The sequence below is a fragment of the Streptomyces sp. NPDC048479 genome (assembly GCF_040651435.1).
GTDB lineage: Bacteria > Actinomycetota > Actinomycetes > Streptomycetales > Streptomycetaceae > Streptomyces.
In genome coordinates this window covers 74540-131830 of the sequence record NZ_JBEZKA010000011.1, presented here as the reverse complement: position 1 = coordinate 131830, position 57291 = coordinate 74540, and the positions used below count along the sequence as shown (strand labels likewise).

At 69.3% G+C, this 57291-nt stretch carries 50 protein-coding genes and 1 pseudogene (2 of these 51 only partly in view); 26 read left to right on the top strand and 25 right to left on the bottom strand.

Going from position 1 to position 57291, the window contains the following annotated elements; all coding sequences use genetic code 11:
* Positions 1–642: the 3' end of a condensation domain-containing protein gene (locus tag AB0D12_RS19080; RefSeq protein WP_362683774.1), read on the top strand. Its footprint begins 2229 nt before the window's first position; 642 of the gene's 2871 nt are visible here — the last part of the coding sequence; its start codon lies beyond the left edge, outside the window; it ends in the stop codon at positions 640–642.
* A gap of 313 nt (positions 643–955) precedes the next feature.
* Here the strand turns inward: AB0D12_RS19080 and AB0D12_RS19075 are convergent, their stop codons facing one another.
* Positions 956–1666, bottom strand: coding sequence for an MOSC N-terminal beta barrel domain-containing protein (locus tag AB0D12_RS19075; RefSeq protein WP_362683771.1), 711 nt, complete (start codon positions 1664–1666; stop codon positions 956–958).
* 83 nt (positions 1667–1749) lie between these two features.
* Between AB0D12_RS19075 and AB0D12_RS19070 the strand changes: the two genes are divergently transcribed.
* The 3 genes from AB0D12_RS19070 to helR all read left to right on the top strand — a co-directional run bounded on the left by AB0D12_RS19070 (position 1750) and on the right by helR (position 5889).
* Complete coding sequence (locus AB0D12_RS19070) at positions 1750–2220, top strand: LysE family translocator (protein WP_362683768.1); 471 nt, start codon at positions 1750–1752, stop codon at positions 2218–2220.
* 92 nt (positions 2221–2312) lie between these two features.
* On the top strand, positions 2313–3548 hold the full coding sequence (locus AB0D12_RS19065) for a glycosyltransferase (protein ID WP_362683765.1): 1236 nt from the start codon (positions 2313–2315) through the stop codon (positions 3546–3548).
* Positions 3549–3738: 190 nt separating this feature from the next.
* Positions 3739–5889: an RNA polymerase recycling motor ATPase HelR gene (gene helR, locus AB0D12_RS19060; protein ID WP_362683762.1), complete on the top strand. Its 2151-nt coding sequence runs from the start codon at positions 3739–3741 to the stop codon at positions 5887–5889.
* A gap of 266 nt (positions 5890–6155) precedes the next feature.
* Here the strand turns inward: helR and AB0D12_RS19055 are convergent, their stop codons facing one another.
* The 3 genes from AB0D12_RS19055 to AB0D12_RS19045 all read right to left on the bottom strand — a co-directional run bounded on the left by AB0D12_RS19055 (position 6156) and on the right by AB0D12_RS19045 (position 9140).
* The gene (locus AB0D12_RS19055; RefSeq protein ID WP_362683759.1) at positions 6156–7874 is read right to left on the bottom strand and encodes an acyl-CoA dehydrogenase family protein; all 1719 of its coding nucleotides are present in this window, start codon (positions 7872–7874) and stop codon (positions 6156–6158) included.
* A gap of 109 nt (positions 7875–7983) precedes the next feature.
* The gene (locus AB0D12_RS19050) at positions 7984–8541 is read right to left on the bottom strand and encodes a PadR family transcriptional regulator (RefSeq protein WP_362683756.1); all 558 of its coding nucleotides are present in this window, start codon (positions 8539–8541) and stop codon (positions 7984–7986) included.
* 269 nt (positions 8542–8810) lie between these two features.
* Positions 8811–9140 (bottom strand): hypothetical protein, encoded by a 330-nt coding sequence (locus tag AB0D12_RS19045; protein WP_362683753.1) that lies wholly within the window; start codon positions 9138–9140, stop codon positions 8811–8813.
* A 188-nt stretch (positions 9141–9328) separates the two neighbouring features.
* Here AB0D12_RS19045 and AB0D12_RS19040 point away from each other — a divergent pair, with 188 nt between their 5' ends.
* Positions 9329–12091, top strand: a complete 2763-nt coding sequence (locus AB0D12_RS19040) for an ABC transporter substrate-binding protein (protein WP_362683750.1) — start codon at positions 9329–9331, stop codon at positions 12089–12091.
* Between the two features lie 118 nt (positions 12092–12209).
* On the opposite strand, the pseudogene AB0D12_RS19035 reads toward AB0D12_RS19040, so the two are convergent.
* Positions 12210–12305, bottom strand: a pseudogene (locus tag AB0D12_RS19035) (RNA polymerase sigma factor SigF); the annotation flags it as partial.
* 66 nt (positions 12306–12371) lie between these two features.
* Between AB0D12_RS19035 and AB0D12_RS19030 the strand changes: the two are divergent.
* From AB0D12_RS19030 to AB0D12_RS19005, 6 genes are all read left to right on the top strand, one after another.
* Positions 12372–12731, top strand: coding sequence for an STAS domain-containing protein (locus AB0D12_RS19030; protein WP_362683747.1), 360 nt, complete (start codon positions 12372–12374; stop codon positions 12729–12731).
* On the top strand, positions 12728–13651 hold the full coding sequence (locus tag AB0D12_RS19025) for an anti-sigma factor RsbA family regulatory protein (RefSeq protein WP_362683744.1): 924 nt from the start codon (positions 12728–12730) through the stop codon (positions 13649–13651). The genes AB0D12_RS19030 and AB0D12_RS19025 overlap by 4 nt, the downstream gene beginning before the upstream one ends.
* A gap of 122 nt (positions 13652–13773) precedes the next feature.
* Positions 13774–13944, top strand: a complete 171-nt coding sequence (locus tag AB0D12_RS19020; protein WP_326654632.1) for a hydrophobic protein — start codon at positions 13774–13776, stop codon at positions 13942–13944.
* 573 nt (positions 13945–14517) lie between these two features.
* Positions 14518–18510 (top strand): HAMP domain-containing protein, encoded by a 3993-nt coding sequence (locus AB0D12_RS19015; RefSeq protein WP_362684088.1) that lies wholly within the window; start codon positions 14518–14520, stop codon positions 18508–18510.
* Between the two features lie 216 nt (positions 18511–18726).
* Positions 18727–21114, top strand: a complete 2388-nt coding sequence (locus tag AB0D12_RS19010) for a SpoIIE family protein phosphatase (RefSeq protein WP_362684085.1) — start codon at positions 18727–18729, stop codon at positions 21112–21114.
* Positions 21115–21250: 136 nt separating this feature from the next.
* The gene (locus tag AB0D12_RS19005; protein WP_362684082.1) at positions 21251–22111 is read left to right on the top strand and encodes a SigB/SigF/SigG family RNA polymerase sigma factor; all 861 of its coding nucleotides are present in this window, start codon (positions 21251–21253) and stop codon (positions 22109–22111) included.
* 117 nt (positions 22112–22228) lie between these two features.
* On the opposite strand, the gene AB0D12_RS19000 is transcribed toward AB0D12_RS19005, so the two are convergent.
* Entirely contained in the window at positions 22229–22636 is a 408-nt protein-coding gene (locus tag AB0D12_RS19000; RefSeq protein ID WP_362683739.1) for a helix-turn-helix domain-containing protein, read from the bottom strand.
* A 97-nt stretch (positions 22637–22733) separates the two neighbouring features.
* Between AB0D12_RS19000 and AB0D12_RS18995 the strand changes: the two genes are divergently transcribed.
* Positions 22734–23606 carry an alpha/beta fold hydrolase gene (locus tag AB0D12_RS18995; RefSeq protein WP_362683736.1) on the top strand — a complete coding sequence of 291 codons (873 nt, stop codon included), beginning with the start codon at positions 22734–22736 and terminating at the stop codon, positions 23604–23606.
* A gap of 168 nt (positions 23607–23774) precedes the next feature.
* Here AB0D12_RS18995 and AB0D12_RS18990 read toward each other — a convergent pair whose 3' ends face one another.
* Positions 23775–24248: a tetratricopeptide repeat protein gene (locus AB0D12_RS18990; protein ID WP_362683733.1), complete on the bottom strand. Its 474-nt coding sequence runs from the start codon at positions 24246–24248 to the stop codon at positions 23775–23777.
* 205 nt (positions 24249–24453) lie between these two features.
* Here AB0D12_RS18990 and AB0D12_RS18985 point away from each other — a divergent pair, with 205 nt between their 5' ends.
* On the top strand, positions 24454–24924 hold the full coding sequence (locus AB0D12_RS18985) for a hypothetical protein (protein WP_362683730.1): 471 nt from the start codon (positions 24454–24456) through the stop codon (positions 24922–24924).
* On the opposite strand, the gene AB0D12_RS18980 is transcribed toward AB0D12_RS18985, so the two are convergent.
* The 5 genes from AB0D12_RS18980 to AB0D12_RS18960 form a co-directional block, all read right to left on the bottom strand.
* The gene (locus AB0D12_RS18980; RefSeq protein WP_362683727.1) at positions 24852–26564 is read right to left on the bottom strand and encodes a glycerol-3-phosphate dehydrogenase/oxidase; all 1713 of its coding nucleotides are present in this window, start codon (positions 26562–26564) and stop codon (positions 24852–24854) included. The two genes, AB0D12_RS18985 and AB0D12_RS18980, sit on opposite strands and share 73 nt — an antisense overlap.
* Positions 26565–26624: 60 nt before the next feature.
* Positions 26625–28142: a glycerol kinase GlpK gene (glpK, locus tag AB0D12_RS18975; protein WP_362683724.1), complete on the bottom strand. Its 1518-nt coding sequence runs from the start codon at positions 28140–28142 to the stop codon at positions 26625–26627.
* 54 nt (positions 28143–28196) lie between these two features.
* Positions 28197–29042 carry an MIP/aquaporin family protein gene (locus AB0D12_RS18970; protein WP_362683721.1) on the bottom strand — a complete coding sequence of 282 codons (846 nt, stop codon included), beginning with the start codon at positions 29040–29042 and terminating at the stop codon, positions 28197–28199.
* Between the two features lie 406 nt (positions 29043–29448).
* Positions 29449–29895, bottom strand: coding sequence for a nitroreductase family deazaflavin-dependent oxidoreductase (locus AB0D12_RS18965; protein ID WP_362683718.1), 447 nt, complete (start codon positions 29893–29895; stop codon positions 29449–29451).
* Positions 29896–29955: 60 nt separating this feature from the next.
* The gene (locus AB0D12_RS18960) at positions 29956–30522 is read right to left on the bottom strand and encodes a dihydrofolate reductase family protein (protein ID WP_362683715.1); all 567 of its coding nucleotides are present in this window, start codon (positions 30520–30522) and stop codon (positions 29956–29958) included.
* A 148-nt stretch (positions 30523–30670) separates the two neighbouring features.
* On the opposite strand from AB0D12_RS18960, the gene AB0D12_RS18955 reads away from it, so the two are divergent.
* A complete protein-coding gene (locus tag AB0D12_RS18955) occupies positions 30671–31027 on the top strand; it encodes a DUF779 domain-containing protein (RefSeq protein WP_362683712.1) in 357 nt (118 codons plus the stop codon).
* A gap of 4 nt (positions 31028–31031) precedes the next feature.
* On the opposite strand, the gene AB0D12_RS18950 is transcribed toward AB0D12_RS18955, so the two are convergent.
* Positions 31032–32594: a hypothetical protein gene (locus AB0D12_RS18950; RefSeq protein ID WP_362683709.1), complete on the bottom strand. Its 1563-nt coding sequence runs from the start codon at positions 32592–32594 to the stop codon at positions 31032–31034.
* Positions 32595–32750: 156 nt separating this feature from the next.
* Between AB0D12_RS18950 and AB0D12_RS18945 the strand changes: the two genes are divergently transcribed.
* Positions 32751–33185, top strand: coding sequence for a hypothetical protein (locus AB0D12_RS18945; protein WP_362683706.1), 435 nt, complete (start codon positions 32751–32753; stop codon positions 33183–33185).
* On the opposite strand, the gene AB0D12_RS18940 is transcribed toward AB0D12_RS18945, so the two are convergent.
* The gene (locus tag AB0D12_RS18940) at positions 33175–33369 is read right to left on the bottom strand and encodes a hypothetical protein (protein WP_362683703.1); all 195 of its coding nucleotides are present in this window, start codon (positions 33367–33369) and stop codon (positions 33175–33177) included. The two genes, AB0D12_RS18945 and AB0D12_RS18940, sit on opposite strands and share 11 nt — an antisense overlap.
* 338 nt (positions 33370–33707) lie before the next feature.
* Between AB0D12_RS18940 and htpX the strand changes: the two genes are divergently transcribed.
* Together htpX and AB0D12_RS18930 are read left to right on the top strand one after the other, a co-directional pair.
* Positions 33708–34628 carry a zinc metalloprotease HtpX gene (htpX, locus tag AB0D12_RS18935; RefSeq protein WP_362683700.1) on the top strand — a complete coding sequence of 307 codons (921 nt, stop codon included), beginning with the start codon at positions 33708–33710 and terminating at the stop codon, positions 34626–34628.
* Positions 34629–34684: 56 nt separating this feature from the next.
* Positions 34685–35284, top strand: coding sequence for a hypothetical protein (locus AB0D12_RS18930; protein WP_362683698.1), 600 nt, complete (start codon positions 34685–34687; stop codon positions 35282–35284).
* Positions 35285–35444: 160 nt separating this feature from the next.
* On the opposite strand, the gene AB0D12_RS18925 is transcribed toward AB0D12_RS18930, so the two are convergent.
* Entirely contained in the window at positions 35445–36302 is an 858-nt protein-coding gene (locus tag AB0D12_RS18925) for a helix-turn-helix transcriptional regulator (RefSeq protein WP_362683695.1), read from the bottom strand.
* A gap of 134 nt (positions 36303–36436) precedes the next feature.
* On the opposite strand from AB0D12_RS18925, the gene AB0D12_RS18920 reads away from it, so the two are divergent.
* Complete coding sequence (locus tag AB0D12_RS18920; protein ID WP_362683692.1) at positions 36437–37132, top strand: SDR family oxidoreductase; 696 nt, start codon at positions 36437–36439, stop codon at positions 37130–37132.
* 136 nt (positions 37133–37268) lie between these two features.
* Here AB0D12_RS18920 and AB0D12_RS18915 read toward each other — a convergent pair whose 3' ends face one another.
* The 8 genes from AB0D12_RS18915 to AB0D12_RS18880 all read right to left on the bottom strand — a co-directional run bounded on the left by AB0D12_RS18915 (position 37269) and on the right by AB0D12_RS18880 (position 46014).
* Positions 37269–38093 (bottom strand): phosphatidylinositol-specific phospholipase C/glycerophosphodiester phosphodiesterase family protein, encoded by an 825-nt coding sequence (locus tag AB0D12_RS18915; protein ID WP_362684079.1) that lies wholly within the window; start codon positions 38091–38093, stop codon positions 37269–37271.
* A 417-nt stretch (positions 38094–38510) separates the two neighbouring features.
* Positions 38511–39608, bottom strand: a complete 1098-nt coding sequence (locus AB0D12_RS18910) for an acyl-CoA dehydrogenase family protein (RefSeq protein ID WP_362683689.1) — start codon at positions 39606–39608, stop codon at positions 38511–38513.
* A complete protein-coding gene (locus AB0D12_RS18905) occupies positions 39605–40786 on the bottom strand; it encodes an acyl-CoA dehydrogenase family protein (RefSeq protein ID WP_362683686.1) in 1182 nt (393 codons plus the stop codon). Before AB0D12_RS18905 ends, AB0D12_RS18910 begins: the two co-directional genes overlap by 4 nt.
* Positions 40783–41751 (bottom strand): NADPH:quinone oxidoreductase family protein, encoded by a 969-nt coding sequence (locus AB0D12_RS18900; RefSeq protein ID WP_362683683.1) that lies wholly within the window; start codon positions 41749–41751, stop codon positions 40783–40785. Before AB0D12_RS18900 ends, AB0D12_RS18905 begins: the two co-directional genes overlap by 4 nt.
* A 120-nt stretch (positions 41752–41871) precedes the next feature.
* Positions 41872–42243 carry a hypothetical protein gene (locus AB0D12_RS18895; protein WP_362683680.1) on the bottom strand — a complete coding sequence of 124 codons (372 nt, stop codon included), beginning with the start codon at positions 42241–42243 and terminating at the stop codon, positions 41872–41874.
* 151 nt (positions 42244–42394) lie between these two features.
* On the bottom strand, positions 42395–43129 hold the full coding sequence (locus AB0D12_RS18890; protein WP_362683677.1) for a PIG-L family deacetylase: 735 nt from the start codon (positions 43127–43129) through the stop codon (positions 42395–42397).
* Positions 43130–43157: 28 nt separating this feature from the next.
* A complete protein-coding gene (locus AB0D12_RS18885) occupies positions 43158–44456 on the bottom strand; it encodes an alpha/beta fold hydrolase (RefSeq protein ID WP_362683674.1) in 1299 nt (432 codons plus the stop codon).
* Between the two features lie 82 nt (positions 44457–44538).
* Positions 44539–46014 (bottom strand): cellulase family glycosylhydrolase, encoded by a 1476-nt coding sequence (locus tag AB0D12_RS18880; protein ID WP_362683671.1) that lies wholly within the window; start codon positions 46012–46014, stop codon positions 44539–44541.
* Between the two features lie 375 nt (positions 46015–46389).
* Between AB0D12_RS18880 and AB0D12_RS18875 the strand changes: the two genes are divergently transcribed.
* Both AB0D12_RS18875 and AB0D12_RS18870 read left to right on the top strand, forming a co-directional pair.
* Complete coding sequence (locus AB0D12_RS18875; RefSeq protein ID WP_362683668.1) at positions 46390–47514, top strand: hypothetical protein; 1125 nt, start codon at positions 46390–46392, stop codon at positions 47512–47514.
* Between the two features lie 182 nt (positions 47515–47696).
* Positions 47697–48857 carry a PP2C family protein-serine/threonine phosphatase gene (locus AB0D12_RS18870; protein WP_362683665.1) on the top strand — a complete coding sequence of 387 codons (1161 nt, stop codon included), beginning with the start codon at positions 47697–47699 and terminating at the stop codon, positions 48855–48857.
* Positions 48858–49019: 162 nt separating this feature from the next.
* On the opposite strand, the gene AB0D12_RS18865 is transcribed toward AB0D12_RS18870, so the two are convergent.
* A complete protein-coding gene (locus tag AB0D12_RS18865) occupies positions 49020–50477 on the bottom strand; it encodes a HAMP domain-containing sensor histidine kinase (protein ID WP_362683662.1) in 1458 nt (485 codons plus the stop codon).
* A complete protein-coding gene (locus AB0D12_RS18860; RefSeq protein WP_362683659.1) occupies positions 50474–51319 on the bottom strand; it encodes a response regulator transcription factor in 846 nt (281 codons plus the stop codon). The genes AB0D12_RS18865 and AB0D12_RS18860 overlap by 4 nt, the downstream gene beginning before the upstream one ends.
* Before the next feature lie 259 nt (positions 51320–51578).
* On the opposite strand from AB0D12_RS18860, the gene AB0D12_RS18855 reads away from it, so the two are divergent.
* The 6 genes from AB0D12_RS18855 to AB0D12_RS18830 all read left to right on the top strand — a co-directional run.
* Positions 51579–52217, top strand: coding sequence for a carbonic anhydrase (locus tag AB0D12_RS18855; protein WP_362684076.1), 639 nt, complete (start codon positions 51579–51581; stop codon positions 52215–52217).
* Positions 52218–52342: 125 nt separating this feature from the next.
* Positions 52343–54055: a SulP family inorganic anion transporter gene (locus tag AB0D12_RS18850; RefSeq protein WP_362683656.1), complete on the top strand. Its 1713-nt coding sequence runs from the start codon at positions 52343–52345 to the stop codon at positions 54053–54055.
* Positions 54056–54430: 375 nt separating this feature from the next.
* Positions 54431–54769, top strand: coding sequence for an antibiotic biosynthesis monooxygenase family protein (locus AB0D12_RS18845; protein ID WP_362683653.1), 339 nt, complete (start codon positions 54431–54433; stop codon positions 54767–54769).
* A complete protein-coding gene (locus tag AB0D12_RS18840) occupies positions 54766–55650 on the top strand; it encodes an NAD(P)-dependent oxidoreductase (RefSeq protein ID WP_362683650.1) in 885 nt (294 codons plus the stop codon). Before AB0D12_RS18845 ends, AB0D12_RS18840 begins: the two co-directional genes overlap by 4 nt.
* Entirely contained in the window at positions 55647–56621 is a 975-nt protein-coding gene (locus AB0D12_RS18835; protein ID WP_362683647.1) for an amidohydrolase family protein, read from the top strand. The genes AB0D12_RS18840 and AB0D12_RS18835 overlap by 4 nt, the downstream gene beginning before the upstream one ends.
* Positions 56618–57291, top strand: partial view of a cytochrome P450 gene (locus tag AB0D12_RS18830; protein WP_362683645.1) — the 5' portion only. The gene runs 571 nt beyond the window's last position; the window shows 674 of its 1245 coding nt (coding positions 1–674); it begins with the start codon at positions 56618–56620; its stop codon lies beyond the right edge, outside the window. Before AB0D12_RS18835 ends, AB0D12_RS18830 begins: the two co-directional genes overlap by 4 nt.

Sequence of the window (57291 nt, the reverse complement as noted above, 5' to 3'; positions counted from 1 at the left end):
GAAGCGATGGTCGGCGCCTGGCACAGCGGCCCGTTCGTCTTCGTCAGCAGCGTGGACGCCTACGGACGCCCCACGGAGCAGTGGGTGGCCGAGGAGTCGGCCTCCCGACAGCCGCTGAGCGCGTACGGACAGGCGAAGCTCGACTGCGAACAGATGCTGATGCGGGCGGCCGGCACCGGGGGCCGGGGCGGGGCCAGCGTCGTACGCTCGCCCATCGTGTGGGGTCCGCACGACCGGCTGCGCGATCAGTTGCGCTGGGGCGCGACCGGGTTGCTCTATCAGGCTGCCCTCGCCGGAGAGCCGATCACCCTCCCACGCCCCGGCACGGCCGGGCGCGACTGGTACGGCGCTCCGTGGGTCCACGCGGCTGCCCTGGCCCGAGCTGTGACTGCCTGCCTGGACACGCCCGTCCACGGCGTGGCCAACGCCGTGAGCGGTCACGTCGCGTGGCAGGATCTCGCCGCCGAGCTGCGTACGCTCCTCGCCGGCGACAGTGAGATCCAGCTCGCCGAGCGGGTGCATCCGGACCTCGACCACCCCTTGCACTACCGCGCGGACCGGCTGGCCACCGCACTGCGCGAACAGCCCGGGGAGGACTGGCAGTCCGTACTCGCTGCGATGGTCGACGCCTCCCGGGCCTGAGCGCCGGGAGAGCGGGCCACGCGATCAGCCCTCGGCGGGGCCGGGGGCTGATCGCGTCCGTGCCCCAACACCAACTCCCCGGCCCGGCCTGCGACCTGGGCCAGCGTCCACATCGGCGCGCTGAGGTGCCCCCAGACGTCTACCCGCAGCGGACGGTTCTTCCCGACCGCCGCCGCGACGGCGGCGTCCACGGGCCCGGCGATCACGCCGCCCTGACCCCCTCGCTGTCCCAGATCCAACTCACCGCTGCTGACGCGGGCGTGGTGTCGCGCGAAACTGACAAGTCACGTGCGCCGCACGGCAATTGGCCGCGTCAGATGAGAACGACAGCGTCCCCGGAACTCACCGGGCCGGGCGCCACCACTATGGCCAGGGCATCCAGCCGGGCGTGATGTGCCTTCGCAATTGCTCGCAGCACCAGCGGGGAATGAGGCAGATCCTGCTGCGCCTCATTGGTCATGACACACCGCTCGCTGGAGCGCACGAACTCCACGCGCAGGGCATCGCCGATCCACGCCTTGCACCCGAACCACTCGTCCTCGACGAACGGACGGGTACCCGGCGGGGTCCGCACCAGGAGATTCGGCCGGAAGCGCCGCTCGTCAACAGGAACATCGGGTACGGCCGCGCGCACCCAGTCGAGGGTGGCTGTGGTCAGGATGCTGAGAGGAAGCTGGTCGAAGTGGGAGATGGCTTCCTCGCGGGCCAGTTCGACGTCGTGTCGGCCAAGGTATCGGCGAAGGTAGGCAGTCGGCTCCGCAACGGTCACGCCGTGCGGATCCAGCAGTTCGGGCTGCTCCGTTCCGTCCGGGTAGCGCGAACGCAACTGCAGCAGGCCGGGCATGCGACGGAATCGTCGGGTGTTCTTCCCCGAGCCGAACTTGCCCTCGCCGTCGCGCACCGCATACAGGCGGTCGCCGACGAGACCGCGGGTGTCAACGTCCGCTTGCTGCAACCGTTCGCCTCCCGTCGACTTGATCGGATACCGCCATATGCGCTCGACCGTTCCTACCGTGCACGTCATTCAGCGTACGTTACAAGAGTTTTCCTGCCCGATTCCGGGCAGAAAATGGGAAGTTGACGGCTCCGGCATTACAGTGACCACTCATGATCACTGCCTCCGCACTGGGGTCCTTCGCACTGATCGTGGGACTCCTCACACTCATACCCGGCCTCGACACCGCCCTCATACTGCGCACCGCTGCACTGGGTCACCGCAGACTCCCCTGGGGCGTCGTCCTCGGCATACAGACCGGAACCCTCGTCTGGGGTGTGCTCAGTTCGCTCGGCATCACCGCTGTACTGACCGCCTCCCACCTCGCCTACGCGATACTCCGATGGGCAGGGGCCGCGTATCTGGTGTGGATGGGAAGCCGGATCCTGGCATCGACCCTGCGCCGACGGGCTCGAGCGGATCTGGCTCAGGCCGACGCTGCGCACGAGCCGGTTACTGACGGCAGCTTCGGGAGCCGCTGGCGCCGGGGCACCCTGACGAACCTGCTCAACCCCGAGGAGGTTGTCCGTCCACTGCGGACGATAAAAGGCAAAGAGAGTACCCACTCTCCTTGCCACTCTTAACTTATAGCGCACCGGGGGGCTTGCGGCAAGTCCCCGGTCGTGCCGCAGAATCTCCGGCCGAGGCCAGAATCTACGGAATCGAGAGTCACGAAATGCGCGTGTTGTTGTCGACGTACGGGTCGCGCGGGGACGTCGAACCGCTGGTGGGACTCGCGGTGCGGTTGCGGGAACTCGGCGCGGAGGTGCGGGTGTGCGCGCCGCCGGACGAGGAGTTCGCGAAGCTGCTGGCCGGTGTCGGCGTGGAGCTGGTGCCGTTCGGCCAGTCGGTGCGCGCGCTGGTGACCGGGGCGACGCCGCCGTCGGCGGCGGACGTGCCCCGGATCGCGGCCGCGTTGGTCGCCGAGCACTTCGACACGGTCGGCGCGGCGGCCGAGGGTTGTGATGCGCTGGTGGCGACCGGCTTGCTGCCGGCCGGCATGCGGTCGGTGGCTGAGAAGCTGGGCATCCGCTACCTGTACGCGTGCTTCCAGCCTGTCACCCTGCCGTCGCCGCACTACCGGCCGTCACAGCGGCCGGGCGAGCCGTTCCCACCGGACGAGACCGACAACCGGGTGCTGTGGGACCTGGACGCCCGGAACGTGAACGCGCTGTACGGCGAGGCCCTCAACACCCACCGGGCGTCGATCGGCCTGCCACCGGTGGACAACGTCCGCGACCACGTCTTCACCGACCAGCCATGGCTGGCGGCGGACCCGACCCTGGGGCCGTGGCAGGAGCCGGCGGACCTCGACGTCGTGCAGACCGGCGCGTGGATCCTGCCGGACGAACGCCCGCTACCGGCCGAGCTGGTGGCGTTCCTGGACGCCGGCGCACCACCGGTGTACGTGGGCTTCGGCAGCATGTCCATGCGCGCCTCGAAGGACGTCGCCCGGGTGGCCATCGAGGCGGTCCGCGCACAGGGCCGCCGCGTACTCGTCTCCCGCGGCTGGGCCGACCTGGCCCTGATCGACGACCAGGACGACTGCTTCGTCGTCGACGAGGTCAACCAGCAGGCACTGTTCGGCCGGGTGGCCGCCGTCGTGCACCACGGCGGCGCGGGCACCACGACGACGGCCACCCGGGCCGGCGCGCCCCAGGTGGTGGTACCCCAGATCGTGGACCAGCCGTACTGGGCCGGCCGGGTGGCCGAGTTGGGCATCGGCGCGGCACACGACGGTCCGACTCCGACCTTCGAGTCCCTCTCGGCCGCGCTCAAAACTGCCCTGACCCCCGAGACCCGCGCACGCGCGACCGCCGTGGCCGCCACGATCCGCACCGACGGGGCGACGGTGGCCGCGAAGCTGCTGCTCGACGCGGTCAGCCGAGAAAGGCCGCCCGTGTCCGCGTGAGCCACGCGGGATCGTCGAGCCAGGACCCGGAACACGAGAACCTGCACACCCTGGCGACCTGAACCGACAACGGCCATGGGGTCCACGTCGGGCGGAGCGTTGCTCGTCATGGCCACCAGGTTCGTGACGCCGCTCCGGACGCCTTGCTGCACGCAATGGTCGCAAGTGACCTCAGATCGGAGCCAATAACGTGAACCCCCTGACCACCAGGGCGTTTGACCTTCCCGACCACCTCTCCCCCAAGGCCGACCCGACCCTGATCGCCGGCGATGAGCAGCACTTCGCGGCCATCGCGGAGTGCCTCGAGCAGTCGATCGCCGAGCTGTCCGACCGTCTCGATGCCGAGCTCAAGTCGCCCGGCGGCGTTGGCCGGCAGGCGATGGACCGGGATGCGGAGATCCACCGGCTGACCGCTCGCCTGCGCGCGCTGCGTCGCTTCGGTCTGGACCTGTGCCTCGGACACATGGTCGGCGCGGACGACCCCGAGCCCGTGTACGTCGGACGGCTTGGCCTTACGGACAGCGCGGGTCGTCGGCTGGTGGTCGACTGGCGCTCCCCCGCGGCCGAGCCGTTCTTCGGAGCCACCCACGGCAACCCGATGAGTCTGGCAAGCCGCCGCAGGTATCGCTGGACCCGCGGCCGGATCAGCGACTACTGGGACGAGGTGTTCACCTCGGACGGGTTTGCCGGGCACGCCGCGCTCGACGACCAGTCCGCCTTCATCGCCAGCCTGGGCAGCAACCGGTCGCCACGCATGCGAGACGTGCTCGGCACCATCCAGGCCGACCAGGACGCCATCATCCGGGCGGGATCCCGCGGCGCTCTCGTCGTCGACGGCGGTCCGGGTACGGGGAAGACCGTCGTCGCTCTGCACCGCTCCGCCTACCTCCTCCACTCCGACCCTCGCCTCGGTCACCGCCGGGGCGGCGTGCTGTTCATCGGCCCGCACCGGCCCTACCTGGCCTACGTCGCCGACGTCCTCCCCAGCCTCGGAGAGGAGGGCGTGCAGACCTGCACCCTGCGGGACCTCGTCACCGAGGGTGCCGGAGCAGCGATCGAGGCCGACCCGAACGTGGCCCTCCTGAAGTCGTCCGCGGACCTGGTGAAGGCGATCGAGCCGGCCGTCAGGTTCTACGAGGAACCGCCCACCAAGGGGATGACGGTCACGACCCACTGGTCCGACATCTGGTTGAGCGCCGACGATTGGGCCGTGGCGTTCGAAGCAGCACCCGGTACTCCGCACAACGAGGCGCGCGACCAGATCTGGGAGGAGCTGCTCACGATCCTGGTGGACAAGCACGACGGTGATGTCTCGGCCGACCTGCTCCGCAAATCGCTGGGGCAGAACAGGGAGCTGCGCACCACCTTCGACCGCGCGTGGCCGCTGCTCGAAGCGGCCGACCTCGTAGGAGACCTGTGGTCGGTACCCGCCTACCTGCGAAAGTGCGCTCCCTGGCTCAGCCCCGATGACGTACGGCAGCTGCAGCGCGAGGACGCCCAGGCCTGGACGGTGTCCGACCTGCCGCTCCTGGACGCGGCTCGGCAGCGGCTCGGCGACCCGGAGGCGCCGGTACGCAAGCGTCGGCACGAGGCCTCCGTCGCCGCCGAACGCGCGCGCCGGGCCGACGTCATCGACAGCCTGCTGCAGAGCATCTTGATCGACGAGAGCGAAGGCGCGGTGGGGATGCTGCACGGACGGGACCTGCAGGACACCCTGGTCGACGAGACCGCACAGCCCGGCACCGAACCGGACCTGCTCGCAGGCCCGTTCGCGCACATCGTCGTGGACGAGGCTCAGGAACTGACCGACGCGGAGTGGCAGATGTTGCTGCTCCGGTGCCCGTCCCGGAGCTTCACCATCGTCGGGGACCGCGCCCAGGCCAGGCACGGGTTCACGGAGTCGTGGCAGGAACGGCTCGAGCGGATCGGGCTCGACCGGATCAACCTGGCCTCCCTGACCATCAACTACCGGACGCCGGAAGAAATCATGGCGGAAGCCGAACCGGCCATCCGGGCCGTGCTCCCGGACGCCAACGTGCCGATCTCCATCCGCAGCAGCGCCGTCCCCGTCGTCCACGGATCTGCTTCGGATCTGAGCTCGATCCTCGACACCTGGCTCGCCGCGCATGCCGACGGGATCGCCTGCGTCATCGGCGATCCCACATTCCGGACGACGTCCCGCGTCCGGTCGCTGACCCCGGAGCTGTCGAAGGGGCTCGAGTTCGACCTGGTCGTCCTCATCGACCCAGAGGCGTTCGGCAAGGGCATCGAAGGAGCGGTCGACCGCTATGTCGCGATGACCCGAGCGACCCAGCAACTCGTCATCCTCACCAGCTCCTGACGTCGGCGGGACGAACGCCCGCTACCGGCCGAGCTGGTGGCGTTCCTGGACGCCGGCACACCACCGGTGTACGTGGGCTTCGGCAGCATGCGGGGGTTGGGTTGGACGCCGTCCGGTGCTCTCCACGGCGCTGCCCTGTAGCCCCTCTCTCTGCCAGGCGCGCGACCGCCCACCTCGGAGCCGCTGGGAGCGCGCCGTGGCTTCCTGCGGTCCGAGACGGGCGGTCGCCTGGCCCCGGCGGGCGGACAGCCCGATCTGTTCTGCTGTTACGGCGCCATCTCGTACGCCCCGGACAGCGCCTCGACGCGCTCCCAGACTCGGGCCGAGCGGGCGTCGTCGACGACCGGGCGACGGACCGCGCCCAGCGCCCAGTGCTGCTGTTCCGCGGTGGCGGAGTCCTTGCCGTGCAGTTCGACGGCGTGCGCGGAGAAGTCGCGTACGAGGACGGAGAACAGTTCGTCGAGCACGTCCTCCTCGACGCCGGTCAGGCGCGCCTGTTCCAGGATCAGCTGGCCGTGCACGACCAGCGCGAACAACTGGCCGACAGCGAGAAGAAGATCGAGGTCGCGGCTCTGCTCCTCGCCGGGTGCTGCGGTGGTGACGAACTCGCACAGGGCGTCCGCCTGCTCGCGGAAGCGGCCGACGTTGGGCACATCGGCATACGCGTCATAGGCGGTGCGCCAGTCGTGGAAGCGTATGGAGCCCAGGCCGCGGGCCGGTCCCTGCCGGAAGAGGAAGGCGTCGTCGGCCGCGTCGAGGCGGGTCGGCACGGGGGCGTACTGGGCCGGGTGCAGCAGGTGATTGCGCATGAACTTGAGGATCAGCGCGAGGTTGACGTGGACCGTGCCCTCCAGCTTCGGCAACCCCCGGATCTCGACGGCGGCCTGGGCGAAGTAGGTGTCCTTCTCGAAGCCCTTGGCCGCGATGACGTCCCACATCAGGTCGATGACCTTCTCGCCCTCCGTGGTCACCTTCATCTTCGTCATCGGGTTGAACAACAGGTAGCGACGGTCATCGGGACCGGCGGAGCGGAAGTAGTCGACGGCGCGGTCGCTGAACAGCTTCATGCCGACGAGGCGGACGTACGCGTCGGTCAGCTCGCGGCGCACGTGCGGGAAGGCGGTGACGGGGCGGCCGTAGAGGATGCGGTTGTGTGCGTGGGTGACGGCCTCGTACATCGCGTGCTCGCAGATGCCGATCGAGGCGGTGCAGAGGTTGAACTTTCCGACATTGACAGTGTTGAGGGCGGCGTCGAAGGCAGCGCGGCCGGTGTGCAGTACGTCGTCGGGGCCGACCGGGTAGTTGTCGAGGCGGAACTCGCTGACGTACTTCGAGGAGTCGACGACGTTCTTCACGAGGTGGTACGCGGGGTGGCGGCTGTCGGCGGCGAAGAAGACGTAGCCGTCGGGGCCCTCGACGTCGGTGCGGCGGCCGAAGACGGAGACCAGGCCGGCGGCGTTGCCGTTGCCGATGTAGTACTTGGAGCCGCTGGCCCGGAAGCCGCCGTCGCCGTCGGGCTCCAGCAGCATGTCGGTGGAGTAGATGTCCGCCCCGTGGGCCTTCTCGGACAGGCCGAAGGCGAACACCTCGCCCTGGGAGAGGAGTTCCGCCGCACGGGTGCGAGCAGCGGCGTTGTCGCTCTGCCAGACCGGGCCGAGGCCGAGGATGGTCACCTGCCACGCGTACCAGTAGTCGAGCCCGTAGAACCCGAAGATCTCGTTGAGGGCGGCGATCCGTGCGGTGTCCCAACGGTTGTCCTTCTGCCCGCCGGCGGAGGCCGGGGTGAGGAAGGTCGAGAACAGGCCTTCCTTGGCGGAGAACGCAAGGAAGTCCGCCAGCCACGCACGGGAGCGGTAGTCCTCGATCAGCTTGCGCTTGCCGCGGTCCTCGAACCAGTCGACGGTGGCGCGCAGCAGCCTGCGGGTCTCGGGGTCGAAGTGCGCCGGGTCGTAGGTGCGCGGGTTGAACAGCAGTGGGTCGGCCATGGATGTTCGCCTTTCCGGCTTGAGGGTCGAGGATTGTGGGCTGGAGAGCTTCAGGTAAGTAGGGCTGACGGGAGTGGTCGGGACGGACCGGTGGCTCGCCGGCGTCGGTTCAGCGTTCGGGACCGAGCCGGTGAAGCGTCTCGAGTACGTCGTCGAGCCAGGCGAGCGTCATCCGCTCGTACGCGATGCCGCCGCGCAGCACGACATGCTGGAGCTCCCGCCCGGCATCGGGCGTTCCGGGAACCTCGGGTCCCGTGAAGTCACGCCGCTCCCCCACGAGATAGTGCGCGAGTCGTTCGGTGTGCGCCTGGTGGTGCCGCTCGACCTCGCGGATCAGCGCGGCGGGGTCGTCGAAGGCCGCGCCACGGATCTTCACGGCGAGGTCGTGCCGGACGCTCTCGGGCTCGATCGGCTCGTGCAGCCACTGGGAGAGGGCGGCCCGGCCCGGGGCGGCGACGGAATACTCCTTCTTGTCCGGCCGGGCCTGCTGCGGCACCTCGCGGACGTCGATCCAGCCGTCGCTCTCCATGCGCTTGAGGACGCGGTAGATCTGCTGATGGGTCGCGGTCCAGAAGTAGCCGATGGACCGCTCGAACCGCCGGGCCAGCTCATAGCCGGAGCCCGGCTTCTCCAGCAGGGAGACGAGGATCGCGTGCTCGAGCGCCATACCCCGATCCTTCTATGCAACTAGTTGCATAGACAAGCGGCACCGCCCAGGTGAGACACGGCTCACCCGGGCGGCCGGGCGGAGCCACAGCGCACCTGGGCTGCTTCGAACGGGAGCCGTTCCGGGCCATGGCCCGACCGCTGGACAGAGGTACGGAGCTCTTCCACGGGCGCGTGTCCTGGCCCTGGACGGGATGCTGCTCGCCGTCCCCGACTCGGTCGACAACCGGGAGACCTTCGGCAGCGCGGCTCGCAGCGCAGCCCGACGGGTTACCCGCAGGCGCGGGTGGTCGCGGTGGCGGTCCTGGCGGCGACGAAGACCGTGGCCGCAAGCGCCGGCACCAGCAGCCCGGCGCAGACGTAGCTGGAGACCTCAAACCCGCTGGTCATCGCCTCGCGCGCGGCGTCCGCGGCCGCTGCGGTCCGCGGGTCGGCCGAGAGTGAGGGGATCATCGATCCGGCGCTCTCCGTCACGACTCCGCCGAGTTGCTCGGCGTCCTGGCCCAAGAGCCCGGTACTGGTGAGGCGGTCGCGCAGGCTGGAGGTGAGCGTGCTGAAGAACAGCGTAGTGAGTACAGCGATGCCGAGCGCGGAGCCCACACCTGACCCGCGAGGGCTCGCCGCTGACGAGCTCCCCCCTCCAGCGCCGAGGTGAGTGCTTCGAGAAGCCATCGGGCGGGGACGCCCCCGGCGAGATTGTGCCCGCCATGTGATCCAACTCCACGCTTGCGTACGGCACTCAGGGGGAATAACCCTGGCTTCTCAGGGGGAACAAGGGGGGCCTGCTCATGACCGCGGGGGATCCACAGAGCCGTATTCCGGCCTATCCGGGCGTCGAGCGCTTCATCGACGCGTTCGACAAACTGGTGGTACAGCCGCGGCGCAGCCGCAGCAGAGTGCCGGTCGTCCTGCTCAGCGAGCCGGGCGGCGGCAATGCGGGACGCCGGATCGTCACGGGGCTCCGCTCACGGATGCGCGGCCGCAGCGAGGTCCTCGCCCCACACGCGTACATCCCGCAGATCCCGGACGGGACCGACCCGCCGCCGCTCGAACTCTTCGAGCATCTGACCCTTCAGCTCGCCGAGACCATGCCGCCCGGCACCGGTGAACTACGGCTGCACAGCTACCGGTTACTCCGCTCCGTCGTCACCGCCCCCGCCATCGAGGGACTCATGGAGCGCCGCCACGCCGAGCTGCGCAATCACTGCTACGCAGAGCACCGCAACTGGTCGCGTACCGCCCAGACCCTGTGGTGGCTCGGCGGCCGCGACCAGGCCAGCGGCGGCACGCTGCTCGAGCTGCTGTGGAACTTCATCGCAGGCCCGCTCTTCCAGCGGCTGCCACGCGCCTTCTACGGCTGGCGCGCCAACCGCCGCATGCTGGGGCGGGCCCGCAGCCGCAGCTGGTACGCGGAGTGGGTACGCCGTCAGCACGGCAGCCCGCCCACCGACTTCTTCCGCTCCGCGCTCGACCTCGTACACGGCGAGCCCGCCAATGAGCCGGAGCGTATGGACCGAGTGCTCATGCACGCCCTGCTCGCCGACCTCGACCAGGCGTGCCGGGCCCGTCTCTTCAACCCCTGGCGGCGACGCCGCACCTCCCGCTTCGTACTGCTCTTCGACGAGGCAGGGCCGGCCGACTCGCGCGTCCAGCGCTTCCTGCGTGAACTCCGCTCCGCCATGGAGGACTTGCGCTGTACCTCGGTGTTCGCCGTGGCGGGCGGCGTACGTTCGCTGGCCTCGCGCATCCCCGACATCGACGCATCGGGCCTCGCCCACGCCGGCGCCGAGCTGGTCAACATCGAGCGGCGCGGGATGTCGCCGGGTCAGCCGACCGGCATCGTCGTGCCGGTGGCCGAGGGACCCGAGGACGACCAGGCGGCGGTGTACTGGCTCGGCCGCTGGCCCACGCTGGTGACCCCGTCGCCGCGCTGGGGTCCAGGCGCCGAGGTGGCCGGAGTGCTCGGCATCGGAACGCTCGCCCTTGCACTCGCCGCCGGCCTCGTCCTCGTACCGGACATCGGGAGCCGCGAAGAGGACGACCCCTGCCAGGGCTCCACCTTCCTCGGCACGGACGGGCAGTGCGTCGGTGTCGCCGAAGGCGCGGCCGGCTTCGGCAAGGAGCCCAGTGAGCAGGCCGTACGGGCCGTACTCCAGCAGATCGAACAGCAGAACGAGGAGGTCGACAAGGAGCTCGCGGGCCGGCCCGGCGACGACCCGCGCCCCGGTCGCCGCACCGTCGTCTACTTCGGCCCGCTCACCGGCGGCAAGGACGCCGAGGACCCGGTGCGCGGCGGCACATTGGCGGAGCTGCGCGGCATCGCGCTGGCGCAGCAGCACATCAACGCCCAGGCGCTGCGTTCCGGCGAGCGCGTCCCGCTGCGGGTGCTCGCCGCCAACGCGGGTGACCGTTTCAAGGACGCACCCGCCGTCGCCGACCGGATCGCGGAGCTCGCCGCGAGCGATCCGTCCATCGCGGGCGTCGTCGGCTTCGGTCAGAGCCGCCGCAATACGTACGACGCGATACGCACACTCGACAAAGCGGGCATCCCGATGGTCGGTACCTCGGGCACCGCCGATGAACTCCTTCTCCAGGGCGAGCACTACTACCAGACGGCCCCCACCGATGCGCGCGCCGCCAAGCTGATGGCAGCGTTCGCTTCGGGCGCGGGGATGACCACGGGCGGGCAGAAGGCGCGCCGGGTGAGTCTCATTGCCGACGCCACCGACGCCTACAGCAACAGCCTTGCCGCGTCCTTCCGTGCTTCGTACGGGCCCGGGCGCACCGACGTACTCCTCTACACCCCCACCGACGCACCGGAACCGGGACCTGTGCCGGGTGCACTCGGCGGGCGACCCGTGCCGACCGTGGAGGACCTGGCCCGCGAGGTCTGCCGTGCCGTGCGGGATGAGCCGCGGACGGCGGTGGTGTGGTCGGCGCGGGCCAGCCAGTTCCAGCTGTTCCTGGCCGAGATCGCCCGTATCTCCGGCGGCTGCCCGAAGATCAGCGTGCTCGGCGGCGACGACGTCACCAACACGCTGACGGAAGAGAGGCGCCCCTGGGACGACTTCAAGGGCCTCACACTCTTCTATGCCTCGCACGGCTACGCCCCCACGCTGGCGGCACGGAGCCCGGAGGCCGCGGCCTTCCTCGCCGCGTACGACCGTGCCTACGGCGGCGACCACAGCGCCAGGACGAAGGCCATGCGCGAGGACGGCCATGTCGCGCTCGCCTGGGACGCGTTGCGCTATCTCGCCGAAGGCATCGACCAGGCCTGGCGCACCACCGGCGGACATGACGACCGCCTCGACCGCGGGCTGCTGCAGGGCGTGCTCTACCAGGGCCTGGGCGGCGGGGGCTTCGACGGCGCCACCGGCCGTATCGACGCGCACGGCGCGGCGGGCGGGGGCCGGCTGACGGAGGACAAGCTGCTTGCGGTGCTGCGGGGCAGCAACGACGAGCCGACGACCGAGCTGCTGTGCGGCACGGTGGCGCGCGGCGATGAACGCACGACGTGGGGGCCGAAGGGCGAGGAGCACCCTTGCCCGTAACCGCGCCGGCTCACACGGGGCCCGAGCTCCCGGCGGGACCTTCTACCCGCTCACCGAACGCGTCGCCCAAGGGGCCGGCAGCGGGCCCGAAGCACTCCTGCACCACATGCACGACGACCTCGAAGAACAGCTTCGAAAGGGCCTTCGCGTCCTTCGGGGCAACCTTCCCCGCGTCCTCGATCCAGGGCAGCTCATCAACCCTGGCCGATGCGATCTGGGGGGCGCTGTGGGCGTAGGGTCGGCGAGGGTGGGACGTTGCCGACTCTGTGGAGGTGGGAGTGTGGATGCCTCACGCGGTGCGGACCCGCCGGCACCATCATTGCCGCGCAGGCTGGCCGCATTGGAGATCTGTCCGCTGACGGATCGGTCGGGAGTGCACGCGGCCGGCGAGATCACTCTGACCACCCGCACGGCGTGGGAGCGGACACTGGAGGATTTGGTCGGCGGGGGTGGTGACGACGTTCACCTGGACCTGTCCGCGGTGACGTTCGTCGACGTGGCGGGTGCGTCCGCCGTGGCGTTTGCGGCCCAGCAGCTGGGCAGCGGCAGGCGCATGGTCCTCACGGGGCCGCCGCCCGGACTGCGGCGCGCTTTGGAGATGTTCTGGCCCGGCTTGGTGGCGATCGAGGTGAGGGCGTGACGCACTCGGCTGAGTCGTTCGTCCACCCGGCGTTGTTCTACCGGGGAAGCCAGGAGTACCTGGCCGGGACGGTGCCGTTCATCCAGGAGGGTCTCGCCCTGAGTGAGCCGGTGGCGGTGGCTGCCCCCGGGAGCAACCTCGAACTGCTGCGCGCGGAGCTGGGGGGAAGCGCGGAGACAGTGCGGTTCATCGACATGACCGAGGCCGGGCGCAACCCGGGGCGGATCATTCCCAAGGTACTGCGGGCCTTTGCCGATGCCCATCCCGGCCGGCGGGTGCGGATCATCGGTGAGCCGATCTGGGCCGGCCGTACTCCCGCCGAGTACCCGGCCTGTGTCCAGCACGAGGCGCTGATCAACACCGCGTTCCGCGGACGGGAGGTCACCATCGTGTGCCCTTACGACGCCGCACGGCTCGATGCCGCGGTGCTCGCCGACGCGTACGCCACACACCCCGTCGTCGTCGACGGAGGACGTGAGGAGCGCAGCGACACGTACGACCCCGACCGGGTCGTGGCTGCCTACAACCAGCCGCTGGCACGCCCGCTGCGGGCCGCCGCGTTCGCCTTTGAAGCCGAACGCCTTCCCGATGCCAGACACTTCGCGGTCGAACGGGCCAAGCACCTGGGTCTGACGGGCCGGCGTCTGGAGGACTTCGCCCTGGCTGTCGCCGAACTGACCACCAACAGCGTGGTGCACGGCGGTGGATCAGGCACCGTATGCGTCTGGGACGAGGGCGGACAGGTCCTGTGCGAGGTGAGGGACTCAGGGCAGCTGAGAGACCCACTGGCGGGCCGACGCCCGCCCCTGCGCGACCAACTCGGCGGCCGGGGCCTGCTGATGGTCAACTACCTCACCGACCTGGTCCGCCTCCACACCGGCCCGGAGGGCACCGCGATCCGCTTCCACCTCGGGTACTGACCGGGACACCGAACTCCTGGCGCGTGGCGGATGGAATGCTTGCCGAACGAAAAGCGAGATTCCTAAAACGCGCGCATGGAGAGCCAAACCCCGGGCACATGAGGTCCTGGAGGTTGATAACTATGGTTCCCCTACTTCTCGTTCTCCTGCTCGCCCTCATTCTCTTCGGTGCCGGATTCGCATTGAAGGCACTGTGGATCGTGGCGGTGATCGTGCTCGCCGTGTGGCTGCTCGGCTTCGTCATGCGCTCCGCCGGAACCGGAGGAAGCCGCGGCCGATGGTACCGCTGGTAGCGGCACGACCCCAGATGCGCAGGGCGGCCCCGGACATCCTTGTCCGGGGCCGCCCTGCGCGGCATTTCATTCCGGCGAATGGGGTTGCGTTGTGCACGAAGGAGCGAATCCAGGACAGGAACCGCGTATGACAGCAACCCTCCCGGACACTTCTCCATTTCCGGTATGCAGCAGCCACAAGATCGAGTTGGTCAACGGAAAGCCGTCCCGGAAAGGTTGACGAGGACTACCACGACCCTGATGGCACGTATGACGGCCGAAGGCTGCGCTGCCCCATGGGTCCGGTGGCCGCAAGGTCAACTCCTCCTCCAGCCGCGCCTGACGCCTCACTCCCTTGCTGCGGGGCACCCACCCCATGCCGACGGAGTCCATGTTCCGCCGATCTTCGTCGGCGTTGCAGCTCGTGGGCTAGTCTTTGGCGAATTTGCCGTCTTCAAGGGCGGCGGATCGTAGCGTTGGCTCGGGCATTGCGATCTGCCCGAGGTAGGCACTTCGCACCTCCCTGTACTGCTCTGGTAGCGGCCGAACTCGAGTGAGGTTGACATGGCTGACACGACCGGATCACCGTCTGCGATGGGCAGCACGGCTGCACGCGGCGGCGCCAAGGTCGGTGAGCTGGAGTTGCGGCAACTGCTTGCCGGGCTGACCGCCGTACGCGACGGTGATTTCGGCACCAGGCTGCCCAATGAGGCCGACGGCTTGCTCGGTGAGATCGCCACTGTCTTCAACGGCATGGTCGACCAACTCTCCTTGTTCACATCCGAGGTGACCCGCGTGGCCCGCGAGGTGGGCACCGAAGGAACACTGGGCGGCCAGGCCGAGGTACCCGGCGTGTCCGGCACCTGGGCGGATCTCACCGACTCCGTGAACGCCATGGCCGGCAACCTCACCGCTCAGGTGCGATCCATCGCGCAGGTGGCCACTGCGGTGGCCAAGGGCGATCTGTCCCAGAAGATCACCGTCACCGCGCGCGGCGAGATCCTGGAGCTGAAGAACACGATCAACACCATGGTCGACCAACTCTCCGCATTCGCCGACGAGGTGACCCGCGTCGCACGCGAGGTCGGCACGGAGGGCAGGCTCGGCGGCCAAGCGGACGTCAAGGGAGTCTCGGGCACCTGGAAGGACCTGACGGAGTCCGTCAACGTGATGGCCGACAACCTCACGGCCCAGGTGCGTTCCATCGCTCAGGTCACGACCGCGGTGGCGCAGGGAGATCTGTCACAGAAGATCCGCGTGGACGCGCGGGGCGAGATCTTTGAGCTCAAGGACACCATCAACACGATGGTCGACCAACTCTCCGCATTCGCCGACGAGGTGACCCGCGTCGCACGCGAGGTCGGCACGGAGGGAAATCTGGGGGGCCAGGCGACCGTGCGCGGTGTGTCCGGCACCTGGAAGGATCTCACCGACAACGTCAACGTCATGGCCTCCAACCTCACGGGCCAGGTGCGGTCCATCGCTCAGGTGGCCACCGCCGTGGCACGCGGCGACCTGTCGCAGAAGATCACCGTAGAGGCCAAGGGCGAGGTGGCGGCGCTCGCCGGGGTGATCAACACCATGGTCGACACGTTGTCGGCGTTCGCGGATGAGGTCACTCGCGTGGCGCGTGAGGTCGGTACCGAGGGCATCCTCGGCGGCCAAGCGCACGTCCCCAACGTGGCCGGGACCTGGAAGGACCTGACAGAAAACGTCAACTCGATGGCGAACAACCTGACCGGCCAGGTACGCAACATCGCCCTGGTGACCACCGCTGTCGCCAACGGCGACCTGTCGAAGAAGATCGACGTCGATGCGCGCGGCGAAATCCTGGAACTCAAGACCACCATCAACACGATGGTCGACCAGCTGTCGTCCTTCGCAGCCGAGGTGACGCGTGTCGCCCGGGAGGTCGGCAGCGAGGGGCGACTCGGGGGCCAGGCGGAGGTCGAGGGAGTTTCGGGAATGTGGAAGCGCCTCACCGAGAACGTCAACGAGTTGGCAGGCAATCTGACGCGGCAGGTACGGGCCATCGCAGAGGTGACCAGCGCTGTTGCCGAGGGCGATCTGACCCGCTCCATCACCGTGGATGCTTCCGGCGAGGTCGCCGAACTCAAGGACAACATCAACTCCATGGTGGGGTCGCTGCGGGAGACGACCCGGGCCAATCACGAGCAGGACTGGCTGAAGTCAAATCTGGCGCGCATCTCCGCGTTGATGCAGGGCCATCGTGACCTGGCTGTCGTAGCAGAGAACATCATGGATGAACTGACCCCTCTGGTGGAGGCTCAGTACGGTGCTTTCTATCTCGCCGTGGACGGCGACCAGGGCGTGGAACTGACGCTTGTCAGCTCCTACGGCCGCCCGGCGCGATCCGCCCCGGACACTCGGTTCAAGCTGGGCGAATCCCTGGTCGGCCAAGCTGCGCGCAGCCGCCGCGTCATCGCCACGGACAAGGTTCCCGGCGACTACGTCACCCTGTCGTCCGGCCTTGGCCGCACAACGCCGGGTAGCTTGATCGTGCTGCCGATTCTTGTCGAGGACCAAGTCCTCGGTGTCATCGAGCTCGCGTCCTTCACTGCCTTCGCGCCCGTCCACCGCGACTTCCTCGAGCGGCTCATGGGAACCGTGGGCGTCAACGTCAGCACCATCGTGGCCAACGCCCGTACGGATGAACTGCTCGGCGAGTCGCAACGCCTGACGAGCGAGCTCCGGGCCCGCTCGGAGGAATTGCAGGTGCAGCAGGAGGAACTGCAAAGGTCCAACGCCGAGCTGGAGGAGAAGGCCGCGCTGCTGGCCGCGCAGAACAGCGACATCGAGGCCAAGAACCTGGAGATCGAGCAGGCCCGCGGCGAGTTGGAAGCCCGCGCTCAGCAGCTGTCCCTCGCTTCGAAGTACAAGTCGGAGTTCTTGGCCAACATGAGCCACGAGCTGAGGACGCCGTTGAACAGTCTCCTCATCCTCGCGCAGCTTCTGTCGCAGAATCCCACGCGCAACCTCACGCCCAAGCAGGTCGAGTACGCGGGCATCATCCATTCAGCCGGGTCCGATCTGCTGCAATTGATCAACGACATCCTGGACTTGTCCAAGGTCGAGGCCGGCAAGATGGACATCAATCCGGAAAGAGTCCCGCTGCGTCGGCTCCTGGAATACGTCGAAGCCACATTCCAGCCGCTCACCGTTCAAAAGAGCCTCGGCTTCACGATCACCACAGCACCTGGAGTGCCGGCCGATCTGCTCACCGACGACGCGCGGCTGCGTCAGGTACTGCGCAATCTGCTCTCCAACGCGGTCAAGTTCACCGAACGCGGCAGCGTTGAACTTCGGATTGAGGCGGCGGCGGACAGTGAACTGCCGCAGACCATGCGCCGGGGCGAGCCCACCGTGGCGTTCCGTGTCAAGGATTCCGGAATCGGCATCCCCGAGCAGCAGCTGGAATCCATCTTCGGTGCCTTCCAGCAGGCAGACGGCACCACGAGCCGAAACTACGGTGGAACAGGGCTGGGTCTGTCCATCAGCAGGGAGATTGCCCATCTGCTCGGAGGTGCGGTCACCGCTGAGAGCACGCTGGGCCAAGGAAGCACTTTCACCCTTTATCTGCCCGCGTGCCGCACGGACTTCGAACACCGCGCCGCACTGGCGCCGAGCGCCGAAATCGCCAGTAGTGAAACGGCCCCCGACGACATCCTTCGTCCCACCGCTCCCCCGGCCCTTCAAACGTTCCCGCGCCAACGACGCCTTCTGGTGATCGAGGAGCGGCCGCGTGGCCTCATGACGCTGGTCGCCGAAAGCACCGTCACCGAGTTCACCGACAGCCGCGACCTGACCGACCCGCGTGCCTCAGTGGAAGTCATCAGCGCCCTCGGAGCCCAGGAGGCGGCCGCCGCGCTCGCCGCAGAGTCCTGTCACTGCGTCGTACTGGACCTGGACATGCCCGACGGCGAGGCCCTGCGGTTCCTTGACGCCATGGACGGCGACGCGGGACTCCGCGGCGTTCCCGTCCTGGCCCACAACAACCGTCGTCTGGGCCAGGCACACGAACGGAAACTGCAGACGCGAGCCGAGACCCAACCGCTGGAGCTGCTCTCCAGCCTGGACGAGCTGCGGGAACGGATCGCCCTGTACCTCTCCGCCGAGCAGCCGGGCGACGTCCTGCCACTCATGCGACCCGAGGAAGCCGCACTCGCTTCGCCCCAGGACACTGACGAAGCCCTGGCCGGGCGCACCGTCCTCGTCGTCGATGACGACGCCCGTAACCTGTACGCCCTCAGCGGCATCCTGGAGCTCCACGGCATCAACGTTCTGCATGCCGAGAACGGCCGTAAGGGCATCGACACTCTCTCCGAGAACCCCGGTGTCGATCTCATCCTGATGGACGTGATGATGCCGGAGATGGACGGCTATACCGCCACCGCTGAGATTCGGCGGATGCCGGCCCACAGCACGCTGCCGGTCATCGCCGTGACAGCCAAGGCCATGCCTGGGGACCGCGAGAAGTGCCTGGCCGCAGGAGCCAGCGACTACGTCACCAAACCGTTGGACGCCGATGACCTCATCGCGTGCGTCCGCCGCTGGGTGAACACGTAGCCGGCTCCCCGCCCCGGCCAACCACTTTCGCGCGTCAACCATCCCGTCAGGAGCAGCACTACGGTGAAAACCCCCCAGCAGCCCGAAGAGCCCGTCCGGGATGACGGGCCGCTGGGGGCTACCTCCGATCACCGGTACCCCCGCGTCAGTACCCTGCCCCCGTCCTACGGTTCGGAAGACAGCACCAACGACGAGGCAGGCTCCGGGCTCTCCGACATCCTGGAGCGCGCCCGGGCTGAGGTCAGCGCTGACCCGGTCGGCGCATCGGCGGTCGGCCGACTGGCCGCGACAGTCGAACGCCTTCGCCGCGAAGTCCAGGCAGCCCATGCCGCCGCTGATGGCCGCGCCTTGATCGAGCTCGCCAAAGGCGTCCTGATCGAGCGGCTCCACTGCGGCCCCACCGAGGCAGCCGGGCACCTCGCCGGGCTGGCCGAACAATCGGGCATGTCACAGCTTGAGCTGGCTGCCGACATCATCAATCAGTCCGCACAGGACAATTTCACCGAGGCGGCCCGCGACTTCATTTCTCGGACCAACAGCGCCAGTGAGACGTCCGACGGGACAGCCGGATCTGTCGCCGTCCGGCTGCGCGCGGCCGAGAGCGGCGCGCTGGCCGCAGACGACACGCAGGCCGTGGCCGAGTCCGTCATGCAGCACGCGCTTGCCCCGCTGGGTGCCACTGCGGTCGCCATCTGGGCAGCAGGACATGACGCGTCTCTCACCCTCGCCGGCAACGCCGGGTTCGCTGCGGAAGAAGCCGGGCGCTGGCATTACGTGCCGCCCGGCGTGGAGACCGTGGCCCGCCGAGCGCTGACCGAGCGCCAGACCGTGTGGTTCCAGGCACTCGACGAAGCGGGCCTTCCCTCAATCAGCGATTGTCAGGCAACCGGTGGCGGTCGAGTGGCCGTACCGGCCGGCGCCGGCGGCCGGATCATCGGAGTTCTGGAAATCTGCTGGCCCCACCGCCTTGCGCCGCAACCGCCTCAGATCCAGCGTCAAGTGGAAGCCCTCGCTGAACTCTGCGCCCACACACTGGAAACGTACACAGCGCCAGTCATCGGTTCACCGGGCGCACCCAACGCGCTGAATCGAGACCTCGCCGAACTGGTCGACCTCGTCGACGGCCTCTACGACCCCGCTTTGGTGCTGCTGCCTCACCTCGAGGCCAACGGGCACCTGACCGACTTCCGCATCCATCACACAAACCGTCACTTCGTCGATCCTGCAGGTCGACCGCGCACCGCCGTCAGCGGAGCGATGCTTCTGGAGGCCTACCCCATGGCCGCCGGCGACAGTGACCTGTTCGAGAAGGTAGAGCGGGTGCATGCCACCGGTGAACCCTTCCACGCCCAGCGGATGACGCTCACCGCGCTGGTCGATCAGGTGCCGCTCGAAGCTGTTGCCGACATCAGTATCAGCAGGCACGGCGGTGCCGTATTGCTCATCTGGCGGATAGAAGACGAGGCAGGCCGGCTGGCCAGCCTGTTGCAGCACGCCCAGCGCCTGGGCCGCATCGGGGGTTTCGAGGAGAACACCACGACCGGCAAGATCACATGGAACCAGCAGCTGCACAGCCTCCACGGCCTGCCGCCCACCGCTGCACCCATACCGTTGGAGCAACTGCCCGCGCACGCCCACCCCGACGACGCAGTCGCCATCGGCCGCTTTCTGCGTACGCTGTTTCGGCGTCGGCGGGCCGCTTCCACTGCCTTTCGTCTGCAACGTCCCGACGGCATTACTCGGCACGTGCGGGTCGTCGCCGAGCCGGTTCTCGACGCGGACGATCGGCTACTGGCTGTGCGAGGTGCCTTCCAGGACATCTCCTCCCAGCACTGGACCGAGGTGGCGCTGGCAGCGACACGCGACCAACTCGCCCACACGGAACAGGAGTCGGCCGAGCGCAACCGCCTGGCTCTGCAACTCCAGCAGGCAATCATGCCGCCCGCCGGGGGGCCGATCAACGCTCCTGGGCTCAGCGTAGGAGTGCGCTACCGGCCCGCGGAGACCGAGCACCTGGTCGGCGGCGACTGGTACGACGCATTCGTCCTGCCGTCCGGCCAGGTGCTCGTATGCGTCGGTGACATCGCCGGCCATGGAATCGAGGCTGCGACCAGCATGATCGTCCTCCGTAACGCCCTGCGTGGCCTCGCGGTTACCGGCGCAGGCCCCGCGCAGCTCCTGACCTGGCTCAACATAGTGACTCACCATCTGACCGAGCCGGTGACCGCCACTGCGGTCTGCGGTCTTTACGATCCCAGCCGCCGCGTCCTGCGCTGGGCCCGTGCCGGTCACCTGCCGCCCGTCCTGGTGAGTGGGCAGCAGGCCACGACGCTGCCGCTCATCCGCGGCATGCTCCTCGGCGCCGTCGCACAAGCGGAATACGAGGAAGGCGAAGTACGACTCGAGGCGGGCGACACGTTGCTGATGTACACCGACGGACTGGTCGAGCGAAGGGACTCCTCAATCCACGACTCACTACAGCATCTGATCGCCACCGCGAGCGTTGCCACCCAGTCGCTGGAACAACGACTGGACCGGCTCCTCACTCACAGCAGGGCAGACACCGATGACGACACATGCGTCGTCGGCCTCCAGGTGGAGTGATGGTGCGCTACGACGTTTTCGGGCATCCCGGCACTTGACCGGAATGCTCGTGCGCGGTCGGGGAATGCGCATTCTCGCCGGACCTTCACTCTGGAAAGGATGACGCATGTCGACAGCCACACCGTCCACACGCCACATGGCCACGGAGTCGCTGCCCCAGAACAACTTCCAGGACAGCGTCGGTGAACTGCCGTGGATCGAGGACACGGAGAAGATCGCACCGAAGGACGCGCGCGAGCTGTCGAAGCTGTTCTTCGATCGACTGCGGGTCCTCGATGAAGGCACCCACGAGTACCAGTACGCCCGCAACACGCTCATCGAGATAAACCTGTCCCTGGTCCGGTTCGCCGCCCGCCGCTTCCGCAACCGCGGCAACGGTGAGATGGAGGACATCATCCAGGTCGGCACCATCGGTCTGATCAAAGCCATCGACCGCTTCGACCTGTCTCGCGAAGTCGAGTTCACTTCCTTCGCCATCCCCTGCATCGTCGGCGAGATCAAGCGGTTCTTCCGCGACACCAGCTGGGCCGTCCACGTCCCCCGTCGACTCCAGGAACTTCATGTCGACCTGACCAAGGCCAAGGAAGAACTCGTCACACGCCTCGGCCGCCAGCCCGGCGTGACGGAGTTGGCCGAGCACCTCGGCCTCAGCGAGGACGAAATCGTCGAAGGCCTCATCGCCTCCAACGGCTACGCCGCCGGCTCCCTCGACACGCCGGGCGGCACCAACGACGAAGGCGCCGGCAATGCCCCCGCCTACACCGAGATCCTCGGCGAGAGCGACCCCGCAATTGAACTCGTCGAAGATCTCCACGCCCTCGCCCCGCTCCTTGACCAACTCGACGGGCGCGAACGCCACATCATCGAGTTGCGCTTCGGCCAGGAGAGGACCCAGTCCCAGATCGGTGAAGAGCTCGGCATCTCCCAGATGCACGTCTCCCGCCTCCTCGCCCGCACACTGAAAAAGCTCCGGACCGGCATGCTCACCGACCACTGACCGTCGGCACCGGTCCCTTCCCACTGAGCACATGCGTGGCTACGCACGACGCACAGCAATGAAGTTCGGCGCGCAGGAGATCCCTCGGCCGAGAAGCGGCGGCATGGACGGCAGAGGTCAATCGTCCACAGCGCCTTCCTGGTGGAGTGCGTTCGCGCGGTCGATCTCGGCCATGTGCTCTTCGGCCCAGGCCCGGACCGCGGCCAGCGGCCCCTCCAGGGACAGACCCAGCGGGGTGAGCCGGTAGTACACCCGCGGCGGCACGGTCGGCTCCACCCGACGGCCGACCAAACCGTCGCGGGTCAATCCCCGCAGGGTGACCGACAGCATCTTCTGGGAGACACCGGTCATGCGGCGCTGCAACTCCGCGAAGCGCACCTCCTGCGGAGATGCCTCCGCCAGGACCTTGACGGCCATCGAGGTCCACTTCGTGCCGATCCGGTCGAGCAGACGGCGCGTCGGACACTGCGGGTCGAACAGGTCGCCGCGCGCTCCCCTGGGCGCTCGCGCTGCGGGAGGGGTCACCTGGAGCTCACCACCTGTGGCAGAAGTGCGGTCTTGGAGCGCCCACCGTAGTCACCTACGGTTTTGTTGTCACCATTCGTAACCCCTTGGAGTCATCATGACCGTCGCGCCGGCCCTCGCCCTGCACAACCACCCGGCCGGCATCGAGCTCCGGCGCGTCACGGCCAACGACGTCGAACTCAACGTGGCGCTCGCGGGCGAGGGCCCCGCTGTCCTGCTGCTGCACGGTTTCCCCCACACCTGGCAGTTGTGGACCGACGTCCTGAGCGGACTGGCCCGGCGACACCGGGTGATCGCACCGGACCTGCGCGGCTTCGGCGCGAGCGCACGCGCGGCAGACGGATACGACGCCGGGACCCTCGCCTCCGACGCCGAGGCGCTCCTCGCCGAGCTCGGGGAGACATCCGCATCCGTGGTCGGCATCGACCTGGGGACCCCGCCCGCCTTCCTCCTCGCCATGCGCCGCCCCGGCCTCGTCCGACGGCTGGTGGTCATGGAGTCCCTCCTGGGCAGGCTGCCCGGCGCGGAAGGATTCCTCAGCGACGGGGCACCGTGGTGGTTCGGCTTCCACAGCGTGCCCGGCCTGCCGGAATCGGTGCTGACCGGCAACGAGGCGCGCTACATCGACTGGTTCCTCGAGGCCGGCACCCTCGGTCAGGGCATGCGCCCTGCCATCCGTGACGCCTTCGTCGCCGCCTACACCGGCAGCGACGCCCTGCGCTGCGCGTTCTCGGCCTACCGCGCGATGCCCCCCAGCGCCCGGCAGATCCAGGAAGCTGTCGACCGGGGCAGGTTGGCCCTCCCCGCCATGGCCATCGGCTCCCACCCGGTGGGCCGGGCCCTCGAACATCAGCTGCGGCCTGTGGCGGACGATCTCGTCGGCCACGTCATGGAGGACTGCGGCCACATCATCCCGCTGCACCGTCCCGAGGCTCTGCTCCGTCTCCTGCTGCCGTTCCTCGCCGCCTGAGTCGCCCGCGGGCAGGGATGGTTGCGATCGGGGGCGTGGCCGTGAGACCGGTAGGGCGATGACTGCGCGCTTCGCGCACGTGTGGCGCCTTGAGCACGGTGTGCCGGTCGCGTTCGAGACCATCGCGGACACCCGCACGATGGTCGCCGCCATGACATGACGGCCTGATCAACCGGGCTCCGAAGTCGGGATACCAGCCGCTGCCACCTCGATCTTACGGGCCAGGTCGTCGGCGTCCGGGTGGCCCAATTCGTTGAGAATGCCCACGGCCCGTCGCCAGACGTCATCGGCTGAGGACCGATCGCCCTGCGCGTCGCGGGCGTCGCCGATGTGGGCGAGAGTGTCAGCCTCCAGGTAGTGGTCGCTGATGTTCTGGTAGATGGCGAGGGCACGTCCGTAGCAGGCGAGCGCGTGCTCGTACCGGCAGCGGAGGATGTGGGTCCAGCCGATCTCGTTGAGGACGCTGGCCTGTCCGCTGACATCCTCGCTGGGCCGGTACAGGGCGAGCGCTTGCTGATAGTGGTCCAGGGTCTCGCCGTGGCGGCCCTTGCCGTTGGCCGGAAAGGCGAGGGAGCGGCGAGTGCGAGCGTGGCCGGCACACCCTGTCCACGGCGCCGGGTGCGCCGGCCGTCTCGCCCGCAACGCCACCGTCTACCCTCGGTGCCGGGCACCGCGCGAGCGGCGTACGGGCGGGCATCCATGCTGGAGGATTCCGTTGACCGCGGTTTGCGACCCCCGGCCGTTTCCGCCGCGGCCGCCTGCCTGTGCCCCGGCGGCAGACTGATACTGCGGCACGGGCAGCGGAGCGCCGCCTGCCCCGCCATCGACCCAGGAGGTGCCGTCCGTAGTGGCCGATCACGACCGGCCCGGCCGGCCCCGCCCCATCGAACGCCTCGCCGCGTTCACCGCCCTGGCGGCGCTGCCGGGAGCGCTGACCACCCTCATCGTCGGAGCGGTCATGAACTGGGCGGCCCTGGTAGCCACCGTCGCGGCGCTGCTGGTCGGGGTGACGGCAGGCTGGCACGCGGTTTCGCGCAGAGGAATGCGACGCGCGATGGCGGGCCTGGGCATGGTCCTCACCGCGGTATGGAACCGCCGGGGTGGCGAGGGCGGTTCGGCCGGGAGTGGCGTCCTCGTACCCCGTGCTCATGGCGAGCACATGCACGCGGGCATCGTTCCAGACACCTCCGAGCGCGGCACGGCGGCCGTCGGAGCGCTCGGCCGGCGCCCGCTGGCACGTCCCGCTCAGCGCACCGGGATGATGTCGGGGGCGCCGAGCCGCACCGCGTCGGCCGTCTGGTCGTCCGGCTGCTGCTGAGCCTCGCGTTCGGCCGCCACCCGCTTCAAGTAGTGGTCGACCTCGCGCTCCCGGTGCGCCCGGTCCCACTCCAGATGAGGTGCCATGAGTTCGGCGACGGTACGCGCCGCGTCCACGCCGCGGTCCCAGGACTCGATGGAGATCCGGGTACGCCGGGCGAGCACATCCTCCACATGGCGGGCTCCCTCATGGGTCACCGCGTAGACGGCCTCGACCCGCAAATAATCGTCGGAGCTCGGCAACGGCTCACCGAGTGAGGGGTCGGCTCCGACCATGTCGAGCAGTTCTTGCACCAGGGAGCCGTAACGGTTCAGCAGGTGTTCGATGCGGGCGACATGCAGCCCGGAGCGCTTGGCGAGATTGTGCCGGGAGTTCCACAGGGCCGGATAGCCGTCGGCACCGAGCAGCGGAACGCGCTGCGTGACGCAGGAGGCCACCTTCTCGTCCAGACCACGGGCCGCCTCGTCGACCGCGTCCTTGGCCATGACCCGATAGGTCGTGTACTTGCCGCCGGCCACCACGACAAGCCCGGGGACCGGGTGCGCGACCAGGTGCTCCCGGGACAGCTTGCTGGTCTCCGCGGCCTCGCCGGACAGGAGCGGGCGCAGACCGGCGTAGACGCCCTCGACGTCCTCGGCGGCCAGCGGTGTGACCAGAACGCGGTTGACGTGTTCCAGCAGGTAGCTGACGTCCTTGGAGCTCAGCGCGGGGTGGGCCTTGTCCAGTGTCCAGTCGGTGTCGGTCGTCCCGATGATCCAGTGCCGCCCCCAGGGGATGACGAACAGCACGCTCTTCTCCGTGCGCAGTATCAGCCCGGTGCGGGAGATGATCCGGTCACGCGGGACCAGCAGATGCACGCCCTTGGAGGCGCGGACGTGGAACTGGCCGCGGGTACCGGCCATGGCCTGGGTGTCGTCGGTCCACACGCCGGTCGCGTTGATGACCTGCTTGGCTCGCACCTCGGTCTCGTTGCCGGTCTCCAGGTCCATGACCACAGCTCCCACCACCCGCTCGCCCTGGCGCAGGAAGCGGCTGACGCGGGTGCGGTTGGCGGCCAATGCTCCGTAGGCGGCTGCGGTGCGCGCGAGGAACATGGTGTGCCGGGCATCGTCCACCTGGGCGTCCCAGTACTGGATCGCGCCGACCAGCGCGTCGGAGCGCAGAGCGGGCGCCTCGCGCAGTGCCTGGCGCTTGAGCATGTGGCGGTGGTGGGGCAGGCCGCTGGAGGTGCCCGAGGCCGCGGCCATGGTGTCGTAGAGCAGCACCCCTGCGCCGACGTAAGGGCGCTCCCAGACCCGGTGTTGCAGCGGGTAGAGGAAGGGCACCGGCCGCACCAGATGCGGCGCCAGGAGCTGGAGCAGGAGTCCCCGCTCCTTGAGTGCTTCGGCGACCAGCCGGAAGTCGAGCATCTCGAGGTAGCGCAGGCCGCCGTGAATCAGCTTGCTGGAGCGGCTGGACGTACCCGAGGCCCAGTCCCGGGCTTCGACGAGACCGACCGTCAGGCCCCGGGTGGCGGCATCGAGGGCTGACCCGGCGCCCACGACACCGCCACCGACCACGAGGACGTCCAGCTCACCCTCTCCCAGCCGGACGAGAGCCGCTGCGCGTGCCTCGGGCGAGAGAGCCACCGGGTTCGCCATCGGTCTCCTCCTCGTGCTGCGGTCGCGCCGCGCGTGGCCGGGGGCGGGCCCGGCGGGGACCTACTCGACCTTGGCCCAGTCGAGCGTGCGCTCCACCGCCTTCTTCCAGCCCGCATAGCCTTCCGCGCGCTGCTCCTCGGACCACCCGGGCTCCCAGCGCTTGGACTCCTGCCAGTGGGTGCGCAGCTCGTCGGTGTCCTGCCAGAAGCCGGTGGCCAGACCGGCCGCGTAGGCGGCACCGAGCGCGGTGGTCTCGGCGACGACCGGGCGGCTGACCGGTACGCCGAGGACATCGGCCTGGATCTGCATGCACAGGTCGTTGGCCGTCACACCGCCGTCGACCTTGAGCACGTCCAGGTGGACGCCGGAGTCCTGCTCCATGGCCTCCACCACGTCGCGGCTCTGGTAGCAGATGGCTTCCAGGGTGGCCCGCGCCAGGTGGCCGTTGTTGTTGTACCGGGCGAGGCCGACGATCGCGCCACGGGCGTCGGAGCGCCAGTACGGGGCGAACAGGCCCGAGAAGGCGGGGACGAAGTACATGCCGCCGTTGTCGTCGACGGTGCCGGCCAGACGCTCGCTCTCGGCGGCGTCAGTGATGATCTTCATCTGGTCGCGCAGCCATTGCACCGCGGACCCGGTGACCGCGATGGAGCCCTCCAGGGCGTAGACCGCCGGGCTGTCGCCGAACTGGTACGCCACGGTGGTGAGCAGACCGTGCTGCGAGCGGACCAGTTCGGTCCCGGTGTTGAGCACCAGGAAGTTGCCGGTGCCGTAGGTGTTCTTGGCTTCGCCGGGCGCGTAACAGACCTGTCCGACGGTGGCCGCCTGCTGGTCGCCGAGCACCCCGGTGATGGGAATGGCGGCGCGCAGCGGCCGGGAGGTACGGGTCGCGCCGAATGCCTCCCGGTGGGAGGACGGGTTGATGGTGGGCAGCATCGCCCGGGGAATGTCGAAGAAACCCAGCAACTCGTCGTCCCAGTCGAGGGTCTCCAGGTTCATCAGCATCGTTCGGCTGGCGTTGGTCACGTCGGTGGCGTGGATGCCGCCGTCGGGACCGCCGGTGAGGTTCCACAGGACCCAGCAGTCCGTGTTGCCGAAGAGGGCATGGCCCTGCTCCGCCGCCTCGCGGACGCCGTCGACGTTCTCCAGAATCCACTTGATCTTGCCGCCGGAGAAGTAGGTGGCAGGCGGCAGCCCCGCCTTGCGGCGGATGACGTCACCCTGGCCCGAGCGTTCCAGGGCGGCCGCGATGGAGTCGGTGCGGGTGTCCTGCCAGACAATGGCGTTGTAGTAGGGACGGCCGTCGCGGGGGTCCCAGACAACGGTTGTCTCCCGCTGGTTGGTGATGCCGATCGCCACCAGGTCGGACGGGGACAGGTTCCCGTGCCGGAGGGCGTTCTGTATGACCGAGTTGGTACGTTCCCAGATCTCCACCGGGTCGTGCTCGACCCACCCCGAGCGCGGGAGTATCTGGGCGTGCTCCATCTGGTGCTTCGCCACTTCGTTCCCGTCGTGGTCGAAGATCATGAAACGCGTGCTGGTGGTTCCCTGGTCCACCGCGCCGACGAAGTCCGCCATGGCATGCCGCCTCTCCTGTGGGATGGACTGGGTTGCGGCCTCGCGCTGAGCCGGTCAGGGCTCGGGGGTCGGGACGCGTCCGGGGGGCTCCGGCTCCGCGGTCGGCAGGAAGCGGCCGATGAAGAACTTGTACAGGAACGCGCCGAGCACGCCGCCGACAAACGGACCGATGATCGGCACCCAGAAGTAGAAGTTCCCGTACTGATCTCGCCACGCTCCGCCGTACCCCGTGAGGAAGCTCGCCAGCCGGGGCCCGAAGTCACGTGCCGGGTTGATCGCGTAGCCCGCGTTGGTGCCCCAGGCCATACCGATGGCCACGACAACCAGGCCGATGATGAACGGGGCCAGGTTGGCGCCGGGGGGCGTGTTGAGCAGGTCGGTGATCGCCATGATCAGCAGCAGCAGGATCGCGGTGCCGATGACCTGGTCGCGGAACGCGCCCCATTCGCCGACCGGCAGGTTCGGGTTGCCGTTGGCAGGAAGCGTGGAGAACACGAACTGCGTCTTGATGGTGTGGCCGGGGTCGGCCTTCGCCAACGCTTCGGTGTAGTTCCAGCGCACGATGAGGGCCGCCACGAAGGCGCCGGCCGTCTGGGCCACCACGTAGGGCGCCACCTTGCTCCACGGGAAACCCTTGAACGTCGCCAGGGCCACGGTCACAGCGGGATTGATGTGAGCTCCACTCAGTCTCGCCGCAACATAAACGCCGAGGGTGACACCGAGACCCCATGCCCAGGCGATGCTGTCGTGGTTTCCGAGGCCACCCGGGGGATCCGTGAGGGCTCCACCGGCGACCACTTGGGCCACCACACCGCAACCGAAGAGGATGAGAACCATGGTGCCGGCGAATTCGGCCGAAAGCTCGCCGATCAACCCTGATCTTTTGAGTCGCTCAGCCATGGAAGCCCACTTTCCGCCGGCCCAGTACCGGCCGTCGACTGCCCGATTCATCCACATATCAGCATAGGACGATCAAGGGTCAACCGCACGCACAGCCCTTGCTCACCCCTTGCTCACCGTGCGGTGGGCCTCGCCGGCGCGGACCGGCCGGCTTTCGTCACCAGCATTGCGACTCGTCCGGCAGGTGGTGAACGGGCTCACTCCGCAGGTCAGAGCCCCTCCGAGCTCGGCCGCTGTGGGCGGCATCGAGAAGCGGCCGTGCGATGGCGTTGAGGGTGCGCCCGACGATGCTCAGCGGAGATACCGGGAACCGGCGGCGGGATGATGCCGGCAGGGGGCCGGCAGAGGGCCGGCAGAGGGCCTCTGACCGGCAGGGACGCAGGCCACGCCGGTCAGAGGCCTGCGCTCAGCTGTCCTTGGCCGCGGGCTCCAGGACGAAGACGGGGATCTCGCGGTCGGTCTTCTTCTGGTAGTCGGCGTAGTCGGGGTACGCCTCGACGGCCCGCTCCCACCACACAGCCTTCTCGTGCCCGGTCACCTCACGGGCCGTCATGTCCTGACGCACCGGGCCGTCCTGCAGCTCCACCCGGGGGTCGGCGACGACGTTGTAATACCAGACGGGGTTCTTCGGGGCGCCTCCCAGCGAAGCGACCACGGCGTAGGTGCCCTCGTGCTCGACCCTCATGAGCGGGGACTTACGGATCTTGCCGCTCTTGGCGCCCTTGGTCGCCAGGAGGATGACGGGCATACCGCGCATCGTCGTTCCCTTGGTACCGCCGGAGCTCTCGAAGAGCTCGACCTGGTCGCGCACCCACTTCTCCGGGCTCGGCTCGTACTCGCCCTCAAGAGGCATGTCATCCATCCCATCGTCGGAGACTCGCGTACAGGGGCTCAACGCCCTGGGGCCACGCAATCATCCCGCCGGACGTTCGTAGCGGAGCAGCACGGTCCGCGCGTCGAAGGACCGCGATTCGACGAACCCGAGGTTCAGCCGCTCCTTCCCCTGCAGGAACAGCGGCCTGCCGCCGCCCAGGACCACCGGGTGCACGACGATGTGGTACTCGTCGATCAGGCCGAGCTCCGTGAGGGCGGCCGGCAGCGTCGTACCGCCGGTCAGCAGCAGGTCCTTGCCCGGGCCCCGCTTCAGGGCCGCGACCTCTTCGGCGAGGTTCTCGCCGATCACTCGGACGTTCCCGTCCGGCTGTTGCAAGGTCCTGGAGAAGACGATCTTCGGAGTACGGCGCCATACGGGCGCGAAGGCGAGGTCGTGCGGGTCGTCGGAGATCGACTCGGCGTCGGGCCAGTAGCCGGACATCATCTCCCAGACCACACGCCCGTAGAGGAAGGTGTCGACGCGTTCCTGCAGGCCGTCGCCGTACGCGCCGAGCTCCGGTCCGAGCACCGGCCAGTCGAAGGCTCCGCCGGGCCCGTCGATGTGTCCGTCGAGCGATGAGTGGACAAAGTAAATGATCTTCCGCATGACCGTTCCTCCTGGTGCGCGGTGCGCCCCCTTCGGCGCCTGCACCGGTATGTCGAACGGGGGCGTGCCCGATCGACGCCCCAGGGGGAAAATCTTCCGCGAAGGCGCTGCAACGGCATTGCAACCTCGCCGGTGCTCTGCTGGCGGGATGACTGAGGCCCCGCGCGTGGAGCTGACCCCCGCAGCCGCCGATCTGTTGCGGCGGCTGCGGGCGGCCCACGGTCCGTTGATGTTCCACCAGTCGGGCGGCTGCTGCGACGGCAGCGCGCCCATGTGCTACCCGGACGGTGAATTCCGCACGGGCGCGTCCGACGTCCTCCTCGAGGACCTCCGGGTCGACGGCGTCGAGGAGTCCGTCTCCTTCTGGATGTCCAGGAGCCAGTACGAGGTCTGGAGCCACACCCGGCTCATCGTCGATGTCGTCGAGGGCCGGGGCAGCGGTTTCTCGCTGGAGGCGCCGGAAGGAGTGCGGTTCCTGATCCGGTCGCGCGTCGTGGGGGCATGAGGCGTCAGCCGCGGTCCCGTACCGCCACGATGCCGTTGAAGACCCCCGCGTAGGCCGTGCCGTCGGGGCCGATGGTGATCGGCGCCCAGTTGTTGTCGTACGACGGGCCCGTGCCCGTGAGCCGCTTCCAGCGCCGCTCGCCGGTGCGGAAGTCGACGGCGGTCAAATACCAGGCGTCGATACCGAGTTGGTTGGGCTCCTTCTCGTAGAAGTAGAGGAGGCCGTTGGCGGTGGAGAGCTTGGGGACTGTGGAGGGCGAGCGGACGCCGCTCTGCCAGACCGTGTCGCAGCCACTGCCGTCCTCGCGTACGTCGATCCTGCTCACGCCGCCGACAACGGTGCGGCCGAAGGTGAGTGAGGCCGGGTTCTCGTAGCCGTAGTTGTTCTCGACGACGATGCTGTTGCCCCAGGTGATCAGGGAGTTGTCGGTGGTGGACGCGCCGGATCCGAAGACGGGCACCTTGCAGACGAGGCGGCGGTCGGCCGGGACGTCGGTGCCGCGGCGGTAGACGAGGACGTTCATCCGGTCGTCGGCGTTGTCGGTGATGGCGGCATAGCCGTCGCCGAACAGGTCCGGTGTGGTGCCGGAGCCCTGGTTCACGGAACCGGGCTTGGTGCCCGTGCCGCGGTCGTACGTCTGGCGCCACTGGATCTTCGGCGTCCCGTCGGCGTCCGAACGGAAGCTGTAGAGGGCGTGGTCGGAGACGATCGACACGCCGTCCTGGGCGACGGAGAAGGAGTTCTGGATCTCTTCGCCGTCGAGCCGGACCGAACGGATCGCGGACGTCCGAGGATCGACGCTGCCGACGCGTCCGAGCCGTGTCACCCACCAGATGCGGCCCTGCCAGTCGGGCATGACGGAGGTGACGGGGTCGCAGGTGCCGCTGGGGAACAGGTTCGTCCAGCTGACGCAGTCGTGCGGGACGTGGGCGGTCAGATCCCAGTCGTTGTCGACGACGAAGCGCCAACTGCCGTCCCCCGCCTGCTCATGGGCGATACGGAGGATGTGCTGTCGCGAGTCCGCCAGCACCACCCGGTCCTGGTCGTCGAGGTAGAAGTAGGCGCCGCCGGACGTGTCCTTGAAGATTTTGGAGAAGTCCAGCCGGGTGATGGCCTCGACGGTCGAGGAGCGCTGCGGCAACCGGTACTCGGCGAGCGTGTCGAGCGTGCGCGGGTCGAGAAGCTTCAGCAGGAACCCGGTGAAGGTCCCGCAGACAGTGATCAGCCGGCCAGCGGCGTCGAAGGTCGCGGTGGCGCACTCGCCACCGACCGGGGCGATCCGCTCGCTGGTGACCTCGGGGTCGCGGCCGAGGGGGCCGGAGTAGGGATGGGTGCCACTGCCCGCCGCGTCCGCGTGCATGCCGCTGCGCCCGTTGGGCGCGAGGAAGGGGTGCTGCGGGGGCGCCTGCCCCGGCACCGGCCGAGCATCGGCGGGCGCGCCCTCGTACTGGCTGACCAGTCGGTGGCCGGGTGCCTTGGGTATCTCCTCCGCCTGCGCGGCGGGGGCGGTGAAGGTGGTCGCGGCGACGGCCAGGGCCACTGCGCGGACGAGCGCTCTTCGGGACATACGGCTCCTCGGTTGCGTACGGGTGTACGGGTCGCGCCGCCGCCCGACGTTAGAGCCGGCCCCTTGAGGTGTCCATGGAAAGGCCATGGGTTTTATGGACGCTTCATGATCGCGAAATGAGCGGACCGCACGGCACCGGCTGACATGCTGGTACGTGTGAATGCCCCCACTCGCGGCGCCTGGCTGCGCGCCGGAATCAGCCGCAACGGCGGACCCCTGCAGGAGAACGAGCAGGTGGTCTGGCTCCAGATCGACGCCTACTACGCGGACAGCCGCGGCTTCGCCGGCATCACCACGTACGACGGCACCGATGTCCGCTTCCACCACGACGTCGGGGAACCCGGCGAGGATGTGGGAACCCTTCAACGGGACGGTGACCGGATGATCGAGACGGGTACGAACCCGGACGGCAGCACGTTCCGCGAGGTGTGGACGCCGCTGGTGGACAGCGAGGAAGAGTGCGGGTCCTGGCGGGTCGGCGAGGCTCAGATCGTCCGCGTCGGGACCCATGTGGTGCATGTGGACGCCGGCGGCGGAGGCTATTTCGAGCTGCCGCCGGACGTCGAAGTGCCGCCGGAGGTCACGGTCTGAGGCTGCCCACCACCTGGGCGGTGGCCGCGATGCCTTCCTGGATGGTCGGCGCCATGCTCGTGCTCGCGAGAAAGAACCCGAGCAGGGCACAGACCACGGCGTGAGACATCTTCAGTCCGCCGTTCCGCAGAAAGATCACTGTGAGCACCAGCAGAAACAGCACCAACGAGATCGAAATAGCCATCGCCAACCTCCTCCGCCGCGCCGGAATTGCGGCATTCGGCCGTCAGTCTGGCGTAGTGGAGGGCCCATACGGCCGACTGGCGTGTCCGCCGTTCGGGTGTTGTCTGCCGGTGACTTCGAGGGGAGAGGCGCCGGACGAAGGTGCGGAACGCGTGCCGGTGACGCGGAGCATCTGCCCCATCGCGGCCAGTACGGACGGCTCGACGCGGCCGGCCCGACCGCGCCAGGGCCTGCGTCACCCACCCAGCGGGCGCGAGCTCACTTATCCCGGCTATAGCCGCGACAGGAGCACAATCGAGTGAGGGGGAACGAGAAACAGCTCCGTCCGGAGGGTGTCAGATGCCAGGGAACCGGCCTCCGTCCCGCTACGCCCCGGATCAGGGACTCACCACCCGCATGGTGACGACGATGTTCCTGATCGGGCTGCTCTATGTCGTCTTCGTTGGCGCCCTGCTGGCGATCCTCCGAGGCTCGTGGCCGATCATTCTGCTGATCGCAGGCGGTCTTTTCATCGCGCAGTTCTGGTTCAGCGACCGGATCGCGGCCTTCAGCATGGGTGCTCGCGAGGTCACGCCTGAGCAGGCGCCGGAGCTGCACGGCGCCGTCGACCGTATCTGCGCGCTCGCCGACATGCCCAAGCCCCGCGTCGCGATCGCCCACAGCGATGTGCCGAACGCCTTCGCCGTCGGCCGCAACGAGAAGACCGCGCTGGTCTGCGCCACCACCGGCCTGCTCCGCCGGCTGGAGCCGGAGGAGTTGGAGGGCGTCCTCGCCCACGAGCTGTCGCACGTCGCCCACCGCGATGTCGCAGTGATGACGATCGCATCGTTCCTCGGTGTCCTGGCCGGCGTGATGACCCGTATCGCCGTGTGGGGCGGCTTCGGCCGGGCGGGTGGCACCCGCGACAGTAACGCCGCGATCGCCATGCTCCTGATACCCCTGGTCAGCGCGGTCGTCTACGTGATCAGCTTCCTGCTGACCCGACTGCTCTCCCGCTACCGCGAACTGTCCGCCGACCGCGCGGCCGCCATGCTGACCGGCCGCCCCTCGGCGCTCGCGTCCGCGCTCACCAAGGTGACGGGCGACATGGCGAGGATCCCGACGCAGGACCTGCGCAAGGCGGAGCCGTTCAACGCCTTCTGGTTCGCGCCGGCGTTCTCCTCCAAGGAGAGCCTGAGCCGCCTGCTGTCCTCGCACCCGACGCTGGAGCAGCGTCTGGACCAGCTGGGCAAGATCTCGACGCAGCTGGCCCGCCCGTAACGCGCCCCCCGCGACGACTGACAGACGCCCGACAGACGACTGACAGAGGCACTTCTGTGGGACTCCTCGACACGATCCTCGGCCGCAGCAAGCCGGTACGGCCCGACCTCGATCAGCTCTTCGGCCTGCCCGCCGCCGCCATCACGCTCCAGGCGGGCGCCGGCTTCACTCCGACCGGCATCGGCTCGGTGTGCTTCGCCAGCGTGGAGGGCGGCGCCTTCGCGCAACTCCAGGAGGACGTACGAGAGCTGCTCGACGCCGACACCGACCGGGGCGGCGTCCCGGTCGAGTTCAGCCAGGACGCGTACGGCTACACCTGGCTCCTCGCCCGCCACCCCGCCGACGACACGGCCTCGCTGGTCAACGACCTGCACGCGGTCAACACCCTGCTCCAGGACGCCGGCTTCGGCCCGCAGCTGCTCTGCTCCCTGATCGCCTTCCATGAGACATCCGGCGATCGCTCGCTGGCGCTGGTCTACCTGTACAAGCGCGGCACCTTCTACCCCTTCGCGCCGCTCACCGGTACGACGGAGAAGCGCGACAACGCCCTGGAACTGCAGACCAGGGCGTTGCTCACGGACGACCTCCACATCGAGACGGACCTGGCCCGCTGGTTCCCGGTCTGGGGCGCGCCGGGCCTCGGGGGTCCGATGTAGGTCGTTTCGTTCGGATCATCTGGTGGACCAGAGGAAGATGCCGGCGATATGGATGCCGGCCGCGGGATCATCGAGGCCAGGTGTCGGCCGGGGTCGACCAACGAGCCTGCCGTCCCTGGAGCCGGTCCAGGAAACCCACGGCGTGCGGCGCGGCTGACTGCTACGCCGGGGTGCTGTTCTCGGTCATGGCCTGGGTGCCGATGACATTGAGGAGCCCCAGCCGGTCGGCGGCGTCGCTGCCCGGGGCGGCGGTGTAGGCGACGATGCGTAGATCGCTGCCGGGAACCATCAGGACGTCACAGTCGAGGGTGAGTACTCCGACATCGGGGTGGTGGATGGTTTTGGTGTCCGTTTCGTGGACGCCCACGATCCCGGTGTCCCACAGGCGTGCGAAGTCGGTGCTGTTACCCCGCAGGTCCTTGATCAGGGAGCGCAGGCCGGCATCAGTGGGGTAGCGGGCGGTCGCCGCTCTGAGATCGGCGACCACGGCCGCCTCGAACCGGGCCTTCTGCTCCGGGGTGTGGCTGACCCGGCTGGGCAGGCCGGCGAAGTGGCGCCAGACGATGTTGCGCTCGCGTCCGCGCTGAGCGGACGCATCCCCGAACAGGGCGGCCCACAACGGGTTCCACAGGATCAGGTTCCAGGCCGCGTCGTGCACGCTGAGCGGTGCGCCGTCCAGCTGGTCGAGCAGCCTTCGGACCCCTGGCGGGATGTGAGCCAACACCTGCCCGGGGCCCGGCGCCGCTTGGCCCGCGAGCAGATACAGATGCTCACGCTCGGCCGCCGACAGCCGCAGGGCGCGGGCCAGCGCGGACAGGACCTGCGGTGACGGGGAGGTGGCCCGGCCCTGTTCCAGGCGGACGATGTAGTCCACCGACAGGTCGGCGAGCTGCGCCAGTTCCTCGCGTCGCAGTCCGGCGGCGCGCCTTACTCCGCCGGCGGGCAGTCCGACCGCGGCGGGGGCCGTGCGGTCGCGCCAGCCGCGCAGTGCCCTGCCCAGTTCCCTGGATTCACTCACGCCCCCAGTATCGGGCCGCCGCGCCCGGACAGCCTGGTACTGGCAGTCCATAGGCAAAGGCGGGTACTGCCTGTTCGTAGGCGGTACGACGAGGGTGGAGGCATCACCAACCCACCGATCACCGGAGTGAGCGCATGACCACCACACTGATCACCGGAGCGAACAAGGGCCTCGGATTCGAGACGGCCCGCCGCCTGATTGAGGCCGGGCACACCGTCTACGTCGGGGCACGCGATGCCCAGCGCGGTCAGGCGGCAGCCGCGAAGCTCGGCGCCCGCTTTGTCCAGATCGACGTCACCGACGAGGACTCCGTCAAGGCTGCCGCCGAATTCGTCCGCGACGACGCCGGCCGCCTCGACGTCCTGGTCAACAACGCCGGGATCGTCGGCGCGGGCAAGCCGGTCGGCGAGGTCACCGGGTCCGACATGCAGACCACCTACGACACCAATGTCTTCGGAGTCGTGCGCGTCACGCACGCCTTCCTGCCGCTCCTGCAGACCGGCGACGCCCCGGTCGTCGTCAACGTCAGCAGCGGCCTGGGCTCACTGGCGGCGACCGCCGACCCGGGCCGCATCGAGTTCCAGGTGGCGCTGCTGGACTACAACTCCTCCAAGACGGCGCTGGTCATGATCACCTCGCAGTACGCCAAGGCGTACCCCGCCATCCGGTTCAATGCTGTCGACCCCGGCTACACCGCCACCGACCTCAACGGCCACCGGGGCACCAACAGCGTCGAACAGGGCGCGGAGATCATCGTCCGCATGGCCGCCATCGGATCCGACGGCCCGACCGGCGGCTTCTTCGACAAAGCCGGCCCGGTCGTCTGGTAACCCGTACCAACTCCCCCCGGAGGAAGGGAATCGTGGCGCTCCGCCTGGTACCGGTAACGGATCACGCAGCCGCTTCCCCGGAACACGGCTCGCTGACGCATCCAGCACATGGATCACGAAGTGCGCACTGGAAGTGCTAGGTGTACTGACCCCGTGCGCGGAGGAAACGCTCGAGCGCGGCCAGATCGTCCGTATTGATGTGGTCGACGCGGGCGGCGAGCAACTCGGTCCACACTGCGTCGCGGTCGGGACCGTCCACGTCGGGCGTCGCCCAGAAACGGACGCGCTGCCCGTGGTCATGGGCGTCAGCGACGATCGCGTGCAGCTTCTGCCGCTCGGCGGCCGGGAATTGGCCGGTGCCCAGCCAGCTGAAGCTCTCCGTCCAGTTGCTGGAGATCAGCGGGACGAAGGAGGCGGGGGCGGCGGTGCCGAGGTCTTCGAGGCGGCCGTCGTAGAAGGCGTACCGCACTCGCTGCGCCTCCATGGGTACGCGGGCGGCGCGGTCGCCGGAGATGACCGGCGTGACGGCGCCGAGGCGGACATGGCCGTACGCGTAGGTGCTGAGCATCCGCCGGTAGTGCCGCAGCTGGCGGTCGAGTGCGAGATACGCGGCGGCGCCGTCCGTCTTGATGTCGATCAGCAGCTGGACGGGCCGCCGGTAACCGCGGTACACGGAGCCGTGGTTGGCCTTCACCCGGGCCAGCAGCGGGTCGAGGTAGAGCGAGCGCAGGGTGCGGGTCGGGTCGAGGTCCGCCGGCTCATGGGCGACGAGCAGCTCGCCGTTCACCAGGAAGATATCGGCCTCCACACTGGTGAAGCCGTGCGACAGGGCGTCGTGGAGGGGCCGCTCATGCAGGTAGTCGTTGTGGGCGTGGGCCCGGCGGAGCGGCTGCGGGCCGGTCTGCCCGCCGTGCTTCTCGGCGGCCTGCGCATAGGCGGGCACGGCGACGGCGCCGGCCAGCGCGGCGGCGAGGGTGGTGACGGCTCTGCGACGGGTGGTCAGCACGATGGTGCCTCCGGGCTCTGCGGGTCGGGAGGGACACCGGTGAGTATCCGCCCGGGGCAGCCCAATGGGCAGAGCAGCGCGAAGAGTTCGGCCATCCGTCACCTGGTGCTCAAGACGGCTACCGGAGCGCGGGTGGCTCGCCGCGGCGGTCGAACGGGTCAGGGGCGTGGCGGTCGCGGGTGTCGGAGGCGTGGCGGTCCCGGGTGGTGAACGGCCGGATCTCGTCCGGTGATTGCCGCGTCGCGCGGCGCGGGCGGGCCGCACGGCCCTGCTCACGCGGAGCTGAGTTCCGGCGGCATCGAGCAGGCCGCCGCGCCGATGGTCGGCGCGGCGGCCTGAGTTGCGGTGAACAGTGCCTCGGTGCACAGCCCCCTACGGAGCCTGCAGGTCGACCAGTGCGGCCAGCGCCTCCTTGTGGCGGCCCGGCGTGCCCAGGGCGATCTCGTCGGACTTGGCGCGCTTGAGGTACAGATGCGCGGGGTGTTCCCAGGTCATGCCGATACCGGCGTGCAGCTGGACGCACTCCTCAGCCGCGCGCACGGCCACCCGGGAGCAGTATGTCTGCGCCACGGTCACCGCGAGGGCGGCGTCGGAGCTGTCCGTGGCCAGGGCGTCCGCCGCGTTGCGGGCCGCGGCCCGGGCCGAGACGACCTCCAGCCACACCTGGGCCATGCGGTGCTTGAGCGCCTGGAACGAACCGATGGGCCGGTTGAACTGGTGGCGCTCGCGGGTGTGACGGACCGTCTCCTCCAGGCACCATTCGGCGAGTCCGAGCTGCTCGGAGGCGAGCAGCCCGGCCCCGGCGAGCAGTCCGCGGCGTACGGCCGTCACGGCTGTCTCCGCGTCCGCGAGGCGGGTGGCGTCGGCCGTGTCGTCGAGGGTGACGGCGGCGAGCGGACGGGTCAGATCGAGCGGGGTCAGCGCCTCGACGGTGGCGTTCGCCGTCTCGACCGCGTACAGGCCGTCGGACTTCAGCACCAGGAGGACATCGGCGGCAGCGGCATCCGCTACACCGGTGATCCTTGGTGCGTCGACCGGGAGCGGCCCGTCGGGCGACGCCGACAGCGGCACGGCGAGGACGGCGGTCCTGCGGCCGGCCGCCAGCTCGGTCAGCAGCCCGGCGACGGCCTGCGTCTCCGTGTCGAGCGCGAGCAGGGTCTGGGTCGCGATGACGGAGCTGGTGAGATACGGCGCGGGGGCGACGCTGCGGCCCAGCTCCTCCAGCACGACGGCGGCCTCGCGGTGGCTCGCGCCCTGCCCGCCGAGCTTCTCGGGTACGAGGAGTCCGGCCGCGCCGATGTCCCGGGCAAGCGCCTTCCACAGCTCGGGGTCGTACGGCGTACCGGACTCGGCGCGCACCAGGACGGACGCCGTATCGACGCGGTCGGCGAGCAGAGAGCGTACGGCGGCCCGCAGGTCGTCCTCGGCCTCGGAGTACAGCAGATCGGGCTGCGTGGGCTGAGTCGTCATCGGGCCAGGTCCTTCCAGGCGACGTCCTTGTCGTTGCGCGGCTCGGAGGGCAGCCCGAGGACGCGTTCGGCGACGATGTTCAGCAGCACTTCGTTGGTGCCGCCCTCGATGGAGTTGCCCTTGGAGCGGAGATAGCGGTAGCCGGCGTCGCGCCCGGTGAAGTCGACGAAGTCGGGACGGCTCATGGTCCAGTCGTCGTACAACAGACCTTCCTCGCCGCGGAGTTCGACCTCGAGGCCGCTGATCTCCTGGTTGAGGCGGGCGAAGGCGAGCTTCATTCCGCTGCCTTCGGGGCCCGGCTGGCCGGCGGCGAGCTGTTGGCGCAGCCGCTCTCCGGCCAGCCGGGCGACCTCCGCCTCCACCCAGAGCGTCAGCAGCCGCTGGTGCAGATCGTGGTTGCGCAGTTCGGGGCGTTCGCGCCAGGTCTGCGCGATCGGGCCGATCATCCCGCCCTCGCGCGGGAGGCGGCTGCCGCCGATGGAGACCCGTTCGTTCATAAGGGTGGTCTGGGCGACCTTCCAGCCCTCGCCGACCTCGCCGAGGCGGTGTGCGTCGGGGATACGCACATCGGTCAGGAAGACCTCGTTGAACTCCGCCTCACCGGTGATCTGGCGCAGCGGTCGCACCTCGACACCCGGGTCGGTCATATCGCAGATGAAGTAGGTGATGCCCCGGTGCTTGGGCAGGTCCGGGTCGGTGCGGGCGATGAGGATCGCCCAGCGGGCCACATGGGCGCTGGACGTCCAGACCTTCTGGCCGTTGACGACCCAGTCGTCGCCGTCCCGTACGGCCCGGGTGCCGAGCGCCGCGAGGTCGGAGCCCGCGCCCGGCTCGCTGAACAGCTGGCACCACACCTCCTCGCCGACCCACAGAGGACGAAGGAAGCGCTGCTTCACCTCTTCGGAGCCGTACTTGAGGATGGTCGGCGCGGCCATGCCGAGGCCGATACCGATACGGCGCGGGTCGTTGTCGGGCGCGGCCGCAGCAGTCAGCTCGGCGTCGACGGCGGTCTGCAGCGTGCGCGGGGCGTCGAGTCCGCCGAGGCCCTTGGGGTAGTGCACCCAGGCGAGGCCCGCGTCGAAGCGTGCCTTCAGGAAGTCGGTGCGCTCCGTGGTGGCCGGTGGGTGCGCGGCCAGCAACTGCTCAGTGCGGCTGCGCACTTCGGTCGCGTCCGTCATCGGGCTTCTCCTTCCGGGATGACGACCAGGCGGCCCGTGGTCGTGCCGTCCGCGACGCGCTGGACGGCGTCCGCAGCGTCCTTCATGGCGACGCGCCCGCTGATCAGCGGCTTGATCACGCCCTGCGCAGCGAGCTTGGTCAGCTCCTCGTGGCAGTCTCGGATCGCACTCGGCTCCATCGTGTTGTACAGGCCCCAGTGGAGGCCGACAATCGAGTAGTTCTTCACCAGGGCGTGATTGAGGGCCGGGGTGGGGATCGAGCCGCTGGCGAAGCCGACGATCACGATCCGGCCCTCGAAGGCGATGCACTTCACCGACTTGGCGTAGGCGTCACCGCCGACCGGGTCGTAGACGACGTCCGCGCCGCGGCCGCCGGTGGCTTCCTTGACCGCGGCGACGATGTCGTCCTCCCGGCGGTCGATGACGATGTCGCAGCCGAGCTCCGTTGCCGTGCGCGCCTTCTCCGCGCCGCCGACGACACCGATCACCCGCGCGCCGGCCGCCTTGCCGAGCTGGACCGCGGCGCTGCCGACGCCGCCCGCCGCGGCGTGCACGAGCAGCGTCTCCCCCGCCTGGAGGTGCGCACGGCGGTGCAGCCCGAACCAGCCCGTCTGGTAGCCGATGTGCAGTGCGGCCGCCTCGGCGTCGTCCAGGGCCTCGGGCGCGGGCAGCACCGCCGCCGCGTCGGCGACGACGTACTCGGCGAGTCCGCCGTTCGGCAGCGCGGGGTTGGCGATCACCCGGCGGCCGTCCTCGGTCTCACCGCAGATCTCCACACCCGGCGTGAACGGCAGCGGCGGCCTGATCTGGTACTGGCCGCGGCAGAGCAGCGCGTCGGGAAAGTTGATGTTCGCGGCGCGGACCTTCAGCAGCAGCTGCCCCTCGCCCGGCGTGGGCCGGTCCACCTCTTCGAGCCGCATCACCTCGCTCGGCTCGCCGTTCCGGTGCACTCGCCATGCCTGCATTTCGGGGCCTCCACAAACCGTAGGCGGTACTGCGCTCTATCGCATACTAAGCGGTCGCTTGCCTCCACGGAAGACCCGATCAGGCCCGCTTCGGCCTGGCCCGGACCCGTGGCGCAACCTTCAGTAGAGGGCGCCGTGCCGGTGGCGGGTCGGCGGGACATCGAGATCGACGTCCGCACCGGCCCGGTGCGCCCGCCGGATCTCGTCGCACCGCATCCGTACGGCACAACGGGCCCTGCGCTCGGCCTGACCGGTGACGCTGCCGAGCCCTGTGGACCGGTACGCCCGGTCGTACTGGTAGATCGCGAAACCGGTCCGTACGAGCCGGGGCCGGGCGCGGCGGCCCTCGGCGCGGGCCGGCACCTGCTCGCGATGGCTGTACCGCAGGGAGCGCAGCACGAGCGCGCGGAGCGCGACGGAGCGGTGGCGCTGCTCCCACGTGGGGCCGAGGTCGTCGTGGCGCCAGGGAATGTGATGGGCGGTGCGGGACACGTAGGCCTCCGTAGACGCCCCAGGACCGTCCTGGGGTGCCAGCGGAAAGCGAAAGGGCCGCTGCCCCTGCGTCCGTTCACACCCCGACCCTATCCACGCTGCTGCACCCGGCCCCCTTCTGAGGAACTGCCGGAAGGCCGAACCGCCGACGTCAGCGCCGGAACAGCTCGAAGGTGACCGCAGGACGGCCGCCGAAGCGCTCCGCCGCAGCCTGGGCGCTTCCGGTGAGGAAGTTGCGGCAGTACGTCTCCGGGTCCTGCTCCGTCAGCACCTCGATATAGCTGCGGTGCTCCAGCAGCGAGAGTACGGAGCGCTCCAGGCCCGGCGTCGCGTCGACCGCGTGAGTGGGCGTAGTGGAGCCCGCGACGGCCACCCACCGCACCCCGTTCCAGGGCTCGAGGCCATGCTCGGCGATGAGTTCGGGGAAGATCCAGCGGTTTCCAGCATCCGCTGCCGCGTCCAGAGTGGCCCTGCCCACGGCCCGGTGGTCGGGGGTGTTCCACGCGGTTCCGCCCCAGGTGTCACGGTGGTTGAGGGTGATGACCAGTTCGGGCCGGTGGCGCCGGATGGCCCCCGCGATGTCCCGGCGCAGCCCCGTCCCGTACTCGATCACTCCGTCCTTGTGGTCCAGGAACTCCACCGTGGAGACGCCGACCACGGCCGCGCTCGCCCGCTGCTCCTGCTCGCGCAGCGGGGCGCACCGGGCCGGTTCCATGGTGTCGATGCCGGCCTCGCCGCGGCTGGCCAGGAGGTAGACGATCTCACGTCCGCCGTCGGTCCAGCCGGCGACGGCCGCGGCGCAGCCGTACTCAAGATCGTCGGGGTGGGCGACCACGGCCAGCGCGCGCTGCCAGTCGTCGGGCATGGGTTCCAACTGCTCGGTCATGGGCGCAGGATACGGCGCTGAATGCGCGTCAGAGCTCCGCGCGGGCGAGGGAGAGCAGCCGGTCGAGGACGCGCGGACCGCCCGCCCGCACCCCGTCGTGCTCGTACTCGTCGGTGACCCAGGTGCGCAGTCCGCGGATGGTGCGCGCCGTGCGCAGCGAGTGCTCCGTGTCGACGTACATGTCGTCGTGGTAGATGGCCGCTGCCACCGGCACACGATTGGCGGCGAGCCGGGCCGGGTCGTACAGCGGGGTCCAGTCGGTGCGCGCGGCGAGGAGTTCGGCGGCCTCGCGCAGCGGGCGCAGCACTGGGTCCACCTCGAAGTGCCAGGGGTGGACGGTCTCCCCGGTGAACAGCAGGGGCCCGTCACCGGCCAGGGCTGTGGCAGCGTCGAACTGCGGGAATTCGGCCCGGACCCGTTCGGCCGCCCAGGCGGTCGGCACCGCGCCCTGGGCGTAGATCGCTTCGTGCAGTACGGCGTACAGGGGATGTGCGGCGTGCGAGAGGGTGGCGAGCACGCCCTCCTGGAACGCGTCGGAGAGTTCGTACCCCGCTCCCGTACGGACGAAGGCGTCCTCCAGCAGATAGTGCAGCTGGTGGCTGCCCTCCCCGCCGCCGAGCAGGATGCCGAGTGACTGGAAGGCCTCGGGCGTGAGGGCGTAGCCGCCTGGCAGCACGATCTTGTGCTCCGCGAGGTGCGCGGCGATACGGCGGGCCCGTTCCACGTCCTGCGGGTAGCGGGCGTAGTGGGCCTCGGCCTTGCGCTGGATGCGGGGGTACGCGGCTCGGTAGACGTCCTCGGCGCCGGCGTCCAGGGAGGGCAGACCGCCGGTGACGAGCACCGTGCGCAGGCCCTCTGGCGCCGTGGAGAGATAGTGCGTGGCGCAGAATCCGCCGAAGCTCTGGCCGAGTACGGTCCACGGCGCGCCGCCGGTGAGCCGCGGCCGGATCGTCTCGCAGTCGCGCACGATGCTGTCGGCCCGGAAGTTCGCGAGATGGTCGGCCTGGGCCTGCGGTCCGCCCCGCAGCGACAGTGTCTGGCGGTTCAGCGGAGTGGAGCGGCCGGTACCACGCTGGTCGAGGAGCAGCACCCGGTACTCCTGCACGGCCCGTCCCAGCCACGCCTGTTTGCCGATGAAGCGGCGGGCACCGAAGCCGGGGCCGCCCTCCAGATAGACCAGCCAGGGCAGATCCGCGCCGGCCCGCCCGCTCGCGACGACTTCGCGGCCGTACAGCTCGAGCTGCTCCCCCGCCGGATCGGCGTGGTCGAGCGGGACGGTGAAGTGCCGGTCGGTGAGGATGATTCCCGGCTGGCGATAGCTGGTCACTGCTGCTCCTGCTCCTGTCTTTCAGTACGCCCCGCCCGGCCATGGGATCACATGGGCGGGCGGGGTACATACGGAGCCGGTGTCAGCTTGTCGGGAAGTCGTCCGGGGTCCTGGCCCGGTCGCGGACCCAGACACCGGCGGGCTTGAGCTGTCCGGTGCCGGTCCAGGGACCGTTCTTGTTGCAGGTTCCTTCCTTGAAGACAGCGCCGGAGCGTTCGTCGTCGGAGTAGTTCCAGTTGGACCAGCTGATCTTCTTGCTCGCCATCAGATCGATGTACTGCTGGGCCCTGGTGAAGTTGTTCCCGCCGTCGCCGGAGGCGGTCTGGGTGCCGAACTCGGTGACGAACATGGGGAGTCTGTCGGCGGCACGGGAGAGCGTATTGAGGTACTCGGTGCCGTGCGAGGCCGCGTAGAAGTGGAATGTGTACATGATGTTGGAGGCGTTGACCGGGTTGTTCACGATCTCGGTCTCGTCCGAGTCCTCGGAGACGCCGAGGGATGACCAGGCGCGGGTGCCGACCAGGATCGGGGTGTCCGGGTCGTTCTGCCGAATGACCGGAATGAGCTGCTCGGCGTAGCTCTTGATCTTCGACCAGCTCACACCGCTGGGCTCATTGGCGATCTCGTACAGGAGGTTGTTCTTGTTGGCGTGGCGCTGCGAGATCTCGGTGAAGAACGTCTTGGCGCGGGAGAGGTTCACATTCGGGTCGCCGGGGCTGAGCATGTGCCAGTCGACGATCGCGTACAGCCCGCGCACGGTGGCCTGCTCGATGATCGAGTGGACCAGGTCGGTGAACTTGCGCGGGTTGGTCTCGTAGCCGCCCTCCTGGATGTACATGGAGATGCGCAGGACGTCTGCGTTCCAGTCGGTGGCCAGGGCGTCGAGTGAGCCGGAGGTCACGCACTGGCTGTACCACTGCAGACCATGAGTGCTCATGCCGCGCAGCTGAACGGGTTTGCCGTACTGGTTGCAGAGCTTGGTGCCGCAGACCTTGAGCTGTCCGTTGATCGCGACGGGAGTCTTGCCGCCGGGGGCCGGTCCGCCCGTTTCGACAGCGAGATGGTCCACGTTGGGACCACCGTTGGCCGTGGTTGCGGTGGCCCGGATGATATTGGCGCCGGCCTTGAGGTCGACAGTGACGGTGGTCGTGACCCAGGAGGTCCAGGCGCCGGTGCCGGGGAAGGCGCGCTTCGCGGCGGCGACGGCGCCGTTGACGGTGATGTCCATCGGACGGTTGGCGGTGGTGCCGTTGGCGTAGCGGACAGTCAGCGAGGTGCTGCCGGCCTGGGCGGCGTCCACCGTCCACTCGACGTAACTGCCGGTGCTGTTGTTGTAGTTGACGAAGCCGGTGCCGGTGAAGCCGGCGTGATTGGACTCGACGACACCTTGCGAGATGACCGCGTTCTCGGCCTCGTGGGTGACGGCGGCAGTTGCCGGGGCCACGGACGCCGCAGGGGCGGCCGGGGCTGTGGGCGCTACGGTGAGGCCGAGGAGCAGGGCCGCGCCGAGGGTGCCGACGCCGCCGAGCGAGCGTAACCAGAACCGTGCCGGTCTCATGGGGGTCTCCCTTGCCTGGGCTGGTGGGGGCGGGACTGACTGCCGGACAGAACTGACCGGCGGTTGAAACTGACTGGCGGATACGACGGACCAACGGATTCGGCTGCCTGACGGACACGACTGGAAGGAAACTTTCCTAACCATCGGAATAGCAGCGTCCACCCCGCTCTGCAAGGGCCATGACAAGAAACGGCGGCGCGTGGGTGCCGTACGACTCGTACAGCCCTGCCCGTATGCGCTGCCGCCCGGCCGCTGTGCCGGGCCGCGGGCTCCGGCGAGCTCGATCACGGCCGGAGGCCTGCGGCCAGGGTGTATCGCACCCTGCGGGCGGATTCGGCTACGGGTTCGGCTTCGGTCGCGGCGGCGTCGGCTACGGTGCTGGTTGTGGTGATCAACGGAGGGGACACAGCAGAACCGGGAACCGCACTGCTCATCGCAGCCGCCCCGGTCGGCAAGGGCCGTCTCATCGACGCGAGTTCGGTGCTGCCCGCGCTCGCCGCCGTACCGCCCAGCGCGCTGACGGGCACACCGGCCGCGACCGTGATCGAGCTCGCCGATCCGCTCGACCCCCAGACCGTACTCACCCGGATCCGGGCCACCGCGACCGCGGAAGGGCCGCTGTCCCTGTACATCGCCGGGCAGCTGCAGCTGGACCGCAGGCAGCGGCTCCTGCATCTCGCGCTCGCCCGGACGACACCCACGACCATGCGCTACACGGCTCTTCCCTGGCACTGGCTCGCGGGCGAACTGGCCATCCGGCGTCCGGGCACCACGACCGTGGTCGTCGATCTGGTCGCCGATGCCCAGGCGTGGCAGCACATCGCGGCGCAAGGCCTCGCCCTCGGGCATGGCGTCCGTCTCTACGGCCGTATCGCGCCGGCGTCCCCACGCCGCGGGACCGCGGACCCCGCCTATCTGAAGGCGTGTGCGGCAATCTGGCGCAGCGGCGCACGGCCGGACCGTGCCACGCTGCACGAACAGGCTGCGGCGCGGGCCGGCGCCGACGACGCGCTGCTGCTCACGATCGGCACTCCTCCCCCCGCGGGCGTCCCGGCCGCGCGGGCCGCAGTGGCATCCGACCCGCATCCGGCGATTCTCGCCGCCGCGCAGGCCGGGCGGCACGCCGAGGCCGCGGCGGCGGCCGCGGCCTGGGAACAGCAGGAGCTACGGACCCACGGCCCCGGCTCGGTGCAGGCCATCCACTGGCTGGAGGTCCGGGCCGATCTCGCCCGGCTCGCCCGGGATCCCGGTCTCAGCTGCGATTTGTGGATGGCCGCCGCCGAAGCCCGGCTGACGCGTCGGCAGGCCCCGGACGATCCCGATGTCGAAGGGGCGGTCGACCGGGCCCACCACCAATGGGAACAGATCCGCGATCTGCCCCGGGCACGCTCACTCGCGCCGGCGCTCGTCAGGCTGCGCCAGGGTGTCCCGGGCCGTCAGCGCGGGGCACTGCAGGTGCTCCAGCGGCGCCTGGAGAGCCTGCACGCCGGCCAGGCGTAGCGAGCCCGGCGAGAGAACCGTCAGCGCCGGACCCTTGTGCCCCTCAGCGGCCATGCGGGCGAGCCCGGCGGCGAGGACGCAGCGCGTCTCGGCTCGGCCGGGTCGCTCGGAGTGCGGCTCTCCAGCAGCACGCCACGGCAGGGCGCGCGGCGCTCGGCCGTGGTGCGGTGTATTCAGGGTTCATGGGCTCTCGACGACTCCGTGGGGATGAGCGCTGGTCATGGAAGCAGGGGCATGCGCTGGTGGCGGTACCGCTCGCGCTGATCGCGATCGTGACGGTGGTCGACACCCTGGCTCCACCCGATGTCCACCTCGGCCCTTTCCTGGTCGCCGCTCCCGCTATCACGGCGTCTTTCGCGGGTCCTCGGACGACGGGCCTAGTCGGCGCGGTCGCCGTGCTGGCTCAGGCCGTGGTCGCGATGACGCGCACCAGCCTCACCGACCTGAACCACACCTTCCAGATCATCGCTCTGATCCTGATCTCGGTGTTCGTGACCTTCCTCGCCCATCTGCGGGAACGGCACGAGAAGGAACTGACCCAGCTGCGCTGGGTGGCCCAGGCGGCACAGGAAGTAGTGCTGCGGCCGCTTCCCCACCGGATCGGCTCGTTGCGCATCGCCTCCGTGTATCTGGCCGCCGAAGCCGAGGCGCAGATCGGCGGCGACCTGTATGCCGCCGCCCGCACAGCCCAGGGAACCAGGCTCATCATCGGTGACGTGCGGGGCAAGGGCCTGGAGGCCATCGGAGACGCCGCCCTCCTCCTCGGCGCCTTCCGGGCCGCCGCCCACCAGCAGGCCGACCTCCCGGTGTTGGTGGCCTATCTGGAGCGAACCGTCTCCTCGGACCTGACCGACCCCGGAGCCCCTGGAAGCGACATGGAGGATTACAGCGAAACATTCATCACCGCTGCTGTGCTCGACGTCCCCGACGACGAGTCGGCCCTGCACGTGATCAACTGCGGCCACCCTCCACCCCTGCTGCTGCGTGGTGGCCAGGTCACCCCGCTCGAAGTTCGCCACCCGGCACCGCCTCTGGGCCTCACCGAATTCGTGGAGTCCGCCTTCGCCGCCGAAGTCTTTGCCTTCGAGCTCGGCGACATCGTCCTGCTCTACACGGACGGTGTCATCGAGGCCCGCAACAAGGCCGGCACGTTCTACCCCCTGGCTGACCGGGTGACCGTCTGGTCCGGCGAGGGACCTCGCGCCCTCCTGAGTTACCTGTGCAACGACCTGCTCAGCCATGCGGGCGGATATCTGGACGACGACGCGGCCATGGTGGCGATCGAGCGTCTGCCTGCAGACATGAGCAGCAAAGGGGCACGTGACCACAGCAGCGAGCTGTAGGCGGCCATAACCGCGAATCCACGGCGGCCGCTTGTGCACGGGGCCGACGGCGTGCCCCGCACCGCGTTGGCCGGGCCGGGACGTGGGCGCGAGGCGGCGTCTGGACCTGCACGCCGACCCCAGAACCGGGGCCGGGCAATCGCGTTCGGCGACGGGCCGGTCTCACCGCTTCCCCGCAGCCGTACACGCGCCTACCGCCGGGCGGCGGCGGGGGTGCGGGAGGCTCGGCAAGCCGTTGGAGCGCCGGGGCGTCGCGGGCTGGAGGCGGATGACGGCCCTGAGGCCGCCGCCCGGGGCGGGGAGGAGCAGAGCCTCGCCGCCACTGGCCAGGGTGAGGCGCTGAACGAGGGCGAGGCCGAGGCCGGTGCCGCCCTTGGGGGCGTCGGGGGCGCGCCAGAAGCGGTCGAACGCGCGGCTGCGTTGCTCGGCGGTCATACCTGGACCCTGGTCTTCGACGTGCAGCTCCGCCGCGGTGGCCGAGAGCCACCGGGAGACGGTCACCACGCTGCGCGTGGGGGCGACGCGCAGGGCGTTGGAGAGCAGGTTGTCCAGAATCTGCTCAAGGGCGCCAGGCACCGCGAGGGCGGTGCCGACCGGATTGCCTTTGAGGACGAGGCGGACGCCCGCCCGGGCGTACAGCCCGGACCAGGCGAGGGTGCGGTCCTGCAGTACCCGGTCCAGGTCGACGGGTTCAGGCGTGAGCGCGGTCTCCTCCATCCGGGCAAAGGCGAGGAGGCCCTCGACCATTCTGGCCAGCCTGTCGGTTTCGGTCATCGCCGCGTTCAGGTTGCCCCGCATGTGGGGCGGGATGCCGGGTTCCATGTTGTCCAGGCGCAGCCGCAGCGCGGCCAGCGGGGTCTTCAACTGGTGAGACGCCTCGCCCGCGAAGGCGCTCTGTGCAGCGAGCAGATGCTCCAGTAGGGCGGCCGTGCGGTTGAAAGTGGCAGCCAGGCTGCGTACTTCGGGCGGTCCTGTGGTGACGGAGGCCGGGGTGGAGAGGCTGCCGCCGGCCAAGGTGCGGGCGGCGCGCTCCAGTTCGAGGATCGGGCGGCCAATCCAGCGGGCCAGCGCGAAGGCGGCCATGGTTACAACGGCCAGCACTCCGAACCCGCCAAGTCCCAGCACAAGCCACACCCGGTGGACGTTGTTCGCGATCGCGTCCGTGGGGACAGTGAGGCGTACGGCGCCGTGAAGCGTCGCACCGTGCCGTACCGGAACGGCGACCGAGAGCCACTGGACGCCGCCGATGGTGGAGGTGCGTACGTTGGCTCCGTCACCACCGAGCAGCGCGGCAGCGATCTCCGGGTGCTGGGCGAGTCCGGCCTGCTGGTCGCGGCTGAGCGGGTGCGAGGTGGCGAGCAGGGTGCCACTGCTGTCCACAACCAGGACTCGGCCACCGATGCGTTCTGCGCAGACGCCGACCCGTTCGGCGAGTTCCTTGGGACGGCCGTAGGTGAGGGAGAGGGCAGCGTAGTCGGCAACCGATTCCGCTTCTTCCGTGGCGGCGTTGGTGGCGCGCTCACGCTCGGCCCGGGTGTAGACGTAGCCAAGTGGGAACTCCAGGCAGATGAGGACGAGGGCCGCGAGGGTCAGATAACTGAGCAGCAGTCGGCGTGTCATCGGGGCTGTGATTCCGGGTGGTTGGTGTCGGTGCGGGGGCGTACGGCGAGGCGCAGGCCCACCCCGCGCAAGGTCTGGATCCAGGCCGGGTCACCCAACTTGCGCCGCAACGTGGCGACATGGACGTCCAGGGTCTTCGTGGGGCCGTGGAAGTGCAGATCCCAGACCCGGTCAAGGATCTCCTGGCGCGAGTAGACCGCCCCGGGGTCCTCGGCCAGGAGGGCCAGCAGATCGAACTCCTTGGGGGTGAGGATGATCGGCCTTTCCCCGATCCAGACCTCGCGGGTGCGGCGGTCGACAACCAGCGCCCCGGTCGGGGAGGACTGCGGCGCTATGCGTCCGGGTACGGGCGAGGGTTCGGGGTCCTGCCACGCAGATGCCCCCAACCCCCAGTCGGATGCTGTAGCGGGCGGGGTCGCCACAGCCGCCCGCGGTAAGGCCCCGGCGCCGTTGGCGGCTTCCGCGGCAGGCGCGGCACCCGACCATGCTGCGGTGCGGCGGGTCACGGCCCGGATGCGTGCGATCAACTCCCGGATGCTGACTGGTTTCGCCAGGTAGTCGTCGGCGCCCAGCTCCAGGCCCAGCACCCGGTCGGCCTCCGTTCCTCGTGCGGTGAGCATGATGATCGGCACGTCGGAGACCTGGCGGATGCCGCGGCAGACGTCGATGCCATCCATATCGGGCAGCCCCAGATCAAGCAGGACGATGTCGCCGTACGGGCCTTGCAGCCCGGCGGCGCCCGTGGACACGTGGCTCACCGTCAGGCCGTAGCGGCCGAGGCCCTCCACAAGGGGTTCGGCGATCGTCTCGTCGTCCTCGATGAGCAAGGCCCGCAGGGTCATTGAGTTCCGTCTTCCCGTGAATGCAGAGTAAATCCTGAGTAAATCCTCACAACATGAATTCCCGATAGTCCGCACCCGGGACGATCACCGTACATTGATTGAAATCGACGGCACCCGCGTCCACGGACATTGGGAGACAGGTCACAGCGTCCTGCCCGATTCTGACGTGGCTCTAGTGTTCCTCTAACCTTCGCCTTGCATCACCCTCTCTACGGTGTTGAGCCAGGTCCAGGCCATGACCACCCACTGGGGAGGCACCATGAAGGCTCTGCTCGAGCGCGCCCGGTCGTTCCGACGCCGGGTTGATTTCGAAAGCCACACATATCGGAAACTCGCCGAGGGGCAATTTCCGCAGGCACTCTTCATCGCCTGTTCTGATTCCCGCGTCATACCCGCGTTGATCACGGGTGCACGGCCCGGTGAAGTCTTCGAAATACGCAATGCCGGCAACATCGTGCCGCCTTTCGGACAGCATCTCGTGTCCGGCGAGGCCGCCACGGTCGAGTACGCGCTGGAGGTGCTGGACGTCCGTGACATCGTCGTCTGCGGGCACTCGCACTGCGGCGCGATGGGCGCGCTGTCCTCCGGCAACGACTTCTCCACACTGCCTCGCGTGGGGGCTTGGCTGGAGGTCGCCAGGCCGGGGCTGGCTCCCGTGCTGGACCGCGAGCCGGCCGGTTCGGTCAACTCCTCCGGCGAGAGCGAAGCCGCACGCCTGACAGAACTGGCACAGCTCAACGTGCGGGTACAGCTGACTGCGCTGCGGGAGTACCCGGCGACCCGGCGACGGCTGGCGCAAGGCATGCTGCGGCTGCACGGCTGGTACTACGAGGTGGACACGGGCGAGCTCTGGGAACTGAGCGAGGACGGCAACACCTTCCGGGTGCACGCATGCTGAGCCCCGGTCAGGAACAGGATTCCGGGTACGGCCAGGGCCACGGCAGCAAGCGGCGCCAGGGCAGGGCCCCAGGCGGCCGGCACCGGGCCCAGCGCTCCGTGCGCGGACCGAGTCCTACGCAGGCGATGCCGTCCACACCCGACATCGCAGGGCCGTCTCGGTACGACGCCAACGGTTCGTACGACGCCGACGGTTCGTACGACGCCAACGGTTCGTACGACGCGTACGGCGATGCGCCCCCCTCGCACGGAACACCACCCCCACAACCACCGCCGCCGTCACGACGACCGCAGCCGCCCGGCGGGAATAAGGGCAGGACTCTTCAGAAGGTGGATCTCGCCACCGAGATCACCGCCTCCTTCGTCGTCTTTCTCGTCGCCCTCCCCCTGTGCATCGGCGTGGCCGTGGCCTCTGGCGCGCCGCCCGAACTGGGCATCATTTCCGGGGTCGTCGGCGGCCTGGTGGTCGGTATGGCGCGCGGCAGCACCCTTCAGGTGAGCGGCCCCGCGGCCGGTCTGGCGGCACTGGTCGCGGAGGCGGTGGTGGAGCACGGCCTGGCCACGCTCGGGGTGATCGTGCTGGCGTCCGGGGTACTGCAGATCGGGCTCGGGCTGATCCGGCTGGGCCGGATGTTCCAGGCGATTTCCATAGCCGTGGTGCAGGGCATGCTGGCCGGGATCGGGCTGCCGCTGATGTTCAGCCAGGCGTATCCGCTGGCCGACGCCAAGGCCATCGGCAAGCCGGTCGAAAACATGCTGGGCATTCCGGAGTTGATCGCCAACACCACGGCCGATCCGCAGAAGTCGATCGCGGCCGGGCTCGGTCTGGCCACCGTCGTGCTGAGCTTCCTGTGGAAGAAGTTGCCGGGTCCGGTGAGGAAGGTGCCGCCCGCACTGGTTGCGGTGGCGGGCGGTATGGCGGTGGCCTCGCTGCCGGGGGTCCGGATCGCCACGCTTCAGGTCGGCAACCTGCTGGCATCCGTACATTTCCCGGGACCGACGCAGTTCGCAGCGTTGGCCAGTGGCTCGGTACTGACCACAGTGGTCACTTTCACCATCATCGCCTCGGCGGAGAGCCTGTTCACCGCAGCTGCCGTGGACCGCATGCACTCCGGCGAACGCACCCGCTACAACTCCGAGTTGATCGCCCAGGGGGCCGGCAACGCCCTCTGCGGCTTCCTCGGCGCGCTGCCGATGACTGCGGTTGTCGCACGCAGCTCGGCCAATGTGCAGGCAGGCGCCAGGACCAGGCTGTCCCGCACGCTGCACGGCCTGTGGCTGCTCGCGTTCGCCCTGCTGCTGCCGAGTGTGCTGGCTCTCATCCCGATCTCCGTACTGGCCGGTGTGCTGGTGCACAGCGGCTGGAAGTTGTTCGCACCGGAGGAATTCCCGAAGATGTGGCGGCAGGACCGCGGCGAGCTCGTGGTGATGACCCTCACCACGGTCGCGATCGTCGCCACCGCTCTGCTCGAAGGCGTCCTGGTGGGTCTGGCGGCGGGCATTGTGCTGGCCGCGCTGCGGATGTCACAGACGTCGGTACGCACCAGCGTGGAGGGTGACACCGCGAAGTTGGTCATGGCGGGCAATATGACCTTCCTGCGGCTGCCGAAGCTGATCGACGCGTTGGAGGCGGTCGCCGCCGCCGGGAAGCCGAGGGTACGGCTCGATCTGACCGCCGTGGCGCACTGGGACCACGCCTGTCGCAGCCAGGTGGACGAGTTCGTGGCACAGCACCGAGGTTCGGACGTACGCGTGGAGCTGCTGCGCCCGGACACACCGAACGCGGCGGACTCGGCCGTCTCGGCGGAGGGATACGGGTCCCGGGTGCGAATGCGCTGACCGGGTCGCCCCAGCCGAAGGCGGGCCGTCACCGGAGGCTGGGGGCTCCAGCACCACCGCAGCACAGGAATGTCGCGCAAGCTCCCTGGCCTCGATTCAGCTTGCGTCGCCGGGCTGCCGTCCTCCGGGACGAGCCGGCGTCGCGGCAGCGTGGCCGCAGCTGATCGTCAAGGGGCAAGCGGGTCCCCCTTGACGGGGCGTCAGGCGTCCAGGACCGCCTCCGAAAAGGGCCATTCGACTCTCACCCGTACGGGCTAGCAACCGTCGGGAAGCCCTTGTCTCCGTTGGGCTGTCCCCACGTCGGAGTTGCGTGGCCACGGGAGCCATGAGTCGGTTGGAGTCGTGTTCTGCCAGATCTCACCATCAGGAGGAGACATGAGCACTGCGCAGAAGGGCCAATCGGCCGAGCGGTTGTCCGTCGTGTACGCGGTCCACGTCATCGAGGGCGGCGAGCAAGGGTTTCTGGACGTGTACGAGCGAATACGCAAGTCCGTCGCCCGCGTCCCCGGACATCTCATCGACCGACTGGGGGAACCGCTCGACGGCTCCCGCCAGTGGGTGATCACCAGCGAGTGGGAGACACCCGAGCACTTCTTCGCCTGGCAGCAGGGCGAGGACCACCGCGTACTGGTGGCTCCGCTGCGCGAGTGGGTCGACGAGACCCAGTCGCTGCGGTTCCGGGTCATCCAGGAGACCGTGGGAGGGAAGGCATGAAGCGCCCCGACGGCCCTGTCGCCGTCCTCGGTCTCGGCACGATGGGAACCGGCCTGGCCACCCGCCTTCTTGACCAGGGCATTCAGGTACGGGTCTGGAACCGCACTGCGGAGCGGACCGCGCCGCTCGCCCGGGCCGGCGCCTTCGCCGCAGCCCATCCGGCCGATGCCGTCGAGGGCACGAGCGCTGCCATCTGCACCGTGTCCGACGGCGAAGCCCTCGGAGCCGTGCTGCGGGGACCGGACGGGGTCCTGGCCGGGGGCCCGTACCCCGGCGCCCTGGTCTGCGCCAGCACAGTCGCCCCCGACGAGGTCGTCCGCCTCACCGGGGACACGCACTCCGTTCTGGACGTCGGCATGCTCGGCAACCGGGAGCACGCCCGCACCGGCGAGCTGCGCCTCTTCGTCGGCGGCGAGGAGCGGGTCTTCACCTCGGGACGGCCGCTGCTCGAACTGCTGGGCAAGGAGGTCGTCCACCTCGGCGAACTCGGTTCCGGCATGCGGATGAAGCTGCTCCTCAACCTGCTGATGGGGATCGAGGTGCAGGCTCTGGCCGAGGCCGTCGAGTTGGCGGCCGCCGCCGGACTCGACCGGAAGCTCGTCCTCAGCACGATCGCCGGCAGCGGCTTCGCCTCGCCGGTCATGGCGTTCAAGTCGAAACGCCTGGCAGCCGGGCGCTTCGACAAGCCCGACTTCCGGCTGCGCCTGATGGCCAAGGACCTCATGCTCGTCGCGGACCAGGCCGCGGCGGCCGGACTGCGGCTTCCGCTCGCCGCCGCAGCCGCGGAGACCCACGTCCGCGCCACCGAGCAGGGACGCGGCGACGAGGACTGCGTCGCGGTCGCCCACGCACTCACACCGAACCCGGGACCTCGCACATGATCATCGACATTCACGGACATCTGTCCCCACCGGAGGCAGCCCGACGCTTCCCCATGCCCCCCAGCCTGACCGACGTCGACGGGATGCTCGCCGCCCGCGCCGAGGCGGGGATCGACCTCACCATCATCGGCAGTCCGGTCGGCGCCGGAGCGATGGCGCGAGTCCCGGGCGTCGACAACTACGCGCAACCACGGGACCGGCTGCGCGGCTTCCACGACTGGATGTCGGGCCTGATCGGATCCTTCCCCGACCAGTTGCGCGGGTATGTCTACGCCAACCCGTTCGGCGACGACGATCACCTGGATGGGGTACGCGAGACGCTGGCGGACCCCGCCTTCGTCGGCCTGATCACCACATCCAGTGTCCACGGCGAGCTGCTCGGCTCGCCGCGAGCCGACTCCTTCTTCGCGCTGGCCGCCGAGACGGGAGTGCCGGTCCTGGTGCACGCCCCGGCCGAACCGATCGGCACGGAACGGGTCGACGACTTCGGGTTCGTCGAGCAGATCGGCCGGTTCGGCGACGTCTCGATGGGCATGGCCATGATCGCGTTCGCGGGGTGGCTGGACAAGTACCCCGGCCTGCGACTGATCGGTGCCACCGGCGGCGGCGCGCTGGCACTGCTGTCGGAACGCCTGCAGACAGCGGCGCGTCCCCGGCACTGGGGCGGGGGCCCGCCGGCGGGGCAGCCCTCCGCCCCGACGCCGCCCTCCGCCCCGCCGGCGGCCGACCCGGGCGCTGCGCTACAGCGCATGTATGTCGACACCAGCACGTTCAGCCCGGCGCACCTGGGCCTCAACGCGGAGGTACTGGGGCCGGAGCGGATGCTGTTCGGCACTGACTCGCCGCCGATGTCCGTGCCCCTGGAGGAGTTCATGCGCATGATCGAGAAGCTGCCGATCGACAAGACGTCGCAGCAGCTCATCCTCGGCGGCAACGCCGAGGCCATCTTCGACCTCAGGAGCCGTCCGTGACCACAGTGGATGACCCAGCCACCGCAGCCGAGCGGTGCACCCCCGAGTTCCGCCGGAACCCGCACCCCGTCTACGCGAACCTCAGGGAAACGGCGCCTGTCTGCCCCATGCGGCCGCCGCACGGGATCGACACGTACCTGATCACGCGGTACCAGGACGCGCGGGCCGCCCTGGCGGATCCGCGACTGAGCAAGGACATGTACGGAGCCATGGACGCCTACCGAAGGATCTTCGGTGACTCGTCCGTGGCACTGGACGATCACATGCTCAACGCCGACCCGCCCAAGCACACCCGGCTGCGCAAGCTCGTCAACTCCGAGTTCACCCCGCGCCGTGTGGAGTCGCTGCGGCCGCAGATCCAGGACATCGTCGAGACGCTGCTGGACGGATGCTCGACCCGGGAACCGGTCGACCTGCTGCCCGCGTTCGCCTTCCCGCTGCCGATCACCGTGATCTGCGAACTGCTCGGCGTGCCGCCGGACGAGCGGTCGCAGGTGCAGACCTGGTCGACCACGGTGGCGCACACCGGGTTCAGCAAGGAATCCAAGCAGGCCCAGCAGAAGGCTGAGGAGAGTCTGCACGCGTACTTCGCGGATCTCCTCACACGCAAGCGCAGCCGCCCGGGCGACGACCTGCTCAGCGCGCTCACCGCAGCCCGGGACACAGACGG

Bases quoted from the DNA above. Each gene is read 5' to 3' on its own strand.
- AB0D12_RS19040 (WP_362683750.1), top strand. From the start codon at position 9,329: ATGACCGCGGGGGATCCACAGAGCCGTATTCCGGCCTATCCGGGCGTC.
- AB0D12_RS19075 (WP_362683771.1), bottom strand. From the start codon at position 1,666: ATGACGTGCACGGTAGGAACGGTCGAGCGCATATGGCGGTATCCGATC.
- AB0D12_RS18855 (WP_362684076.1), top strand. From the start codon at position 51,579: ATGAAGGCTCTGCTCGAGCGCGCCCGGTCGTTCCGACGCCGGGTTGAT.
- AB0D12_RS18905 (WP_362683686.1), bottom strand. From the start codon at position 40,786: ATGACGGACGCGACCGAAGTGCGCAGCCGCACTGAGCAGTTGCTGGCC.
- AB0D12_RS18865 (WP_362683662.1), bottom strand. From the start codon at position 50,477: ATGACACGCCGACTGCTGCTCAGTTATCTGACCCTCGCGGCCCTCGTC.
- AB0D12_RS18850 (WP_362683656.1), top strand. From the start codon at position 52,343: ATGCCGTCCACACCCGACATCGCAGGGCCGTCTCGGTACGACGCCAAC.
- AB0D12_RS19050 (WP_362683756.1), bottom strand. From the start codon at position 8,541: ATGGCGCTCGAGCACGCGATCCTCGTCTCCCTGCTGGAGAAGCCGGGC.
- AB0D12_RS18835 (WP_362683647.1), top strand. From the start codon at position 55,647: ATGATCATCGACATTCACGGACATCTGTCCCCACCGGAGGCAGCCCGA.
- AB0D12_RS18890 (WP_362683677.1), bottom strand. From the start codon at position 43,129: ATGACCGAGCAGTTGGAACCCATGCCCGACGACTGGCAGCGCGCGCTG.
- AB0D12_RS19055 (WP_362683759.1), bottom strand. From the start codon at position 7,874: ATGGCCGACCCACTGCTGTTCAACCCGCGCACCTACGACCCGGCGCAC.
- glpK (WP_362683724.1), bottom strand. From the start codon at position 28,142: ATGGCGGACTTCGTCGGCGCGGTGGACCAGGGAACCACCAGCACGCGT.
- AB0D12_RS18860 (WP_362683659.1), bottom strand. From the start codon at position 51,319: ATGACCCTGCGGGCCTTGCTCATCGAGGACGACGAGACGATCGCCGAA.
- AB0D12_RS18995 (WP_362683736.1), top strand. From the start codon at position 22,734: ATGACCGTCGCGCCGGCCCTCGCCCTGCACAACCACCCGGCCGGCATC.
- AB0D12_RS18910 (WP_362683689.1), bottom strand. From the start codon at position 39,608: ATGACGACTCAGCCCACGCAGCCCGATCTGCTGTACTCCGAGGCCGAG.
- AB0D12_RS18960 (WP_362683715.1), bottom strand. From the start codon at position 30,522: ATGCGGAAGATCATTTACTTTGTCCACTCATCGCTCGACGGACACATC.
- AB0D12_RS18900 (WP_362683683.1), bottom strand. From the start codon at position 41,751: ATGCAGGCATGGCGAGTGCACCGGAACGGCGAGCCGAGCGAGGTGATG.
- AB0D12_RS18845 (WP_362683653.1), top strand. From the start codon at position 54,431: ATGAGCACTGCGCAGAAGGGCCAATCGGCCGAGCGGTTGTCCGTCGTG.
- AB0D12_RS19005 (WP_362684082.1), top strand. From the start codon at position 21,251: ATGGCCACGGAGTCGCTGCCCCAGAACAACTTCCAGGACAGCGTCGGT.
- AB0D12_RS19015 (WP_362684088.1), top strand. From the start codon at position 14,518: ATGGGCAGCACGGCTGCACGCGGCGGCGCCAAGGTCGGTGAGCTGGAG.
- AB0D12_RS19070 (WP_362683768.1), top strand. From the start codon at position 1,750: ATGATCACTGCCTCCGCACTGGGGTCCTTCGCACTGATCGTGGGACTC.
- AB0D12_RS18870 (WP_362683665.1), top strand. From the start codon at position 47,697: ATGGGCTCTCGACGACTCCGTGGGGATGAGCGCTGGTCATGGAAGCAG.
- htpX (WP_362683700.1), top strand. From the start codon at position 33,708: ATGCCAGGGAACCGGCCTCCGTCCCGCTACGCCCCGGATCAGGGACTC.
- AB0D12_RS18970 (WP_362683721.1), bottom strand. From the start codon at position 29,042: ATGGCTGAGCGACTCAAAAGATCAGGGTTGATCGGCGAGCTTTCGGCC.
- AB0D12_RS18950 (WP_362683709.1), bottom strand. From the start codon at position 32,594: ATGTCCCGAAGAGCGCTCGTCCGCGCAGTGGCCCTGGCCGTCGCCGCG.
- AB0D12_RS18840 (WP_362683650.1), top strand. From the start codon at position 54,766: ATGAAGCGCCCCGACGGCCCTGTCGCCGTCCTCGGTCTCGGCACGATG.
- AB0D12_RS18940 (WP_362683703.1), bottom strand. From the start codon at position 33,369: ATGGCTATTTCGATCTCGTTGGTGCTGTTTCTGCTGGTGCTCACAGTG.
- AB0D12_RS19065 (WP_362683765.1), top strand. From the start codon at position 2,313: ATGCGCGTGTTGTTGTCGACGTACGGGTCGCGCGGGGACGTCGAACCG.
- AB0D12_RS18955 (WP_362683712.1), top strand. From the start codon at position 30,671: ATGACTGAGGCCCCGCGCGTGGAGCTGACCCCCGCAGCCGCCGATCTG.
- AB0D12_RS18980 (WP_362683727.1), bottom strand. From the start codon at position 26,564: ATGGCGAACCCGGTGGCTCTCTCGCCCGAGGCACGCGCAGCGGCTCTC.
- AB0D12_RS18880 (WP_362683671.1), bottom strand. From the start codon at position 46,014: ATGAGACCGGCACGGTTCTGGTTACGCTCGCTCGGCGGCGTCGGCACC.
- AB0D12_RS18920 (WP_362683692.1), top strand. From the start codon at position 36,437: ATGACCACCACACTGATCACCGGAGCGAACAAGGGCCTCGGATTCGAG.
- AB0D12_RS18965 (WP_362683718.1), bottom strand. From the start codon at position 29,895: ATGCCTCTTGAGGGCGAGTACGAGCCGAGCCCGGAGAAGTGGGTGCGC.
- AB0D12_RS19020 (WP_326654632.1), top strand. From the start codon at position 13,774: ATGGTTCCCCTACTTCTCGTTCTCCTGCTCGCCCTCATTCTCTTCGGT.